The 57,671-nt window shown below is 40.0% G+C and carries 54 protein-coding genes, 1 tRNA gene and 1 other RNA gene (1 of these 56 running past the window's edge); 41 read left to right on the top strand and 15 right to left on the bottom strand.

Features of this window, described 5'->3' with window-relative positions:
* The 3 genes from KO525_RS09925 to KO525_RS09915 all read left to right on the top strand — a co-directional run.
* Window positions 1-832: the end of a TonB-dependent receptor gene (locus KO525_RS09925; RefSeq protein WP_215963651.1), read on the top strand. Its footprint begins 2,327 nt before the window's first position; 832 of the gene's 3,159 nt are visible here — the last part of the coding sequence; its start codon lies off the left edge, out of view; it ends in the stop codon at window positions 830-832.
* A 140-nt stretch (window positions 833-972) separates the two neighbouring features.
* Window positions 973-2,391 (top strand): BNR repeat-containing protein, encoded by a 1,419-nt coding sequence (locus tag KO525_RS09920; protein ID WP_215963650.1) that lies wholly within the window; start codon window positions 973-975, stop codon window positions 2,389-2,391.
* Between the two features lie 41 nt (window positions 2,392-2,432).
* The gene (locus tag KO525_RS09915) at window positions 2,433-3,422 is read left to right on the top strand and encodes a class 1 fructose-bisphosphatase (protein ID WP_215963649.1); all 990 of its coding nucleotides are present in this window, start codon (window positions 2,433-2,435) and stop codon (window positions 3,420-3,422) included.
* Between the two features lie 265 nt (window positions 3,423-3,687).
* Here the strand turns inward: KO525_RS09915 and ssrA are convergent.
* Window positions 3,688-4,054, bottom strand: a transfer-messenger RNA (tmRNA) gene (gene ssrA, locus KO525_RS09910).
* A 226-nt stretch (window positions 4,055-4,280) separates the two neighbouring features.
* Entirely contained in the window at window positions 4,281-5,066 is a 786-nt protein-coding gene (locus KO525_RS09905; RefSeq protein ID WP_215963648.1) for an ABC transporter substrate-binding protein, read from the bottom strand.
* A 230-nt stretch (window positions 5,067-5,296) separates the two neighbouring features.
* Between KO525_RS09905 and ligA the strand changes: the two genes are divergently transcribed.
* The 5 genes from ligA (at window position 5,297) to KO525_RS09880 (ending at window position 13,103) form a co-directional block, all read left to right on the top strand.
* Window positions 5,297-7,324, top strand: a complete 2,028-nt coding sequence (ligA, locus tag KO525_RS09900) for an NAD-dependent DNA ligase LigA (protein WP_215963647.1) — start codon at window positions 5,297-5,299, stop codon at window positions 7,322-7,324.
* Window positions 7,324-7,656: a DUF3392 domain-containing protein gene (locus KO525_RS09895; protein ID WP_215963646.1), complete on the top strand. Its 333-nt coding sequence runs from the start codon at window positions 7,324-7,326 to the stop codon at window positions 7,654-7,656. The genes ligA and KO525_RS09895 overlap by 1 nt, the downstream gene beginning before the upstream one ends.
* A gap of 1,212 nt (window positions 7,657-8,868) precedes the next feature.
* A complete protein-coding gene (locus KO525_RS09890; RefSeq protein WP_215963645.1) occupies window positions 8,869-10,350 on the top strand; it encodes a sigma-54 dependent transcriptional regulator in 1,482 nt (493 codons plus the stop codon).
* Window positions 10,351-10,563: 213 nt separating this feature from the next.
* Entirely contained in the window at window positions 10,564-11,757 is a 1,194-nt protein-coding gene (locus KO525_RS09885; protein WP_215963644.1) for a PAS domain-containing sensor histidine kinase, read from the top strand.
* Window positions 11,754-13,103: a sigma-54 dependent transcriptional regulator gene (locus KO525_RS09880; RefSeq protein ID WP_215963643.1), complete on the top strand. Its 1,350-nt coding sequence runs from the start codon at window positions 11,754-11,756 to the stop codon at window positions 13,101-13,103. Before KO525_RS09885 ends, KO525_RS09880 begins: the two co-directional genes overlap by 4 nt.
* A gap of 118 nt (window positions 13,104-13,221) precedes the next feature.
* Here the strand turns inward: KO525_RS09880 and KO525_RS09875 are convergent, their stop codons facing one another.
* Complete coding sequence (locus tag KO525_RS09875) at window positions 13,222-13,884, bottom strand: SDR family oxidoreductase (protein WP_215963642.1); 663 nt, start codon at window positions 13,882-13,884, stop codon at window positions 13,222-13,224.
* A 142-nt stretch (window positions 13,885-14,026) separates the two neighbouring features.
* On the opposite strand from KO525_RS09875, the gene ylqF reads away from it, so the two are divergent.
* From ylqF to KO525_RS09845, 6 genes are all read left to right on the top strand, one after another.
* Window positions 14,027-14,956 carry a ribosome biogenesis GTPase YlqF gene (gene ylqF / locus KO525_RS09870; protein WP_215963641.1) on the top strand — a complete coding sequence of 310 codons (930 nt, stop codon included), beginning with the start codon at window positions 14,027-14,029 and terminating at the stop codon, window positions 14,954-14,956.
* A gap of 10 nt (window positions 14,957-14,966) precedes the next feature.
* Complete coding sequence (locus tag KO525_RS09865; RefSeq protein ID WP_215963640.1) at window positions 14,967-15,374, top strand: thioesterase family protein; 408 nt, start codon at window positions 14,967-14,969, stop codon at window positions 15,372-15,374.
* A 9-nt stretch (window positions 15,375-15,383) separates the two neighbouring features.
* Window positions 15,384-16,250 carry a glutamate racemase gene (murI, locus tag KO525_RS09860; RefSeq protein ID WP_215963639.1) on the top strand — a complete coding sequence of 289 codons (867 nt, stop codon included), beginning with the start codon at window positions 15,384-15,386 and terminating at the stop codon, window positions 16,248-16,250.
* Window positions 16,251-16,329: 79 nt separating this feature from the next.
* Window positions 16,330-16,635 (top strand): 4a-hydroxytetrahydrobiopterin dehydratase, encoded by a 306-nt coding sequence (locus KO525_RS09855; protein ID WP_215963638.1) that lies wholly within the window; start codon window positions 16,330-16,332, stop codon window positions 16,633-16,635.
* 38 nt (window positions 16,636-16,673) lie between these two features.
* Window positions 16,674-17,270 (top strand): ACP phosphodiesterase, encoded by a 597-nt coding sequence (locus KO525_RS09850; protein ID WP_215963637.1) that lies wholly within the window; start codon window positions 16,674-16,676, stop codon window positions 17,268-17,270.
* Window positions 17,271-17,589: 319 nt separating this feature from the next.
* Window positions 17,590-18,396 carry a hypothetical protein gene (locus tag KO525_RS09845; RefSeq protein ID WP_215963636.1) on the top strand — a complete coding sequence of 269 codons (807 nt, stop codon included), beginning with the start codon at window positions 17,590-17,592 and terminating at the stop codon, window positions 18,394-18,396.
* Here KO525_RS09845 and KO525_RS09840 read toward each other — a convergent pair.
* Window positions 18,381-18,797: a GAF domain-containing protein gene (locus KO525_RS09840; protein ID WP_215963635.1), complete on the bottom strand. Its 417-nt coding sequence runs from the start codon at window positions 18,795-18,797 to the stop codon at window positions 18,381-18,383. The two genes, KO525_RS09845 and KO525_RS09840, sit on opposite strands and share 16 nt — an antisense overlap.
* A gap of 215 nt (window positions 18,798-19,012) precedes the next feature.
* Here KO525_RS09840 and modA point away from each other — a divergent pair, with 215 nt between their 5' ends.
* From modA to moaE, 5 genes are read left to right on the top strand one after another with little or no spacing between them, the layout of a single operon-like run.
* Complete coding sequence (gene modA, locus KO525_RS09835) at window positions 19,013-19,765, top strand: molybdate ABC transporter substrate-binding protein (protein ID WP_215963634.1); 753 nt, start codon at window positions 19,013-19,015, stop codon at window positions 19,763-19,765.
* Window positions 19,758-20,447, top strand: coding sequence for a molybdate ABC transporter permease subunit (gene modB, locus KO525_RS09830; protein WP_215963633.1), 690 nt, complete (start codon window positions 19,758-19,760; stop codon window positions 20,445-20,447). Before modA ends, modB begins: the two co-directional genes overlap by 8 nt.
* On the top strand, window positions 20,444-21,505 hold the full coding sequence (locus KO525_RS09825) for an ATP-binding cassette domain-containing protein (RefSeq protein ID WP_215963632.1): 1,062 nt from the start codon (window positions 20,444-20,446) through the stop codon (window positions 21,503-21,505). Before modB ends, KO525_RS09825 begins: the two co-directional genes overlap by 4 nt.
* Before the next feature lie 31 nt (window positions 21,506-21,536).
* Entirely contained in the window at window positions 21,537-21,785 is a 249-nt protein-coding gene (gene moaD, locus KO525_RS09820) for a molybdopterin converting factor subunit 1 (RefSeq protein ID WP_215963631.1), read from the top strand.
* A 1-nt stretch (window position 21,786) separates the two neighbouring features.
* Entirely contained in the window at window positions 21,787-22,245 is a 459-nt protein-coding gene (gene moaE, locus KO525_RS09815) for a molybdopterin synthase catalytic subunit MoaE (protein ID WP_215963630.1), read from the top strand.
* Window positions 22,246-22,321: 76 nt separating this feature from the next.
* On the opposite strand, the gene KO525_RS09810 is transcribed toward moaE, so the two are convergent.
* Window positions 22,322-22,504: a DUF6435 family protein gene (locus KO525_RS09810; protein ID WP_215963629.1), complete on the bottom strand. Its 183-nt coding sequence runs from the start codon at window positions 22,502-22,504 to the stop codon at window positions 22,322-22,324.
* 408 nt (window positions 22,505-22,912) lie between these two features.
* On the opposite strand from KO525_RS09810, the gene KO525_RS09805 reads away from it, so the two are divergent.
* A complete protein-coding gene (locus KO525_RS09805; RefSeq protein ID WP_215963628.1) occupies window positions 22,913-24,190 on the top strand; it encodes a DEAD/DEAH box helicase in 1,278 nt (425 codons plus the stop codon).
* A 1,590-nt stretch (window positions 24,191-25,780) separates the two neighbouring features.
* On the opposite strand, the gene KO525_RS09800 is transcribed toward KO525_RS09805, so the two are convergent.
* From KO525_RS09800 to KO525_RS09785, 4 genes are all read right to left on the bottom strand, one after another.
* The gene (locus tag KO525_RS09800) at window positions 25,781-28,189 is read right to left on the bottom strand and encodes a DUF748 domain-containing protein (protein ID WP_215963627.1); all 2,409 of its coding nucleotides are present in this window, start codon (window positions 28,187-28,189) and stop codon (window positions 25,781-25,783) included.
* A 181-nt stretch (window positions 28,190-28,370) separates the two neighbouring features.
* The gene (gene bfr, locus KO525_RS09795) at window positions 28,371-28,838 is read right to left on the bottom strand and encodes a bacterioferritin (RefSeq protein WP_215963626.1); all 468 of its coding nucleotides are present in this window, start codon (window positions 28,836-28,838) and stop codon (window positions 28,371-28,373) included.
* Window positions 28,839-28,849: 11 nt separating this feature from the next.
* Window positions 28,850-29,314, bottom strand: coding sequence for a bacterioferritin (bfr, locus tag KO525_RS09790; RefSeq protein WP_215963625.1), 465 nt, complete (start codon window positions 29,312-29,314; stop codon window positions 28,850-28,852).
* 140 nt (window positions 29,315-29,454) lie between these two features.
* Window positions 29,455-29,649, bottom strand: a complete 195-nt coding sequence (locus KO525_RS09785; protein WP_215963624.1) for a (2Fe-2S)-binding protein — start codon at window positions 29,647-29,649, stop codon at window positions 29,455-29,457.
* Between the two features lie 289 nt (window positions 29,650-29,938).
* Between KO525_RS09785 and KO525_RS09780 the strand changes: the two genes are divergently transcribed.
* From KO525_RS09780 to KO525_RS09700, 17 genes are all read left to right on the top strand, one after another.
* Window positions 29,939-30,544, top strand: a complete 606-nt coding sequence (locus tag KO525_RS09780; protein ID WP_215963623.1) for a peroxiredoxin — start codon at window positions 29,939-29,941, stop codon at window positions 30,542-30,544.
* 130 nt (window positions 30,545-30,674) lie between these two features.
* On the top strand, window positions 30,675-31,280 hold the full coding sequence (locus KO525_RS09775; protein WP_252736877.1) for a DNA-3-methyladenine glycosylase I: 606 nt from the start codon (window positions 30,675-30,677) through the stop codon (window positions 31,278-31,280).
* 21 nt (window positions 31,281-31,301) lie between these two features.
* Window positions 31,302-33,227 (top strand): ATP-dependent DNA helicase, encoded by a 1,926-nt coding sequence (locus KO525_RS09770; RefSeq protein ID WP_252736878.1) that lies wholly within the window; start codon window positions 31,302-31,304, stop codon window positions 33,225-33,227.
* A gap of 143 nt (window positions 33,228-33,370) precedes the next feature.
* Window positions 33,371-34,072 carry a tRNA (adenosine(37)-N6)-threonylcarbamoyltransferase complex dimerization subunit type 1 TsaB gene (gene tsaB, locus KO525_RS09765; RefSeq protein ID WP_215963622.1) on the top strand — a complete coding sequence of 234 codons (702 nt, stop codon included), beginning with the start codon at window positions 33,371-33,373 and terminating at the stop codon, window positions 34,070-34,072.
* Window positions 34,073-34,329: 257 nt separating this feature from the next.
* Window positions 34,330-34,926 (top strand): TetR/AcrR family transcriptional regulator, encoded by a 597-nt coding sequence (locus tag KO525_RS09760; protein WP_215963621.1) that lies wholly within the window; start codon window positions 34,330-34,332, stop codon window positions 34,924-34,926.
* Window positions 34,927-34,956: 30 nt separating this feature from the next.
* Window positions 34,957-35,310: a hypothetical protein gene (locus KO525_RS09755; RefSeq protein WP_215963620.1), complete on the top strand. Its 354-nt coding sequence runs from the start codon at window positions 34,957-34,959 to the stop codon at window positions 35,308-35,310.
* A 24-nt stretch (window positions 35,311-35,334) separates the two neighbouring features.
* Window positions 35,335-35,910, top strand: a complete 576-nt coding sequence (locus KO525_RS09750) for a Slp family lipoprotein (protein WP_215963619.1) — start codon at window positions 35,335-35,337, stop codon at window positions 35,908-35,910.
* 55 nt (window positions 35,911-35,965) lie between these two features.
* Entirely contained in the window at window positions 35,966-36,799 is an 834-nt protein-coding gene (locus KO525_RS09745) for a class I SAM-dependent methyltransferase (protein WP_215963618.1), read from the top strand.
* Window positions 36,786-37,742 (top strand): alpha/beta hydrolase, encoded by a 957-nt coding sequence (locus KO525_RS09740; protein ID WP_215963617.1) that lies wholly within the window; start codon window positions 36,786-36,788, stop codon window positions 37,740-37,742. The genes KO525_RS09745 and KO525_RS09740 overlap by 14 nt, the downstream gene beginning before the upstream one ends.
* A gap of 206 nt (window positions 37,743-37,948) precedes the next feature.
* Entirely contained in the window at window positions 37,949-39,604 is a 1,656-nt protein-coding gene (gene fadD / locus KO525_RS09735; RefSeq protein WP_215963856.1) for a long-chain-fatty-acid--CoA ligase FadD, read from the top strand.
* Window positions 39,605-39,692: 88 nt separating this feature from the next.
* A complete protein-coding gene (rnd, locus tag KO525_RS09730; RefSeq protein ID WP_215963616.1) occupies window positions 39,693-40,850 on the top strand; it encodes a ribonuclease D in 1,158 nt (385 codons plus the stop codon).
* Window positions 40,851-40,888: 38 nt separating this feature from the next.
* Window positions 40,889-41,182, top strand: coding sequence for a YcgL domain-containing protein (locus tag KO525_RS09725; protein WP_215963615.1), 294 nt, complete (start codon window positions 40,889-40,891; stop codon window positions 41,180-41,182).
* Window positions 41,183-41,194: 12 nt separating this feature from the next.
* Complete coding sequence (locus tag KO525_RS09720) at window positions 41,195-42,226, top strand: lytic transglycosylase domain-containing protein (RefSeq protein ID WP_215963614.1); 1,032 nt, start codon at window positions 41,195-41,197, stop codon at window positions 42,224-42,226.
* Between the two features lie 51 nt (window positions 42,227-42,277).
* Window positions 42,278-42,784: a YcgN family cysteine cluster protein gene (locus KO525_RS09715; RefSeq protein WP_215963613.1), complete on the top strand. Its 507-nt coding sequence runs from the start codon at window positions 42,278-42,280 to the stop codon at window positions 42,782-42,784.
* A gap of 323 nt (window positions 42,785-43,107) precedes the next feature.
* Window positions 43,108-44,466 carry a S9 family peptidase gene (locus KO525_RS09710; RefSeq protein ID WP_215963612.1) on the top strand — a complete coding sequence of 453 codons (1,359 nt, stop codon included), beginning with the start codon at window positions 43,108-43,110 and terminating at the stop codon, window positions 44,464-44,466.
* 116 nt (window positions 44,467-44,582) lie between these two features.
* A complete protein-coding gene (locus KO525_RS09705) occupies window positions 44,583-45,704 on the top strand; it encodes a sensor histidine kinase (RefSeq protein WP_215963611.1) in 1,122 nt (373 codons plus the stop codon).
* Complete coding sequence (locus KO525_RS09700) at window positions 45,697-46,425, top strand: LytTR family DNA-binding domain-containing protein (protein WP_215963610.1); 729 nt, start codon at window positions 45,697-45,699, stop codon at window positions 46,423-46,425. Before KO525_RS09705 ends, KO525_RS09700 begins: the two co-directional genes overlap by 8 nt.
* Before the next feature lie 116 nt (window positions 46,426-46,541).
* Here KO525_RS09700 and KO525_RS09695 read toward each other — a convergent pair whose 3' ends face one another.
* The 4 genes from KO525_RS09695 to KO525_RS09680 form a co-directional block, all read right to left on the bottom strand.
* Window positions 46,542-47,978, bottom strand: a complete 1,437-nt coding sequence (locus tag KO525_RS09695; protein ID WP_215963609.1) for a hypothetical protein — start codon at window positions 47,976-47,978, stop codon at window positions 46,542-46,544.
* A gap of 344 nt (window positions 47,979-48,322) precedes the next feature.
* Window positions 48,323-50,218, bottom strand: a complete 1,896-nt coding sequence (dxs, locus tag KO525_RS09690) for a 1-deoxy-D-xylulose-5-phosphate synthase (RefSeq protein WP_215963608.1) — start codon at window positions 50,216-50,218, stop codon at window positions 48,323-48,325.
* An 8-nt stretch (window positions 50,219-50,226) separates the two neighbouring features.
* Window positions 50,227-51,135, bottom strand: a complete 909-nt coding sequence (gene ispA / locus KO525_RS09685) for a (2E,6E)-farnesyl diphosphate synthase (RefSeq protein ID WP_215963855.1) — start codon at window positions 51,133-51,135, stop codon at window positions 50,227-50,229.
* 74 nt (window positions 51,136-51,209) lie between these two features.
* Window positions 51,210-51,458 (bottom strand): exodeoxyribonuclease VII small subunit, encoded by a 249-nt coding sequence (locus KO525_RS09680; RefSeq protein WP_215963607.1) that lies wholly within the window; start codon window positions 51,456-51,458, stop codon window positions 51,210-51,212.
* A gap of 190 nt (window positions 51,459-51,648) precedes the next feature.
* Here KO525_RS09680 and pomA point away from each other — a divergent pair, with 190 nt between their 5' ends.
* From pomA to thiI, 3 genes are all read left to right on the top strand, one after another.
* Window positions 51,649-52,410 carry a flagellar motor protein PomA gene (pomA, locus tag KO525_RS09675; protein WP_215963606.1) on the top strand — a complete coding sequence of 254 codons (762 nt, stop codon included), beginning with the start codon at window positions 51,649-51,651 and terminating at the stop codon, window positions 52,408-52,410.
* Between the two features lie 5 nt (window positions 52,411-52,415).
* Window positions 52,416-53,339 (top strand): flagellar motor protein MotB, encoded by a 924-nt coding sequence (locus KO525_RS09670; RefSeq protein ID WP_252736880.1) that lies wholly within the window; start codon window positions 52,416-52,418, stop codon window positions 53,337-53,339.
* 277 nt (window positions 53,340-53,616) lie between these two features.
* Window positions 53,617-55,074: a tRNA uracil 4-sulfurtransferase ThiI gene (gene thiI / locus KO525_RS09665; RefSeq protein WP_215963605.1), complete on the top strand. Its 1,458-nt coding sequence runs from the start codon at window positions 53,617-53,619 to the stop codon at window positions 55,072-55,074.
* On the opposite strand, the gene KO525_RS09660 is transcribed toward thiI, so the two are convergent.
* Complete coding sequence (locus tag KO525_RS09660) at window positions 55,071-56,147, bottom strand: cysteine synthase A (RefSeq protein ID WP_215963604.1); 1,077 nt, start codon at window positions 56,145-56,147, stop codon at window positions 55,071-55,073. The genes thiI and KO525_RS09660 overlap by 4 nt on opposite strands.
* Before the next feature lie 41 nt (window positions 56,148-56,188).
* On the bottom strand, window positions 56,189-57,103 hold the full coding sequence (locus tag KO525_RS09655; RefSeq protein WP_215963603.1) for a hypothetical protein: 915 nt from the start codon (window positions 57,101-57,103) through the stop codon (window positions 56,189-56,191).
* Window positions 57,104-57,533: 430 nt separating this feature from the next.
* Here KO525_RS09655 and KO525_RS09650 point away from each other — a divergent pair.
* A tRNA-OTHER gene (locus tag KO525_RS09650) sits at window positions 57,534-57,634 on the top strand.
* Window positions 57,635-57,671: the final 37 nt, after the last annotated feature.

Raw genomic sequence — 57,671 nt, 5'->3', positions numbered from 1 at the left:
AAACAATTCCTCAATTGGTATAACATTACCTAAATCTGGCCTCAAACCGTATACCGCTGACAACTATGACTTATCAATTGAATGGTATAACCGTGAAGGCAGTGCTATATCGCTCGGAGTATTTCAAAAAGAAATTACAGGATTATTTTTACAAGAAAAATCATGTCCAAACCCAGGTGAATATTCGTTCATTGATGCACAATTTGGGGCGTTTGAAGGTGAAAACTCAGAGTTGCCTGGTAATTGTACTCAGGTAAATGCGTTTACAAATCCTGATACTGGTGAGGTAACAAATCGAAGTGTTACAGTTACTCGTCAATATAACTCTAATGACGAAATTCACCTTAAAGGTGTTGAGTTTGCAGTGCAGCAAAAGCTGGACTTTTTACCATACCCTTGGAATGGTTTAGGTGGGGTATTTAACTACACATATATTGATCAAGAAACTTATGAGCAGGGCGCTGAAGGTAGTGGCATTGTTGAAAACACAGACTCTAAGCTCTATAACGTTTCACCTCGTTCGTACAATATTATTGGTTATTGGGAAAATGATGGTGTGAGCGTTCGTTTAGCATATAACTGGCGTGATTCGTTTGAAATTAAGTACCCAGGCGGTTCGTACTACGGGACCGAAGACCGTACAACAAAAGCAAGCGGACGTTTAGATTTAGCTGCAAGTTATAACATTGCGAAGGGATTAAAATTAAACCTAAAAGCTTATAACTTATCCGACGAGCAAACATACGAATATTTTGGTAACGATGAACGAGCAGTAGCACGCCTTGACTACACTGGCCGTATTGTAGCACTTAGCATGAATTACTCATTCTAATCAACTTTGTGTGTGGTTAAGCCAGTTTCAAATTGGAATTGAACTGGCTTAACATTCTTTAAAATGCGGCCAGTTTTATACTGGCCGCAATTCATTTTAGCCAGATAAATCCTATTACAAATTTTTGGATAAGAGACAATATGAAAAACGTCAATACATTTTGTTGCCTATTTTTATCTACTTTTTTTAAATTCTCCCTGCTTGTTATTTCGTTGATATCTTTTAGTGGCTGTAAAAGTTTGATAGAAAAACAAGCTCAACTTCCTACTAATACTGAAACTCAAGTTACGAGTCTAGCTTTAGATAATGTATGGTCAGGGCATCGCATTAAACCTTATTTATTAACAAGAGGTAAAAATCAATTTGTTGGTTATTTTGATGCGAATCGCCAAATGACAATTGCGCAAAGAGAGATTGGTAAACCTTGGCGATATACAAAAGTAGACAGTTGGTTAGGCTGGGACAGCCATAATTACGTGACTATGGAATTAGATGCGGATGGTTTTCTTCATGTGATGGGTAATATGCATGGTGATAATCTTGAATATTTCAGAATGACTAGACCAATGAATGTCCGTTCAATCAAACGTGTAAATGTGATGGTTGACCGAGCCATTGAAAATAAAATGACTTATCCAGTTTTTATGTTAAACAAGCAAGGGGAGTTACTGGTTAAGTATCGTAGCGGCGGAAGTGGCAACGGTAATGAAATATATAATATTTATGATCGCAAAGATAAAACATGGTCACGACTTCATGCCAATAAATTTTTGGATGGTCAAGGGCTGATGAGCGGTTATTTTGAAGGGCCAACTAAAGGCCCAGATGGTAACTTTCATCTAATTTGGGTTTGGCGTAACACACCAAATGCAGCAACAAATCACAGTTTGTCTTATGCAAGGAGCGCAGATTTAGTGCATTGGACAGATTCTAATGGTAAACCTATTGCACTTCCATTAACCCTAGACCGTACCGAAGTTGTCGATCCTGTAGCGCCGTTTGGTGGCATGATCAATGGCAATGTAAAGTTAGGGTTTGATCATAAAAGTCGCCCTATTATTAGCTACCACAAATATGATGAAGCAGGGAACACACAGATGTTTCTAGCCCGAAAATCTAAATCGCAATGGCAATTCAAGAAAATCAGTGATTGGCAAGATTTTCGTTGGGACTTTAGTGGTCATGGTTCTTTAGGGCGTTTTCCGGTAAGGCCGCAGGCTCCGGAGTTAATTGACGACAATCAAATTGGTGTAATAGTCAGAAAAAATGACGATATTCTGCGCTTTATCGTTGACGCTGAAACTTTGAAAACGATTCGTATTGAAACAGCGGAATTGTACCCGTCTGAATTAGAGCCAATTACGGTGAAATCAAACCATAAATTGCTTTCTTATAGTGTGATGGATATGGAACATCGTGTGTTTAAGGGACTCGGAGATAAAGGCAAAAACGGTAGTGAATTTTACCTTTCGTGGCATAGCCAACCTGGAAATCGAGATAGGGCGCACACTAATATCTCTGAACCTAGTGTTTTGCTATTACATGAAGTCAAAAAATAAATATTCATACAGAACAATATAATCACAGCGAGTAAATATATATGAAACGCTTAGTTCCTGTCTTAAAGCAAGACGGTGTAAATACAGATTTAATTATGCTAATCAGAACAATTTTAGCGGCATCCAAGGAAATTGCATTTCGGGTGAGTCAAGGTGCGTTGGCTGGAGTATTAGGTTCAACCTTAGATGAAAATATTCAAGGTGAGGTTCAAAAAAAATTAGACGTATTATCCAATCAATTGTTAAAAGATATGTTGCTTGATGATGATTCCGTTAGTGCAATTGCATCAGAAGAGGAAGATTCTGTGGTTGGAGTGAACCCTCATGGGCAGTTTATAGTTGCGTTCGACCCACTCGATGGTTCTTCTAACATAGATATTAATGGTCAAATTGGTACGATATTTACAATTTATAATGCGCGAGAAGATGTAGAATTTGACAGTGAACTCCAATTCGCTCAAAAGGGCAGGGATCAGGTCTGTGCTGGATATGTTCTATATGGTCCTTCTACGTTATTAGTATTGTCTACTGGCGGGCCGACTCGTTGCTTTACGTTAGACTTAACGCATGGTGGGTATTTACTGACAGAAGAAGCGCTTAGTATTCCAAAAGATAATAAAGAGTTTGCTGTGAATATGGCGAACTATCGTTATTGGGACGCCAAAACACAGAAGTTTTTTGATCAAATTTTGTATTCTAATAAAGATTATGCCAAAGCGAGTATGCGTTGGAATGCTGCAATGGTTGGAGACGTGCACAGAGTATTAACAAGGGGAGGGGTGTTTTTATACCCAGCGGATAGTCGACCTGGAATCGAAAACGGAAAAATCCGTCTACTATATGAAGCAAATCCTTTAGCTATGTTAGTGGAAAATGCCGGAGGCGTGGCCTATTCGGGTAGCAATAGTATTTTAGATATAGAACCAACGTCTTTACATCAAAGAGTTCCAGTTGCAATGGGCTCAGTCATTAATGTTAAACAATATGAAACAAATACCTCACTCATGAACATAAAAAGCAGCTTAAATTAAGCTGCTTTTTTAGTCTCGCTGGTTTATTAAAACGTGTTTTCTAGTTTTCATTAATTCAACTGTGTATCGTTTAATTTTAGAGTGAAAGATTGGTGGGCAAACTATGTAGACACGGTACGGCAGAATAAATTGGCGTATGTTTTGAGTGTCCTGAGAGTGTCTTTTAAGGTCGTTTTGTAGTGGTTTTATAGTAGGTTTTGGTGTTTTTTTATATTTGAGGCTAGTACACAACCCCTTGTTTTATAAGAGGTTGTGGGCTAGTAAGTGGTGGAGCTGGGGGGAGTCGAACCCCCGTCCAGAAAAGGTCACCCTTTGGTACTACACGTTTAGTCAGTTTTTAAATTCACCGAGGAGCTGCGAACAGACACGCCACTCAACGACTATCCTGATTTAAATTTCGTGGGTTGCCTCTCAGGCAGGAGTCTCGCCACTATTCCGTTTGGTTTTTGATCTTTTGTTGTTCCCCGTCTTACGGACGGAAGCTAGGGCAAAAGAGCTCTGAGCAGGGTATTAAGCTGCTAGTGCGTAGTTTTCGTCGTTTGCGACTATTTTTTGCGGCTTTTTACGAGGCAAACCGCCCCTCGACGTGCACCTCCGGAATCATCAATCCTGTCGAATCCTGAATCAGCCCCTAGAAATCTTTCCAAAGTAATTCTTTCTCAACGGAATAAACCGAAAGTAAGTAACAGGGCAATATTAATGTAATGTGGCGCAATTGCAAAGAAGAATAAGGAGGAAAGGTAATAAAGTTTTGTAACTGCGTGTTAATTGCTTAAATAACGTGCAGAGGTTGTCTTTATTGGCAATAACTGTTGAGGTTTGCCGGAAATTGCGTCTTGATGATTGGCAGAGCTGCGCCTACATCTTGCTGATTTTATAGGCGTGGCCAAGTTTATCTTCTTTAAACAGTTGTTTGGTGTTTAAAGTTAACCCGTATTTTTCATAGATTTTTTCGACAAGATGTTCTTCGCGCATCGTTAACCAGGCTTTTTGAAGTTTGTTTTTTAGTTTTTTTGAAACGGCCTTTTTACTTATCCCAAAATAAGTGGGCGTGCCGTGCAGAAAAAACCGAATAGAAAATTCATCTTTAGATATTTCTCCTGTTTCTAACATATGGTGGGCAATCAATTGGTCGTCAAAGACACCGTCGAGTCTGCCCAATTTAAGCATCGAATATCGTTCATCAACATTTGGAAGGTATACGAGTTTTTGTATGGTGTTGGGATTCTTTAATATCAGGTTTTCAAATTCATGCCCAAAATTAGCGCCCCGTTGAATACCCACAGTGCCTGTGAATTGATGTAACTCTTTTGGTGAGTTGACGTTAGCACTGATTGTTTTTCTGGCGACGAAGGTGGCACTTTCTATGTAGTGTGGGCCTATAAAATCGGCAAATTTTGCTCGGGTTTTGCTGTGGGTGAAATTCGTAAGAAAGTGAATTTTACCAGACTCGAGCAATTTTATGGCTCTACCCCATGGTGCGGATATTATTTTTAGTTCGCAATCCGCTTTTTTCGCCAGCGTTTTTGCTAAATCGATACTTACGCCAGACCAACCTTGGTCGGTTTTCTCAAAAAGGTAAGGGGAGGATTCTGTTGATATTCCTAGAGTTAATGTACATGAATAGCTTTTAAAACTGGCCATTAGTATTAATAGCAAAATAAAAAGTGATTTACCCAAATAATTCAAACCAGTTGACCCTAAACAAATTAAAATGTCTTCAGGCTGCATGATAAGACGATGCCTAAGTGTTAGCAACATAGGATAGGTAACATAAATTTTGAACAGTCGTACAGAATTGATCTTTCAACAGTTGCCTTTAGGTGCATTTCAATTCAAACTTTAGCTATATTCCAATTTTTTATATGTGCCAAATGTCAGCTATCGAACTTGAAATTAATGAGCTTGTCTCGCAACTACTATCGTTAAATTATCAATATTATGTATTAGATGAGCCGTCTGTTCCCGATGCTGAATACGACCGTCTTTTCCGACAGTTGCAGGCTTTAGAGCTAGCGCATCCCGAGTTGGCTCATGCTGATTCGCCAACTCGTAAAGTGGGTGGTGAACCGCTGGCAAAATTTGAGCAAGTGGTTCACGAAGTGCCTATGTTGTCATTGGATAACGCGATGAAAGAAGAAGAGTTTATCGCATTTCATAAACGAGTGAATGACCGACTCAAAACTGACGAGGATTTGGAATTTTGTTGCGAGCCTAAACTGGATGGTTTAGCCGTTAGTATTTTATACGAAAAAGGCAAATTGGTTCGGGCTGCAACTCGAGGCGATGGCGCCGTTGGCGAAAACATTACTGAAAATGTCAAAACGATTAAGTCAATTCCTCTAGCATTAGTTGGTACAGATTTCCCTGAACGCATCGAAGTCCGTGGTGAAGTTTTTATGCCGCATGCCGGATTTAAACGTTTAAACGAAACCGCTATCGAAAATGGAACTAAGACATTTGCCAATCCGCGTAATGCCGCTGCAGGCAGTTTACGCCAGCTCGATTCAAAGATATCAGCGTCACGGCCTTTGGCTTTTTATGCCTATTCGATGGGGGTTGTCAGCGAAGATTATATTCTGCCAGATACGCATTTCGACCGATTGCAACAGATCCGACATTGGGGATTGCCTGTTTGTCCTGAAATCAGAATTGCAAAAGGCATTGAGCAGGTCTTGGCGTTTTATCAAGACATAGGTGAACGTCGTAGTACATTGAGCTACGAAATTGACGGCACAGTATTAAAGCTTAACGACATCGCAACTCAAGAAACTCTTGGGTTTGTGGCGCGCGCTCCACGTTGGGCTATCGCCTATAAATTTCCAGCGCAAGAAGAGCTAACGGTATTAAATGATGTTGAGTTTCAAGTGGGTCGTACGGGCGCCATAACTCCGGTTGCTAAATTAGAACCTGTGTTTGTGGGCGGGGTGACGGTGTCAAATGCGACTTTACATAACATCGAAGAAATAGAACGGTTAGGCATAAAAATTGGCGATACTGTGATCATTCGTCGTGCCGGGGACGTTATACCGCAAATTGTTTCGGTTGTTGAGGAACGTCGACCGGAAGATGCTAAAGACATTATTTTTCCAACTGAATGCCCAGTGTGTCAATCGAAAACAGAAAAGCCAGAAGGCGAGGCTGTGACTCGTTGCACTGCAGGTTTATTCTGCGAAGCGCAACGTAAGCAGGCGATAAAACACTTTGCTTCGCGTAAGGCGTTTGATATCGACGGTCTAGGTGACAAAATTGTTGACCAACTTGTGGACGAAAAATTAATTCAATCACCTGCGGACCTGTTTACTTTAACAACCGATCAAATTTCATCGCTAGATAGAATGGGGCCTAAGTCGGCGGAGAACTTAATAAACGCACTTGAAGCAGCTAAGTTGACTACATTGCCTAAGTTTATCTATTCATTAGGAATTCGTGAAGTGGGTGAAGCTACCGCACTTAATTTAGCAAATTATTACCAAACTTTAGATGCAATAAAAGAAGCTGACATCGAGTCTCTGATTGAAGTGAGTGATGTAGGTAAAATTGTTGCGGCTCATGCGTATGCGTTTTTCCGCGAAGAACACAATTTGACGGTTGTATCTCAGTTATTAGAGCAGGGCATTCATTGGCCAGTGATCGAAAAACGTGAAGAAAGCGCTCAGCCTTTAACCGGGTTAACTTACGTGATTACCGGCACGTTAAGTCAGTTGGGCCGCGGTGATGCTAAGAACCATTTACAATCACTAGGGGCAAAAGTATCAGGGAGCGTATCGGCCAAAACACATTATTTGGTGGCGGGTGAAAAAGCCGGTTCGAAACTCACTAAAGCCCAGGATTTAGGGGTTGACGTATTAACCGAAGAACAGCTGGTGGCACTGTTAAACGAACATGGGATCACTCTGTAATGGATTGGGTCTTGTCGATTTTGTCTGAGTTTGGGCGTTTTATGCGCCCTTACTCTGCAGATATTTCCCTTGGGATTGTTGCGTCAATATTGGTGATTTGTGGGTCAGACATCAATAAAATGGTGCGACGCCAACTTGGTAACGCTCACTTTATTATTCGAACTGTCGTATTTGTTTTGGTTTGTACATTTGGTTACGGGGCGTTAACTGTAGTTTTGACTCAAGTATTAAAAGTGCAGTTAAGTCAGTTATCTTACTCTACGTTTGCGATTGTTGTTTTAGCCATTTTTATTATGTTAGGCATTTGGGCCGAACGACGAAAACAAATATAGATGTCGGTGTAACACTCTTTTGATAACTAGTGGGCTCAAAACCAATGGGTGATCCCACAGGTTTTTAGAAAGGATCGTCATTCCAAAATCGCCCCAGCGATATTTGGGATCTCCAACAAGCGACTCCGAAAGTAAAAATAGTTTGGTGCGCTATTCATTGGTATAACTAGCAATATTCAAGCATTCTTTAGTGCGAAGTATGAACTTCCTCTGCACTTGGTTGGAGGTTCTGCATATCGCTTAGACTCTTTCAGAATGACGGTCTTTTCTGTTTGGTTCGGATGATGGTTTGTTCAGATGGTTTGAGCCAATTAAAAGCGAACAATGAAATTCCTCTGCACTTGGTTGGAGATTTCAAATATCGCCATGGCTGCCTTATAAAGCTTGGGAATAGCGGGCTTTTTGCGATCAGCGACTCTGACCCCACAGGTTTTTATCCCACTGGTTTTTAGAAAGGATCGTCATTCCAAAATCGCCCCAGCGATATTTGGAATGTCCAACACGCGACTCCGAAAGTAAAAATAGTTTGGTGCGCTATACATTGATATTACCAGCAATATTCAAGCATTCTTTAGTGCGAACTATGCACTTCCTCTGCACTTGGTTAGAGATCCTGAATATCGCTTAGGCTCTTTCAGAATGACGGTTTCTTCTTTTTAGTTAGGATGATGGTTTGTTCAGATGGTTTGAGCCAATTAAAAGCGAACAATGAAATTCCTTTGCACTTGGTTGGAGGTTTCAAATATCGCCATGGCTGCCTTATAAAGCTTGGGAATAGCGGGCTTTTTGCGATCAGCGACTCTGACCCCACAGGTTTTTGTCCCACTGGTTTTTAGAAAGGATCGTCATTCCAAAATCGCCCCAGCGATATTTGGGATCTCCAGCACGCGACTCCGAAAGTAAAAATAGTTTGGTGCGCTATACATTGATATTACCAGCAATATTCAAGCATTCTTTAGTGCGAACTATGCACTTCCTCTGCACTTGGTTGGAGGTTCCAAATATCGCCGCGGCCGACTTATAAAGCTTGGGAATAGCGGGCTTTTTGCGATCAGCGACTCTGACCCCACAGGTTTCTTGCGAAAATTTGTGAATAGTGTCAATAATTAGGCTAAATAGTTAAATTCGTCAAAGTTTTGTCGTTTAATACTTGCAACTCTGATCGACCTCGTTACAATTATCTTCATAACGATAGTAAAAATTAGGTTGTATATGTCATCTGAACAAAAGCTCGGTTTGGGCAAGATCATCATTGTTGATGAAAATGAACGCAGAGCATCATTACTCCACGGTATTTTAACTTTTATAGGCGAAACAAGTGTTGTTGTTAGCTATAACGATTTTCAAACCCGATGTACTAATGAAGATGATGTAGACGCCTGCATATTAGGCGCGTTGTCCTCCAGCGATCATGAAGCGTTAGTGCGTTCACAGCCAGGGATCCCGTTTTTACTCATCGGTGAAACCTTAAAGTTTTTATTCGAACTAAAAAATGTTATCGGCGTTTTGTCGGAACCTTTCATTTACCCTGCAGTAACGCAGCAAATTCGAGACTGCCAAGAATACAAACGATTGCTGCCGAAACTCAGATCAAATAGCAGCGGTAATAAGTTTGACGGTTTAATTGGCCAAACTTCAGTATTAAATGAAATTAAATTTTTAATAGGTCAAGTCGCAGAAAAAGAAGCCAACGTACTTATATTAGGGGAATCCGGTACAGGTAAAGAGGTCATCGCACGAAATGTTCACCAGTTATCCTTACGCGCTAAAGGCCCATTTGTGCCTGTTAACTGTGGTGCAATACCCGGTGAATTGTTAGAAAGCGAATTGTTTGGTCACGAAAAAGGCGCGTTTACCGGTGCGATTTCATCTCGTAAAGGGCGCTTTGAATTGGCTCAGGGCGGCACGCTATTTTTAGATGAAATAGGTGACATGCCGCTGCAAATGCAAGTGAAGTTACTTCGAGTCTTGCAAGAACGTACTTACGAGCGAGTCGGGGGCAGTAAGCCAATTCGGGCTGACGTTCGGGTTATTGCGGCAACCCATCGTAATTTAGAAGACATGATTGAAGAAGGGACTTTTCGTGAAGATCTTTATTATCGTCTAAACGTATTTCCTATTGAATCACCTTCATTAAAGCAACGACCAGATGATTTACATTTGCTTATCCAAGAGTTTACAAGCCGATTTGAACGTGAGCATAAAGCTCGGTTTAATTTAACGGACCGCGCGTTAGAGTCACTAAAAGAGCATCCATGGCCTGGTAATGTTCGTGAATTAGGGAACCTAGTTGAACGTTTGTTAATTATGTTTCCAAATCAAGTGGTTGATGTACATGACTTACCACCTCGATATTGTTATACCGACGAAGCGCCGTTTGTTCCTGAATACCCAGATGAAATTTTAGAGCGTCAGGCACTTAACGACATCTTTGCATTGAACGATGATGAAGATGATGACGGTTCCGAGGATTTTGTTATGTCAGCCACGTCGCTGGCAGATCCAACAACCGTAATGTTGCCACCTGAAGGGTTAGACATTAAAGAGTTTTTATCTGAACTTGAAATAAACTTAATTGAGCAAGCATTACAAACAACTGACTATGTTGTTGCTCGTGCTGCTGAAATCCTAAACTTACGTCGCACAACGCTAGTTGAAAAAATGCGTAAGTACGATTTGAATAAAGACGAATAAGTTAAAGGGTTATTTGGGTCGTAACTTGACTCAAATAACCACTTTTTAGCGCTAAGATCCCACGCCATTTTTTTCCTTTTTAATCAGCGTCAAAATTTTGTTGTTTTAAAGGATCCTCAAAAATCAACATCTAACTCATTGTTATTTATATAAAATAAAGTTGGCACAATAGTTGTTTTAGTTTCTGTGTATTAAATCCATAGAGATAACATTATGTCAGTGAATATTCAGTCAGTATTGCAAAGTGAACGCAGTAAAACAGCCAAGGTTAAATTGGCTTCATTTTCGCCTGCGTTTAGAAGCTTTTCCGAAGATTATAAATCGACATCACCTTCTAAGGATCAATCCGAGATCAGACAAGCTGAAATTCAGAAATTACGTGACCGTAATACTGAGTTGAGTCATCTAGTCGACATTATGCCAAACGGCGTTGTGGTATTAGACGCAAAAGGCATGGTTTCTCAAGCTAATAAAGTGGCAATTAGTTTGCTTGGCGAACCACTTGAGGGTGAAAAATGGCGAACCGTTATTGGACGCTCTTTTAAACCTAGAGAAGATGACGGCCATGAAGTTTCACTCCGTAATGGACGTAGAGTTAAACTTGAAATTACCCCATTAAAATCGGGTCAGTTAATTGTGATGACGGATTTAACTGAAACAAGAATTTTGCAAGAACGGATCAGTCACCTTCAACGGGTTTCTGCACTTGGGCGTATGGTCGCGAGTTTAGCGCACCAGATTAGAACGCCTTTGTCTGCAGCGATGTTATATGCCGCAAATTTAAAAAATAGCCGCTTGAAAGTGGATCAACGACTTAATTTTGTCGACAAGTTATCGTCGCGTTTATCCGACTTGGAAAAACAAGTTAATGACATGTTGATGTTTGCCAAAAGTGGTGAAAACCAAGTTTTAGAACAAGTTTCGTTGCAACAGTTATTAACGTCTGTGCATCAAAGTTCCGACGCTATGGTGAGCTTAGCAGGTGACCTAACCGTCGACTTACCAGAACCAGATATTTGTTTGCTTGCCAACAAAACCAGTTTATCCAGTGCCATCACAAACCTAATCCACAATGCGGTACAGGTTGTAGGTCAAGGTGTGCACGTTCATGTTGCTGCGCAACGTGACAAGATAAAACCAAATCGAGTGATCATTTCTGTCGAAGATAATGGTCCAGGTGTTGAGAAAAACTTAATCAATAAAATATTTGAACCGTTTTATACCACGCGTTCTCAGGGAACAGGACTGGGACTGTCGGTTGTTAAAACTGTCGCACAGGCTCACCAAGGTCATGTTGAAGTTGAGAATAAACCAGGTGGCGGTGCAATATTTAGAATGTATTTACCAATTAAGCTTAATGCTCTTGCACCCATTGACGTGTCTACACAACAGGAGGAAGTCGTATGAGTCAGACTCAAATATTAGTCGTAGAAGACGATTCAGGATTACGAGAAGCGTTAGTCGATACGCTATCTATTGCCGGTTACAGTGTTGTTGAAGCCGATTCAGCAGAAGCTGCACTTGTTGTAATGAAACAGCGGGTCATTGACCTAATCGTTTCAGACGTTCAAATGGGCGGCTTAACAGGACTCGACTTATTAAAATCAGTTAAAAAGCTGTACCCGCAAACGCCATTTTTATTGATGACCGCATATGCAACTATCGACCACGCAGTCGAGGCGATGAAATACGGCGCAATTGATTATATGGCCAAGCCATTTGCACCGGAAGTTTTGCTCAATATGGTGGGGCGTTATGCGCCAGTTAAGCAGGTTGAAAAACACAGCCCTGTCGTTGCCGATATCAAAAGTATTGAATTGTTAAAGCTAGCAGCCAAAGTTGCCGTGTCAGAAGCGTCAGTGATGATAACGGGCCCAAGTGGTGCAGGTAAAGAGGTTATGGCGCGTTACATTCATGACCAGTCTAATCGAGCAGAACACGATTTTGTCGCGATTAATTGCGCAGCCATTCCAGACAACATGTTGGAAGCGACATTATTTGGATATGAAAAAGGCGCATTTACCGGCGCAATTCAAGCGTGTCCCGGCAAGTTTGAACAAGCCCAACACGGTACAATTTTGTTAGATGAAATCACTGAAATGGATTTGAATCTACAGGCAAAACTGCTGCGTGTGTTACAAGAACGCGAAGTTGAACGTTTGGGCAGTCGTAAAACGATAAAGCTCGATGTTCGAGTATTGGCTACATCTAACCGCGACTTAATGGAAGCGGTACGCTGTGGTAAGTTCCGGGAAGATTTGTATTATCGATTGAATGTTTTCCCAATTCGTTGGTTACGTTTATCTAAACGTAAAGATGACATTATTCCAATTGCTATGCATTTATTGAATCGCTATTGCGTTGATATGGGAAGAGAAATTCCTGAAATTAGCCCAACAGCTAAAATGAAACTGCTTAATCATAGCTGGCCTGGGAATGTGCGAGAACTCGACAATGTTATTCAACGAGCCTTGATCCTGTGCACCGATTCTAATGTGGAAAGTGAACACATTTTGGTTGAAGAATTTGCGGTTGACCATGTTGCAGCCGAAATTCAAGCGAGCGAATATGCTGATGATACGCCGGATTTTAAAATGGAAATACGTGACCAAGAGAATCGTATTATTTTAGATACGTTGCAAATGTGTCAGGGAAAACGCAAAGATGTTGCTGAAAAACTTGGCATTAGTCCGCGTACGTTACGTTATAAGTTGGCTAAAATGCGCGAGCAGGGCATTGAAGTTCCAGCCTAAAAAATAGACTTACGTTAGCCTTTAGCACATGTTGTTGGTTATTCTGAGCGCTAAAAACAAAACGCGGATAAGATTATCCGCGTTTTTTTATGCTTTTAATTCACTTATTAAAGAAGTGCTACCAAGGCAAGACGTCGCCATTTGAATGCCAAAAGCCACACGTATTACCAAGAGTTAATTCTTCAATACGTTCAATAAGTCCAGCGGCAGATTCTTCGGCGGTAAGTAAACCACTAAAGTCAACCATACGTGTTTGAACCCAACCTGGATGCAATTGTGCAACAGCAATGCCACGTACTTTTAGATCTTCGGCTAACGACTTACCAATGGCATTAAATGCAGCTTTAGACGCGCGGTAACCGTATCGACCTCCTGAATCGTTGTCTGCAATCGACCCCATACGACTTGTAATATTGGCAATTTTGCTGCCTTCAATCATATTGTCAATCAAGGCTTCTGTTACCTGCAGCGGCGCTAACGTATTGATTTCAAATTGTTGACGAATGGAATCGTAATCAATTTCACCTAAAGTCTCGTTTTGCAGTAGCCCTGCATTGTTGATTAAGAGGTCGATTTGCGTATCGCCTAAAACCTTTTTTACCTGCTGGATATGGTCTGGTTGGGTAATGTCGATGCCACTGATGACCATATCGGCTATTTGCTCAATTTCCTCTGAGTCGCTGCGACAAATGGCAATAATGCCCCAACCTTTCGCTGCTAATTGTTGGCTTAGGGCTAAACCAATGCCGCGATTTGCTCCAGTGATGACTGCTGTACTCATTTTAAAAATCCTAAAATATCGACGTGTTTTTATAGTGGTGGGTAATTATCAATTTTTCAATGTTAGTGGTTTATAAAGTTTAACGTTGTGACTGGCGCTAAAACAGGTAAAATTCGCCCATTAACGTTATCTGGAGAATAAAATGGCAATAAACTGGTTTCCCGGCCACATGCACAAGGCGCGAAAAGAAATCGCTGAGATTATGCCGCAGGTGGACGTGATCATAGAAATTCTGGACGCACGGATCCCTTTTTCTAGTGAAAACCCTTTAGTACCAAAACTCCGCGGCGATACGCCGGTTTTAAAAGTATTAAACAAAAGTGATTTAGCCGATCCCATTCAAACCGCTAGATGGCTTGAACATTTAGAGCAAGAACGTGGCATAACTGCAATAGCGATAACGCAGCATGATCCAAAAGGCATTAAAGATCTACTTAATGTGATCTCTGATATGGTGCCGCATCGCGTAAGCCAAGATAAACAACTTAGAGCCTTGATATGCGGAATTCCAAATGTTGGAAAATCGACAACAATTAATATTTTGGCAGACCGTATTATCGCTAAAACAGGCAATGAGGCGGGTGTTACTAAAGCACAGCAACGTATTCGTTTAGACAACAATATTGTATTGCATGATACTCCAGGGTTTTTGTGGCCTAAATTAGAGCCTCAGGATTGTGGTTATCGCTTAGCGATTACGGGCGGCATTAAAGACACAGTGACTGAAAAAGAAGATATTGCGTACTATCTCATCGAATATTTGATGGAATATTACCCTCAGTTGCTAATGGACCGTTTTCAGTTTGATGAGATGCCACAGCAACCTATTGATGTGATGGATCTTATTGCGAAAAACCGTGCATGTATGCGTAAAGGCGGTATTGCTGATTTGTATAAAGTATCTGAGATAGTTATTAATGAATATCGCGGTGGTGTTTTTGGGCCAATAACCCTTGAAACTGTAGAGCTTGGCTTAGCGGCAAAAGTTATCATGGAAGAGAAAGAAGCTGAGCGCGAAGCTAACAAAGAAAAAGAAGAAGAGCTTAAAAAGAAAAAACGTCGTAGACGTTAAAAGGATCCCTATGAGTCAAATTAGTTTTGTGACCGTTCGTGGTTATCACCTTGATGTTTACCAACACGTAAATAATGCGCGATACCTGGAATTTTTAGAAGATGCGCGTTGGCAGTACCTAGAAGAAACCGGCGATATTGAATATTTTCAAAGTTTAGGTTTAGCGTGGGTCATCGTAAATATTAATATTTCATATCGTACAGGTGCGTATATGGGACAAGTACTTGCGATTGAAACCAAATTATCTAAAGTAGGCAACAAAAGCGCAGTGTTTAATCAGGTGATTACGGTTAAAGGAACTGAAACCGTTGTAGCTGATGCAGATATAACGTTTGTTGTTTTGGACCAAAAAACGGGTAAAGCGATCCCAATTGAAGGTGACTTGCGAGAACGATTTAATCAACATCTAATAGACTAAATTCGAACGATGTCCTCAGAAACTATAACAATAGGCGTCTTTGATTCAGGAATCGGTGGGCTCTCAATTGCGAGTGAAATTAAACGCCTATTACCTGATTCGCCTATTGTTTATTTTGCAGACTCCGCTTACAACCCATATGGTGAGTTGCCTGAATCGCAGTTGATTACACGCTGTATTCGTGTTGTTACCACTTTAATTGAGAAGGGCTGTGAGCTCATCGTTGTGGCGTGTAATACCGCGACAGTCAATTGCATCAAAGTACTAAGAGAACGCTTTTCAGTATCTTTTGTTGGTGTTGAGCCAGGCCTTAAACCAGCAGTTGAAGCGGCCACAACGCCTATAATAAGCGTTATGGCGACAGCAAGAACGATAAACAGTAAGCATTATCAAAACGTAAAAACGGGCTTTCAATCGTACTCTACTATTGAAGATATACCTTGCATTGGATTGGCCGACTATGTCGAATCTCTTAATAGCGCTTCAAAATTTGACTCAACTATTTTGGCCCCCTATGTCTCAAAAATTATTGCCCAAAAAACGACCTATTTGGTACTTGGTTGTACACACTACAGTTTGATCAAAAACGAAATTGTCACCGCGTTAGCTAAGCACCATGCTTCAGTCACAATAATTGATACGTCAGTTGCTGTGGCTAAACAGGTTCGGCGCTTGGTTACTGCCGAGTCTAGTGGTTCAAGTGACTCAATGTTATCTGTTGGCGCTGTAAAAAAGGCTAAGGGCATTGATGATACTTTTATTACCAGTGGTGAATTATCTAGGTTTGAACAGCAACTTGGTCATTGGTGGTCGACGCCCGATTTTGTAATAGAACCGTCAATGTGTCAGGGTTATTTGCCATCTGAACATGCGTAATATTAAGCAATAATTTGATTTTATTTTTAAGCTCGTCATTATTGACGGCACATCGACAGTATTGAAAATTGAGGGAATTATGGCAGCGGTAAAACTAAACGATCAAGAACTAACAACCGCATTAAAAGAGATTAATGCAACATTATCTGAAGACGCACAATGGCAATTAGTCGACGGAAAATTGTTTAAGCAGTTTGTCTTTAAAAACTTTATTCAGGCATTTGGCTGGATGACTCAAGTCGCCATGCACGCCGAAAAGTTAATTCATCATCCTGAGTGGTCTAACGTTTGGAATAAAGTGGATGTATATCTTGTCACACATGACGCCGGCGGAATTTCTGAGTTAGATTTTAAAATGATTAAACGCATGGAAAAATTGATCTAATTTAAACTGTTTTGAGTTTGATTGTTTCGTAATTAAAAATGAATTACCTTGCCCACTTACATCTTGCTGATCAGACTGACACCTCTTATGTGGGCAGTTTGCTAGGCGACTTTGTCAAAGGAAATGTGGCAACGATGGCGGTACCCACCGACCTTAAAATTGGTATTCAGCTACATAGGCTGGTGGACTCATTTACTGATCAACATCCTATCGTTTTAGATTTGAAGTCAAAGCTACCTGAACATCGGAAGTATGGTGGCATTATATTGGACGTGCTTTTTGATTATCTATTAGCGAAAAATTTTGGCCAATATCATCCCATGGCATTGGAGCAGTTTTCTGCCCACTGCTACGATAATTTACCGGTTGATAATGAGATTATGTCTCCTCGGTTTATTCAAACCATTAGCAACATGAAACAAATGGATTGGTTAACTAGCTATGGTGATATTGATACCATTAAACGAGTATTGATGCGGATCAGCACTCGGTTAACTCGACCTGTCGCGCTAGAAAATGCGGTTGATTGGTTTCGGTCTGAGGGAGCAATAGAGTTTAATAACTTTGATGACTTTTATTGCGACTTGGTTGCTTATGCTCAGCGTGAAGCACATAGATTAGCTGACCGATATTGAATCCAGTGGCCCGACAGAATTTGGCGCTATAGGCGACCCAAGCGATTATTGACGGTATGGCTCGTCACTCAATCCCCATTGATTGTTCGTCCATCATTTTTAAAACTCATGCCCTCCATTTAAGTTCAGATCCACTGTGATAAAAGTAAGGTGTAATGCCACCTATCCTTAAAACACTCATTTCATTTTTTCTTATTGACCCTAAAATTTACGTAACACTATATAAAATCTCATGAAATTAACCGTTGTTAAATGAGGTTGATGTCGGCAGAATGTTGTACTTAAATAAACATGCTAGGTCTGACAAAGGAATTAAATTATGGACGTCAAACATATCAGTTTTTTAGTGGTTGGCTTAATTGTAGGGAGTTTGGCGACATTCTCTTACGTTGAACAAAGGACAGAGACCACGACAGCGCACGACCAACAACAATCCGATACATCTGATTTTAATCAAGTAGAAACCACTGAGGCTGACAGATACCGTGGCATAGTGGCGTTGCAAGATAATCGAACGTCTGAAGATATTGACCAAGTGTTGCAATTAGAAGAGCAAATTAAATTACTGCAACAAGAGTTGGAATCAGTACGACTTGAGAACGACGACCTAAAACAAAGCTCCATGATATTAGCCGAAGAAGTTGATCACGGCGGAAAGCAATTGGGTGACGTTGCGGTTAGAATTTCAGAACTTGAAAGTGAAAACAGACGATTACAGCGAGAGCTTGGGCAATTTGCAGAAAGCGACATCACAAATGAGCAAATGACGGCTTTGGTCGAAGAGCCGTTTTCTAATTTTTTGCTCGGCTTTAGAGGCAAACAACGTGATGAAGTGTATGATTTTTTTAACCAGCCGGAAGATCATGAATGGGGTTATGACACTGAGCTATTAATACGTGACTTTTTTGCTAATCACGAATTTCAAAGCAGTGTGCAGCTTGTCGGCGTCACCTGTAAAATTGATAAATGTGAATTTAGAGTTATAGAGCCGGAGCCGGAATTAGGGCATTTTAATATTTTGTTTCAAGAGATGCGTCGTCAAACGTGGTGGGAATTTTCTTCTACTTATTCGACATCTGGAAATTTAGATCAAGGGCTTAAGATCTTATTTTATGTATCTAAGTAAAGAGAAATTTTTTCGGCTAGATTAGTCACGTATTCTATTTCTTCAAGTACAAGTGGTTTGTGTCGGTACGCAGTTGAGCTAAAGTTTAATGTGCCCCAAATTACACCGTCTTTGTAAATTGGACAGCCAATATAGCTGAGCAATTGCACCAATTTATAGGCGGGGTGTAAGGTCCGATGCTGGTTTTTTTCCACACTGTTATAAGTAACGATTTGTTTTGCGGAGATGACTTTCTGGCAATAGGTATCTTCTAAATTAAAGATATCACCCTTGTTGATGGATATATGATCAGATTGGCAGACTTCAATATAATAATTTCTGTCCAATACTTTTGAAATAATCGCAGTTTCAAAGCCTAACTTCATCCGCAGAGCAACAATCTCATTTAAAAATTCATGCATATGACTCGACCAATTGGTAATGATTTTTAGGGTAAAAATAAGTGCACTGATAAAGGATCCGTCAGTGCTTACACAAAAGGTTAGGCTAAATTAGGCGTTTTGCGCACATGTATGTTCAAGTTTATTTAATTTAAACATGTGAGCAGGTATCGGCGACGTCAAATACTCAAATTTATGATAGCTTACAGGGCACATTAAAAAATGTTTCACATCTCATGATAGTTAAAATAATTGCCACATTATGGTTTGTTTTGAGTTTGCCTACTTATGCTGCTACGTTAAACGTGGCTGTTGCGACTAATTTTTATCATGTTATGTCTGAGTTAAAAACCGAATTTGAAAAGAATCAGCCCCATAAATTGCAAATATCCAGCGGTTCTTCTGGCATTATTTTTAGTCAAATCAGCAATGGAGCGCCGTACGACGTGTTTTTATCAGCAGACTCAGAACGCCCGCGTAAACTTATCGCTGATAACCTCGCTTATAAAAACAGTTTAAAAACCTATGCCGTTGGTGAATTAATTTGGTGGCAACCAAACACAAAACACATGACGCTTGATACTCTTAAAAACTATAATACTAAGCTCGCAATCGCTAACCCACGATTGGCGCCTTACGGGCAAGCGGCCATTGCGGTATTAAAGCAACTAAACCTCAGAAAACCGGTGCAGTTGGTGAAGGGGATGAACGTAGGGCAGGCCTTTCAATATGTCGATAGTGGTAACGTGCAGGCTGGTTTGGTGGCTAAATCATCAGTCGTCAATGGGTATAATCGGTTTGCTGACCCTAAGTATTTAAATTACATTACGCTCCGCGCGGACTGGTATCCAGAGATTGAGCAACAGTTAGTCATTTTAAAACGTACCGCTGAAGTGCAACTCGCGCAAACCTTTGTCACATTTATGTTGTCCACCGACACCCAAAAAAGATTACGAGAGTTAGGATACAAGACAAAAATCAATGAATGAATTAGCTGACCTAACCGCACTTTGGTTAACGATAAAATTGGCGCTACTAACCACAGTATTATTGCTGATATTTGGGTTACCTGCAGCATGGGCGTTGTCACGTTATAAGGGACGTTTAAAGCCAATATTTGAAGCGGTTATTGCACTTCCTTTAGTATTGCCGCCGACCGTTTTGGGTTTCTATTTTCTTTTGGCGTTTGCGCCCCAAAGCTTCCTGGGACAATTGTGGTTTGATCTCACTGGAAGTTATCTTGCATTTAGCTTTACCGGGATCTTATTTGGGTCTGTTATTTATTCATTGCCTTTTGTTTTGCAACCGCTATTAACTGGGTTTTCACAAATTAATCATGATCTTATCGATACCGCGAAATCTTTAGGCGTGAACGGTGTAAAGCGGTTTTTGTTTCTTGTTTTACCGCTTATAAGGCCTGCTATTTTGTCGGCAATGACCTTAGGTTTTGCCCACACATTGGGTGAATTTGGACTGGTCTTAATGATAGGTGGCAATATTCCTGGAGAAACCCAAGTATTGTCTATCGCGTTGTATGACCATGTTGAGACTTTAAATTATGCGGCCGCGAATCAGTTGGCGTTTATTTTGGTGGCGTTTTCGTTTACAAGTTTAGTGCTGCTTTACAAATTTAATCGCGGCTTTGGCCCGTTTAAAGGTGCGGGCCAATGAATTTTGAAATAACATCGAGTCACTTTAAATTTCGCGCCCATCAAAATGGACTTTCATTAAAGGGTCAGTTACCAGTCGAAACAGATATTGTGGGCATATTTGGTTCTTCAGGAAGCGGCAAATCGACGTTGTTAAAGGCTGTTGCAGGAATACACTCCGCGTCTTTTGAAACACTGAATATCGATTATAACCAACAGCAGTGGCAAGACGTAAATGCGGTTGATCGCCCCTTTGTTATCGTGTCGGATAAAACGCATTTGTTTCCACATTTAGACGTTCAACAAAACCTTGATTTTGTGGTTAAACACGGGAAAAAAACGTCAAACATTCCATATACACTAGATGATGTGGTCCATTGGTGCGGCATAAAACACCTATTGCAGCGAGCGATTAACGCGTTATCGTCGGGAGAAAAACAACGTATCATATTTGCCCGAGCGTTAATGTCGGGAAAACCTGTGATGTTGCTAGATGAAGTATTTTCGGCGATAGATTGGCATAGTCGGGATCAATTTGCCTCGTTACTTAGAAAATTGAAACGTGACTACAAAATGCAGTTTGTTATGGTGAGTCATTCGTTAAAAGAACTGGCCATGTGCTGCGATCATATTGTCTGGATTGAACAGGGCGAAGTGGTCAGCCAAGGCCCGAGTAAAAAGCTAGTCACGCAAATTTCATCGACAAATAATCAGCCTACATTAAGCCAACTTAGTGTAAAATTTGATGCAAGGTTAGCGCAATACCAATTAACACGCTGGCAAGTTGAAGGTACCGAAAAGTTACTTTTGTTTAGTCATATTTCTGATAGCGATGATGAACTTGAATACCTCGTTATCGATGGCTCAAAAGTGGTTATTAATAAAGAAAGTAGCCAGTCTTCAAGTATGGTGAATCAACTTCCGGCAACAATACAAAGTGTCGAACAAAAGCAAAATTACGTTTTAATAACACTAACCGTCAATGGGCAAACAATCTTGGCCGAAATTTCGGCAATGTCGCAGGAACGTATGGCGTTAGATACAGGACAAACGGTTTATGCTCAGTTTAAAGTTGTTTGATTTTTATAAATATTTTTAAGTAGGATTGGCCATGACCGATATTTTATTTTTTGCCCAATTACGGGAGCAACTTGGTTGTGAACAAGTTCAAGTCGAGCTGAAAGAAGCGACAGCGGTCGCAGACTTAATTGGCATACTAGTGACGCAATATCCTCAATGGCAACGTTATCTCACCAATAATAAATTGTTAGTGGCTGTAAACCAGACCATGGTCGATAAAAACCATACGATACATCCGAATGATGAAGTCGCGTTATTTCCGCCGGTCACAGGGGGCTAATATGTTAAATAGCATTAGGGTATTAGTTCAAAATGATGACTTTGACTTAGGTAGTGAATACCAAAAGTTACTGGCAAACGACACAGAAAACGGTGCAGTTGTTACATTTACTGGCTTGGTTCGAGATTATAATCAAGGGCATCAAGTATTGGGGTTAACCCTAGAACATTATCCTGGAATGACGGAAAAAGCGCTTGAGACAATCGCGTTGGAAGCGAAACAAAAATGGCCACTAGGGAGAATAACAATTATTCATCGCGTGGGGTCATTAGGTTTGAGCGAACAGATTGTATTTGTGGGCGTTACAAGTAAACACCGTGAAGCCGCGTTTAGTGCTTCACAATTTATAATGGATTACCTCAAGAACGACGCGCCATTTTGGAAAAAAGAGCAAACAACAGAAGGCGAACGTTGGGTTGAATTTAATGATAAAGACAAAGATGCATTATCACGCTGGTAGAATTCGCTTTATAAGCCACAAAATGGTGGCACCTGCATCGCTGAGTTCGCTTAATTAGTCTAAAGTGACAGACGCATTATTGGGCACTTTTGGCATCCTCTAATATTTTAATTTCTTCGGCAATTTTTTCAGCTTCAGCGGTAATCATTGAGTATGCTCTGATATTCCCGTTTCGTTGCGCCAACATCGCTTGCTCTAGTTTTGTTTCATAAGTTTTATTTAACTTTTTAATTGGATCTTTTTTAAATATTGAGAACATTTAGGTCACTTTTTCTGTTAGGTCATTATCTATATACGCGAAGTGTTAAGTTTTGGTTTAGTTTTTAGTAAATTTAGCTGTGTTTTATGTATTTAGCTTATATTTAACCTATTTAGATTAGTACCGAGGTCGTTCATTGTTTTGACCATAAGAGTGTTAATAAGCTAAATTTAGCAATTTAGTTGCTCCCTGCATTGTCTCATAAGTCGCCCTACTTTTTACATTCAAGTGATTGTCGGCTTTGTCTCGTTGCTCGCATTATCGTCCATTATAATTGCCGAATACATGATATTTAGTGGCTGCAGTTTAAATAAATTTGGTGGTTTTATTCTAGGTGTACATATCGAGTGAGGTTTTTTTGATTAGTTTAGGTATAATGCGGCCATTCTTCGCAAATAAATTATCATAATGACGACTTTCGCAAAACTGGGCATTAACACAACGCTTCAATCTAATATCAAGCGTTTGGGCTATAAAAAGCCAACTTATATACAAGAAAAATCAATTGGTGCAGTACTTTCTGGCACCGATACTTACGCTATTGCCCCGACAGGAACCGGTAAAACTGCGGCTTATTTACTGCCTATATTGCAAGAGCTAAGTCAGACTGATCACAGTGAAGACCAAGTTAGACCTATCCGTGCGTTGTTCTTAGTACCTACCCGAGAACTGGCGCAACAAGTTGAAGAGTCAATTGGTCAATATGGTAAAGGTTTAAAATTGCGTACCATCAGTATATTTGGTGGGGTGCGTATTCAATCACAAGTCAATCGCTTTAAACGTGGAACGGACATTATTGTTGCTACTCCAAAGCGACTGATTGACTTAATGAAGATAAAAGCTATTTCATTAAATGACATTCAATTTTTTGTTATGGACGAAGCTGACAGATTGGTCAGCATGGGTATTTATCACGAGCTGAAAAATATTTTAGCGGCGATGCCGAAAAAAGCACAAAAGGTTCTGTTTTCTGCAACGGATTCAAAAACCTTAAACAAGTTTAATCAAGAACATTTAAACAGAGTTAAAATTGTTAAAGGCGGCAGTATACAACCAGCTTTAGATAAAATTTTACATACAATGTACCGTTGTTATGGTGACGATAAAAACAAACATTTATTTGGTTTGTTAAATATGATCAACTGTGACCGAGTATTAATTTTTGCTCGTACTAAATTTGACGTTAATTTTTTAACCAAGATTTTAAATGACGAAGGATTTGTTACAACAGGTATCCATAATGAAATCTCGCAAAAACAAAGACAGCAACGACTAGCTGGCTTTAAAGATGGCGAATTTAAATGTCTAGTTGCTACTGACATTGTTTCCCGTGGTATTGATATTAGCGGTTTGTATTATGTGATTAACTACGATTTACCAGTTAACAATAATGATTATATACACCGAGCTGGTAGAACCGCACGGACAAAAACCAATAAACTTGAAACCAAAAAGGTGATCGCTGATAAAATTGAGAAACAAGCATTGTCTCGAGAAGTGATTGCTAAAAACCAGACGGTCTTCAATCCCGCTGTCGATATGGAAACAACAGTTAAAGTAACTGATATTCAAGGACACATCTTCTCCCTTGTGAGTTCATCACAGGAGCGATTAGTGCCATTAATTTCAAAGGCAGTTGGTAAAGATATTAAATTAGAACGTCCGCCTTGGAGAATTGAGCGATAATACAGCGGAAGCTGAGTTTGCTGATTTTCTGGGCCTAAAATATTTAAGCGAACAATGAACTTCCTCTGCACTTGGTTGGAGGTTCTGAATATCGCTGTCGCTGACTTATCAAGCTTTGTAAACCGTGGGGCATTTTGCGATCAGCAACTCTGACCCCACAGGTTTTTAGAAAAGATCGTCATTCCAAAATCGCCCCAGCGATATTTGGAATCTCCAACAAACAACTCCGAAAGTAAAAATATTCTGGTGCGCTATACATTGGCGTTACTAGCAACATTCAAGCATTCTTTAGTGCGAATTATGACATTCCTCTGCACTTGGTTGGAGATCCTGAATATCGCTTAGGCTCTTTCAGGATGACGTTTTTTGTTCTGGAATTATGAGCTAATTGAAAGCGAACTATGGACTTCCACTGCATTTGGTTGGAGATCCTGAATATCGCTATGGCTGACTCATATTACTAGCTTAGGGGATGACGTTTTTTTCTGTTTTGTTCTGAAGGTGGTTTTTCTTTAAAACAAGGTGTTGTTACACCTTAAGTTCAGGCGACATTTCCCTTCGTCTGAATCCCCCTTAGTTGAGATTTATATCTCGAAGTGAACGGCAGGGACGCCGTTGCAAGGAATGTGCATAGGGATGTGCGTACATTCCGTCTTCGACGATAATATAAATCTTAAATAAGGAGTAGGGATTTAGCCGAAAGCGGCCTTTTTGCCTACTTTTGGGGCTGTTGCAAAAAGTATGGTCGACGCAGTCGAAATAGCTGCCCGCAGGGCAAAGAAAGACTCAGCCTGCAAGGCGAATTATGAACTTCCTCTGCACTTGGTTGGAGATCCTGAATATCGCTGTGGCTCGACTCATATTACTAGCTTTGGGGATGACGTTTTATTCTGTTTTGTTCTGAAGGTGGTTTTTCTTTAAAACAAGGTGTTGTTACACCTTAAGTTCAGGCGACATTCCCTTCGTCTGAATCCCCCTTAGTTGAGATTTATATCTCGAAGTGAACGGCAGGGACGCCGTTGCAAGGAATGTGCATAGGGATGTGCGTACATTCCGTCTTCGACGATAATATAAATCTTAAATAAGGAGTAGGGATTTAGCCGAAAGCGGCCTTTTTGCCTACATGATCTTAGAAACAAAGAGCGGCTGTTGCAAAAAGTATGGTCGACGCAGTCGAAATAGCTGCCCGCAGGGCAAAGAAAGACTCAGCCTGCAAGGCGAATTATGAAATTCCTCTGCACTTGGTTGGAGATCCCTAATATCGCTGTGGCTCTTTTGGGATGACGTTTTTTGTTCTGGAATTATGAGCTAATTGAAAGCGAACTATGAACTTCCTCTGCACTTGGTTGGAGATCCCTAATATCGCTGTGGCTCTTTTGGGATGACGTTTTTTGTTCTGGAATTATGAGCTAATTGAAAGCGAACTATGGACTTCCACTGCACTCGTTTGGAGGTTCTGAATATCGCTATGGCTCATCTAATTTTACACGCTAGGAAATGACGGCGTTCTGTTTAACTGTCGCATAACAATGACGTTTTTTGTTCTGAAATTAAGAGTCAACTCAGTGGGAGAGTTGACTCTATGAAGGTTTATAATTGGTCGATGTCAATTCTTGGTTTTGCATCGTCGTCGGCATCTATTTTTGCTGAGCAAGAATACAAACGTTTAGACGTAATGGCATAGTTATTAATCAACAGTGTTTTAAGGGCAACGCCACGTTTTTGGGCGAGTTGAATTCGATCATCTTTATTAAACTCTGATCCTAATTCTGCAGGGGTCGCTACTGGACATAACTTGATATTAATATCTGGGTTTTGCTTTAAAGCTGCAGCCAGTTGGGAGATATATTCAAGTTGTTCGTCTTGGACTTGGATATCATCAGGTCGATAAATCAAAGGCTCAAAGCGAATTTTTAGTAAATGGTCACTGGCGGACATCGCAATTTTGACGACTTTTGCATATGGTAAAAAGCTAGTGATTAAATAATCTTTAGCAGCAGACATTGTTGCCTGTTTGATTACTAAACTCATAATACCGGAAAGGCCAACAGATGGTTTATTCAAATCACCTTTGATAGGGATGTCGAGCTCAACTACATCGTCGCCATCTTTTAACATCCCAAGTGCAGCATTAAACGATATAGCGCCACCGCTTAAGTTATTTTTCTCACCAGATTCTTCAATGGCATTTAATTCCATAGATTTAAGGTGAGTCAACGATTTGCCAGATAAAGCGGTTCCATCAACTTTTACCGATACTTTAGAGTCTAACTGACCACTTTCAATATTATAACCAAGCGCTGAACTGACATAAGGCGAAAGTTCAGGCAGGCTTAATTCATCTACCGTTACCTTCCCTTTATATTGCGGCTTTGGCAAAAATGGTTGCAAGTCTGCATTGGCGGCAATTTTAGTATATTCGTCGAGCTGAGCTGACAACTCAAACTTAGTGATTTGCTGTGGCGCTAGACTGTTTATTTCGGTTAGATTTAATGTGTTTACTTTTAGGTGCGTATTAAATGCAGGCTTAACACTGAAATCACGAAACTTTGCATCTGTTGGTTCCAACAGCGTTACTTTACCGACACGTATGTTTGGTAGTACTTTGCTTTCAGTTTGTTTTTCGGTCGCCGCGGCAACTTCTGTTTTGTCTGTGCTTTCTTGAGTCCCAGTATTTTTCTCCGTGTTTGCGACTGCTTCACTTGATGTCGCTGCAGTTGACGTTTTAGCAGTAGGGCTTTCTGGCACTGGAGTCGTGTCACTGTCAGCTTTGGCTGGCGCTAAGAATAACGGTGTGAGTTGTTTGTCTTTTGACATTGTGGCGTTCATGCCAATTTTACCGATAAGTATTTCATCAACATTCACGTTTTGTTGGCTGGCAATGATTCGATTGATCTCTGCTGCATCAAGTGACAATAGTGGATCAGATGGTTCTGCGCCTTGCATCGCAACAAGTGTCGATATCACGAGTTGCTCAACCGATACTTCAGGGGTAAATACTAGTTGGGTTTTATCATTGGATAGTACAATATCTTTGAGAGTTAACGACGCTAACGAAAGTGTAGTTTCCAATTGCGCTAATGGACGAATAACCAAACTTTGTTGTGAGACAGATAATTCCGCAGCGATTGATTTAGGCGCATTATTTTCTAGCTGAACTTGAATTGTTTTTGAGTCAATATGAAAGTTCTGATTATCAATTTGGTATCCCGCAGCGGCGACAGCTGTATTCGAGAGTGCAAAGTCAAATCCGTCGACATCTACATCTAGCACAGTGCCTAGTGTTAAAAGAACTTTGGTATCTAATGTAATATCCGTTTTCAGGTCAATTGGATTGTCAGGATTATCTACTGTTAGTTGGATAGTAGATTGCAGGTCTGTTTGTGCAGATAACTCGCTACCGTCAAAACTAAACTTATTTAAATTAAAGTTTTCAACGTCTATGGTTGTTGCTAACTCAGGCTGAGAAAACTCTACATGGATTGACTTAAGTTGCAGCTTTTTAATTGCAATATTAAGTGGTTTAGCTTGTGCGTCTTTAGACAGTTCTTGAGTCTGCTCAGTGTCTTTCACATTCGCGATAGGGGCGTCATCAGCGGCAAGCTCAGGTGTCGCTTTTTTAGAGTCGAAGAGTGCCAATACATCAACTTCATTTAAAAAGACGTTTTCCTGCTCGAGTCTAACTTTTGAATCAAGACCTTCTAAATAAACTTTGTGAAACGCAATATCACCTTTTAATAATGGGAACGCGGCAATGTCGACGATCAGGTGTTTAAAATGAACCAGCTCGGTTTTATTATGGACAAGACTGAAATCTCTTATATCGAGCGCAATTTGTACCGGATCAAATATAATTGTGCCGCCATCTTTAACCTCTAATTCAAAATCTTTAAGAGCAAAATTTGTGATTGGCGTTAAGAAAAAAGTCGCGGTGATCCAAAAGATTAAAAATACTGAAAAGAAAAAATAGAAAATGGCATATAACAGCTTTTGCAACATTTAAAAGCAACCTATGAATGGATTAATTAAAAGTGGGGATCAGTGTTAATACTAATTCGCCAATTATTTTGTATGGGAGTCTATTTTAAGTAAATGACAGGAGTTTGAAAGGATAATAAATCAATAATTTGCAATTAATTTTTATTTTGCAAAAAAGTGGGGGCGAACCCCCATTTGGACATTACATTTGAGATTGTAAATAGTTAGGTAGACTGATTGTTTTGATAAGACGCAATTGTTGTTCAAGCCAGAACGCATGGTCGGTTTCCGTGTCGTCGATAAGAACTTGTAACATGTTACGCGTGACAAAATCTTTTTCAGTTTCACACAATGCCATTGTATCTTTTAATGCTTGAGCTACAGCAAGTTCGACTCGTAAGTCACTGGCAAGCATACTTGGTACGTCATTGCCTATCTGCAGACCATCGCGGGTCACCATATCAGGCGTGCCTTCTAAAAACAAAATACGTTCAATTAGCAAAGACGCATGGCCTTTTTCATCGTCGAATTCATGATCGATTCGCTCAAATAATTTGGTGAATCCCCAGTCGTGATACATACGAGAGTGAATAAAGTATTGGTCCATTGCCGCAAGTTCATATGCTAACAATCCATTTAGCGCGTCAATAATTTTTTGATTACCTTGCATAATGTTGTCTCCTAAAGTTGAGCTTGCAGGTATTTTTCAATACCCATATTGGCGATTTGATAGTCTTGAGTTTCTAACCAATCCAAATGTTCTTCTTCATATTCTAAGATGTCGACTAATATTTGGCGGGTAACAAAATCTTTTTCTTGCTCGCACAAAGCGATAATTGGTTTCATTTGACTAATTTGAGCGGTTTGAAACTTGGCGTCACAACCTAACATCTCTTGGGTTTCTTCACCGATAGACAGGGCACCAAGCCGTTGCAAGTTTGGCAAGCCTTCTAAAAAGAGAATGCGTTCAATTAGAACATCGGCTTGTTTCATATCTTTAATCGATTTTTTATAACACTTGTCGTTTAACGCTGACAGGCCCCAATTTTTGTACATACGAGCATGTAAAAAAAACTGGTTTATTGAGGTTAATTCGGTAGTTAGCACTTCGTTAAGTGCGGATAAAATTGCGCTGTTGCCTTTCATAGTCAGACTCCAAATGAAATGAGTCTCAGTATTATAGCTATTATTCGGGGGGGAGTCAAAAAAAATATAATAAAAACAACAAGTTAATAATGATAATTATTATTAATTAGATTCACATTTAGATTCACAAAAAAGAGGGGTTAACCAACATCCTTAAACATTGTGTCGTCGATGATAGTGTCGTCTATAATTTTTTGTGCAACTTTAGTACAGGTGCCACATTGTGACCCCAAAGGCATGAGTTGTTTTAGCTCACGAAGAGACCCCACGCCTTGGGCGCGAACCGCTTCTTTTATATCTTTATCTGTAATGCCTTTGCATAAACAAACGTACATGAAATCACCTCAAATCTTAATGCAAGTGATAATAATTCTCATTAAGTTAAAAAGCAACTACTATTTGTGTGAAAATCCGTCTAAGTTGTAAAGTCATTCGAAAAATAAAGTTAGAACAATGATCTAATTACTGGTCAAAAGGTTATATTTTTTAGAGTAAATCGAATATTCCGATAGAGTTAATCGAAATAACATCTTGGTTTAATCAAATTGGTCTATATATACTGTGTGCAATTCAAAGACGCAGACATTATGTTTGCTTTAATATTTTAACAAAATGGAGAATACCATGGGCGTATTAGTAGGCCGTCAGGCACCTGATTTCACGGCAGCAGCTGTATTAGGTAACGGTGAAATCGTAGATTCATATAACTTTGCAGAAGCAACTAAAGGTAAAAAAGCAGTTGTTTTTTTCTACCCTCTAGACTTCACTTTTGTATGTCCTTCTGAATTAATCGCTTTCGACAAGCGTTTAGCTGAATTCAACAAGCGCGGCGTTGAAGTAATCGGTGTTTCTATCGATTCTCAATTTAGCCACAATGCATGGCGTAACACTGCTGTTGAAAATGGCGGTATCGGTGAAGTTGGTTATGCACTAGTTGCAGACGTTAAACACTCTATCTGTCAAGCATATGACGTAGAACATCCTGAAGCTGGTGTTGCGTTCCGTGCATCTTTCCTAATTGACGAAGACGGACTTGTTCGTCATCAAGTTGTTAACGACCTACCTTTAGGCCGTAACATCGATGAAATGTTACGTATGGTTGACGCATTAAACTTCCACCAATCACACGGTGAAGTATGCCCAGCTGGTTGGGAAGAAGGTAAAAAAGGAATGGACGCTTCACCTGCGGGCGTTGCATCTTACCTAGCTGAGAATGCTGAAGGCCTTTAATTAGACTGCGTCGCTGACGTTGTCAGTGACAGACTCGCTCTAATTTAATTGGGCGATACAAAGTATGAGCCAGTTGCAATGCAACTGGCTTTTTTGTATCTGCTATATTTCTTTTAGTTAAAGAAATAGAATGAATTCTGATTTCGCCAATTTTAAGGTTTTAAATATGACATGCACGTGGTGTGGCACAGACCCTATTTACGTTGAATATCACGATAAAGTTTGGGGGCGTCCGCAATTTGATAGTCGTCATCTTTTTGAGAAACTTTGTTTAGACGGGCAACAAGCCGGTTTGAGCTGGATTACCATTCTAAAGAAACAAGCTGGATATGAAAAAGCTTTCGCTAACTTTGAGCCAAGTGCAATAGCGAAATTTGACGCAGATAAAGTTGAAGAACTGATGTTAAACCCTGACATCGTTCGCAATCGGCAAAAAATAAATTCGATTATTAAAAACGCAAAAGCGTTTCTCACATTCGAAGCAGACCACGGAAAAGGGAGTTTCAGTGAATTTTTGTGGCAATTTGTCGACGGCAAACCTTTGGTCAATGAATGGCAAAGTAAATCTGATGTTCCTGCGGTAACACCACAAAGTGAAGCGATGTCAAAAGCATTAAAATCTCTAGGGTTCAGTTTCGTCGGCCCAACTATATGTTATGCTTTTATGCAAGCTGTAGGCATAGTGAATGATCATTTGGTATCATGCCCCGCACATAAAGAATGTATCCGTTCATAATTTTCTAAGGTAACCCGCAAGTTGGCTCAATCTGCTACTAATTCTGTCTCCCAATGTTTCGCCAAAGAAGGTGCGTTGGCTAAAGCCATCCCAGGCTTTAAGGCACGTCAATCTCAACTCGACATGGCCCATGCGGTTGCGAGTGTGATCAAAGATAAAAAGCAACTGGTGGTTGAGGCTGGGACTGGTACCGGTAAAACTTTTGCTTACCTTGCCCCGGCTTTACTCGCCGGGAAAAAAGTCATTGTTTCTACCGGTACTAAGGCACTCCAAGAGCAGTTGTTTCACCGTGATCTACCATTAGTAAAAGACGCATTAAAACCTCGTTTTCGTACGGCTCTTTTAAAAGGACGAAGTAATTACCTGTGCCAATATCGCTTAGAAGTAAATGGCCAGCATCCGCCGTTTGACGACAAAGAATTTTTACACGATATGTCTGAAGTCCGTAAATGGTCTTCACAAACGGACAGCGGTGATTTAGGTGAATTAACAACAATAGAAGAGGGTAGCCGTGCAATTCCGTTTGTCACAAGTAATGTTGAAAACTGTTTAAGCAAAGATTGCCCTAAGATTGGTGAATGTCATGTTATGACAGCCCGAAAAGACGCATTAGAAGCGGATTTAGTGGTGGTGAATCACCATTTGTTTTTTGCCGACATGGCCTTAAAAGACACCGGTTTTGGCGAATTAATTCCTGACGTTGATGTGATCATTTTTGACGAGGCACACCAAATTCCAGATATCGCATCTGAATATTTTGGTGAACACTTTTCATCACGCCAGGTTTTTGAGTTGTGCAAAGATATACAAGCTGAATACGCTGCTAATTTGCGAGATTTGCAACAACTTAACAAAGCCGCAATCAATCTTGAAAAAAATATTCTCGATATGCGATTAGTGTTTGGCATTGATCCTGAAAAAGGAAATTGGCGTGATAGAAGTCGCAATGATGCAATCCAACAAGCAATTAAACACATAAGTAAGTCATTTGAATTCCTTTATGATGTACTAAAACTGGCGATATCAAGAAGTGATGCGATTGATAACTGCTTTGATAGGCTAGTGCAGTTAAAAGGCAAATTTGAGAAAGTTAATCAAATAGAAGATACCGGGTTTAGTTATTGGTACGAAACTACCAAAAGGCATTTTTCATTACACATCACACCGCTTTCAATCGCGGACAAATTTGGTGGTTATGTCGACGAGTCGACGGCGAGCTGGATATTCACTTCGGCCACAGTGTCGGTGGATGATAAGTTTGAGCACTATACTAATCAGTTGGGTATTCAAGACGCTAGAACGCTTTTATTGGACAGCCCGTTTGATTATCAGAAACAAGCCTTGTTTTGTGTGCCGCGTTATTTTCCTGAACCGAATGATAAAGCTGCTGTAGGGGCGATTACCGAACTCGCACTTGAGTTAATCACCGCAAGTCGTGGTCGAGCATTTTTATTGTTTACGAGTCATCGGGTAATGAGTTTAGTTGCACAACGACTCGAAGATAAAACGCCGTTGCCTATTTTAGTCCAAGGTACAACGAGTAAACGGCTTTTATTAGACAAGTTTACCAAGTTAAAGCACGCCGTTTTATTGGGGACTGGGTCATTCTGGGAAGGGGTAGACGTACGTGGTGATACATTAAGTTTGGTTATGATCGATAAATTACCTTTTGCTTCGCCGGATGACCCATTATTACAAGCCCGAATTGAGGATTGTAAACGAAAAGGGTTAGACCCGTTTTCCGAAGTTCAGATACCGCAGGCCGTAATAACACTTAAACAAGGCGTGGGAAGACTTATACGAGATGTCACAGACCGAGGGGTATTAGTGATCTGCGATCCAAGGTTGGTTACGCGCGGTTATGGTGAAGTCTTTTTACGAAGTTTGCCAGATATGCGAAGAACTCGTGACACCGACTATGTAGTTGAGTTTTTAGAGTCTCTTTAAATTTTTCTCAAGGTAAGCGGTAAAAATAAACATACATGTTTAACTCAAAGCTTAATTGAGAATGACGTAAACAGATAATTGCTTTATAACGGTGACTATTGTCAAAGCAATTTGAAATTAACAACAAATTTAGATTACAAATTATGAAAATACTAGCAATAGACGCCGCAACTGAAGCTTGTTCAGTTGCACTTTACCTTGATGGTGAAGTGACATCGAAATTTGAGTTGGCTCCGCAGCAACACTCACAAATGCTGTTGCCAATGGTTGATCAAATATTAGCTGATGCAGGTATTGCGCTTAACCAATTAGACGCAATTGCCTATGGGCAAGGGCCGGGTAGTTTTACTGGGGTACGAATTGGTGTTGCGATTACTCAGGGTTTGGCATTTGCGGCCGATTTGCCTGTAATTGGTATCTCAAGTATGGCTGCTATGGCCCAGCAGGTTATGGCTCAGCACAAAGCAACGGGCGATAACTTCGAGCAAGTGGCTCATGTGTTAGTTGCAATTGATGCGCGCATGTCAGAAGTGTACTTTGGCTTATACCAAAATGTTGAAGGTTTGGCCCAACTGGTAAACACGGAAGGGGTGTGTGCGCCACAGGATTTAGCGTTGGATGCATTACCTGACTTGTTCAGTGCAGGTACAGGATGGCAAACCTATCAACAAATATTAACGGAAAAATACTTAGTAAATTCGACAGAAGTACATTTACCGAGTGCAGAATTTATGTTGCCTCTTGCTGTGGCTCAATATAAAGCGGGTCATATTGTATCTGCTGAGCGCGCCCAGCCAAATTATGTTCGAGATGAAGTCTCATGGAAAAAGTTACCGGGCCGATAAGTTTTACAGAAAGCGATTATTAGCGCGTTAAATTTAAACGTTTAATAAAGGCACAAATAACAGTTGAAATGTTAACGGTTACAAATATCATATACAAATCGGAACTTTTTGTACCGTTTGGTGTCGTAACTTAAATTAAGTTAGATTTTGTACTTAGCGTATTGACGGTTTTGCAATAAGATAGTGTCATTGCATACTGTAAAAAAAGCTTGGATGGACTGCGACTAGCGCAGTCGGAATAATAGAAGAAATGAAACATGGCACTGAGAGATCCAGATAAAACTCGAAACCGAATTTTAACGGTGGCAGCGCATATTTTTCATCAAAAAGGCTATAATTGTACGAGTCTGTCGGACATTTTACATGCTTCTGAAATGTCGAAAGGTGCTTTATATCACCACTTTAGCAACAAAGAAGATTTGTTGTTTGCGGTTGTTGAAGAAGTTTATCAAGAGCAATTCTTATCGCCTTGGCGTGAAGTGTTAAATACTGAATCGCCGATGAATGCAATGGCAGAAGTAGTTGAAAATAATGGTAAAAATGACACAAATGAAGCTATGTGTGTCGGTTGTCCAATTTATAATTTAGCCGGAGAGTTGTCGGCAATTAATGATGGTCTTAGACAACGTGTCGATACTATTTTTAGAAATTTGTTCAACATTATTCACGAAGCAATTGAAATGGCTAAAAAAGCAAATCAAGTGGATGCTAGCGTAGATAGTGAAAGAGTGTCATTATTAATATTAAGTAGCCTTAACGGCATGCCACAAATTGTAAAAAGTTGCCTAGACCGTAATATGTTTAGACAACTAAACGGCGCCTTGGCTGATTATATTCGTAGTTTTTGTAAATAAAAAATTCACATTTTAGTTGTGGAGGATTAAGTGAACAGCATCGCTAGTTCGTATAGCAACGTACCTAAGTATGTTGATTATACAAAAACAAATAGTGGGATAACTCGTGTATCTCAAGAAAAACAGGTGTTTGCAGAAACGCTGCAGGATACGCGTGCACGTGAGGATGTCGCTCAAACACAAAGTCGTTTCGACGATAAACCAGAAAAAGTCATCGCACCTTCCTCAGATACCGTTAAACAGTTGCAACAATTTTCTAGTAACCGATATCCAGAAAATGCCAATGGATTAGGACGAGTTGCGATAAATTCATATGGCAAATATGCGTCAAACGAAGTCGTAGCTGATTTTTCAGATAAAGTGAAAGTTGATCTTCGTGCTTAAGTTTGTATTCAATAAAGGAACATTATGAAGAAGTTGTTATTGGGATTGTTGTCGTTATCCTTATCGGCCTGTGTTAGTTATCCTGAAAATGTTCAGGTTGCTGAAGGCACAAACCTTGTTTCTTATACTGATGTTGTTGAATCTAGTGCTCATATAAAGCAACTAGCTCGCTGGAGTGGTGTGATTGCAGAAGTGACTAATCACAAAGAAACCACACAATTAGATATTCTCTATTACCCTGCAAGTGGTGACGGTCGACCAAAAACGGATGAAGAGCCGCTTGGTCGTTTTCGAGTTTATTCGGATACGTTCTTAGACCCTGCGATTTACAAGCAAGGAAAGTCTATTACCGCGCTCGGCACCATAGCGAAAAAAGAAATGGCTAAAATTGGCGACTTTGAATACGAGTATCCAACATTAGTGCAAAGCAAAATTTATCTTTGGAAGAAGCAACAACCTAGAACAAAGGTCCAATTTGACTATGGTTTTTATGGCCACCCTAGATATTATTGGAACGGTGGTGCGAGACACATATATATAATTGGTAAAGATAAGCCTGCACCAAACCATGGCACAAAGAAAAGCAAAAATCGGACTTAACTCTATAGGTGGGTCACCCATTAATTTTTCGTTTCAGCATAGCTTTGGGAAGTAGATGAATAAGTATATTTTGAGTTTTGTTTTATTGCCCCTGATTGCTGCCTTTGGCGTGGTTTCTGAACCACGTTCAATCGACTCTATTTTGGATTCTGATCATCGTCTTGAGCAGGATAAGCAAAGAGATATCTACCGTCACCCGAAGGAAACCTTAGCGTTTTTTGGGCTGAAACCCAATCACACTGTGTTAGATATTTGGCCAGGATCTGGTTGGTACACAGAAATTGTAGCGCCATATGTCAAAGGAAGTGGTCAATATATTGCGGCTAACTTTTCGCCGGAACGTTTTAATTCTGGTGATAAACGAGAAGTTTATTGGGGGAAAATATCCCTAAAATTTATGGAAAAAGTTGCGGAAAAAGATATTTACGGCGATGTGCAACTTGAAGTTTTCGAAAATGGAAAATTTGAGAAACCTAATAATTTACCAAAGGTGGATATCGTATTGTTAATTCGTTCGATCCATATTTGGGATGAACAGGGGACTCTTTCGGAAGGTTTAAAGTCTGTATTTGAGGTTCTAAAACCTGGCGGCATATTGGGCATAGTTCAACATAGATCTAACTCAATATCGTCTATTGCCTCAAGTGCTAGTGAAGGCTATATGGATGAGCTATATGTTATAGATGCTGTAACGCAAGCGGGTTTTGAGTTAGAAGCGTCGAGCAATATAAATGCGAATCCGAATGACACAAAAGATTACCCACGTGGTGTTTACACATTACCACCAACACTGGCTATGGGTAATGTAGAGCGTGACAAATATTTACAAATCGGTGAGAGTGACCGTATGACTTTGAAGTTCGTCAAACCGACTCATGCTAAAAACTGAAGAATTTGCATTACAAACGTCATCAGGCCGTATAACAGGACTCACGAATACCCACCTAAATAATCGACCAACCGTATTAGCACTGCACGGTTGGTTAGATAATGCCGCAAGTTTTCTGCCTCTAATATCACATACGCAAGAGTATAATTGGATAGCGATAGATTTGCCCGGCCACGGTCATTCAGAACATCGCCCTGCACGATCGTATTACCACTTTATTGATTGGATTTCAGATTTATCCGCTATCGTAGATGCTATTTTGGCAAGTGACGTATTTTCTCATGTTCAAAATTCTGATTTTATTCTTGTCGGGCATTCGATGGGCGGCATGATTTCAAGTGTATTTGCTGGGCTTTACCCAAATGTATTTTCGAAACTTGTATTAATTGACGCTGCAGGACCTATTACAGAACCAGAAGATTATAGTGTTGAAGATATTAGAAATGCGCTGGATAGTCGTCAAAAACTAAGTAAAAAAGCGATTTATATTGATAAAAAAGTAGACGATTCAAATTCAAATAATGCATCTACCACCTCGGTTCATTTGGGCTATAAATCGCGAATTCATAAGTCTTTGGAAAGTGCGATAAAGGCCCGGAAAAATTCTGGCGATATTAGTTACGAGTCGGCAGCAATGCTTGTTGAACGAAATATTAAAGAAACTGAAAATGGTTTTGAATGGCGTATCGATCAGCGGCTTAAAACATTTTCGCCCATTAGATTGTCAGAACCGCTAGTGCATAAAATCATTAGCGCGATTTCAGTTCCCACACTAATTTGTTTAGCTGAAAACGGCCTAGAGCAGGTGAAACAAAATTTGGCACGATTTAAAGTTGATTATCAAGATGCATCCCATATTGAAGTCATTGGGTCACATCACTGTCATATGGATGAAGTAACGTCGGTAAGTCGTGCTATCCATGCTTTTATAGAGTCCAAATAACCTGTTTTTTTAACAATTGGTCGCAATATTGATGAATTTATTTGTCTCATCGGATGAGTTGCAGTAAGGTACGGCCATATATAATTTGTCGTTATGACTCATTTAAAACGTATTTTGAACGAATAATAATAATTTGCTGGTCCAAAGCTTGTGAAATAACCTTTGGAATTGGCGTCAAAATGCGAACAATTACTTGGAGTACTCTTTTGGAAAAAGTTTGGCTTAAAAAATACCCTGAAAATGTCCCATCTGAAATTGATCCTAATCATTATGATTCATTGGTTGATATTTTTGCTCAAAGTATTAAAAAGTTTGGAAGTAAAACTGCTTTTATCAATATGGGCGGCGAGCTAACTTACGATGAACTAGATACCGCGGCCAATTCGTTTGCTTCATATTTGCAAAATACTCTTGGGATCCAAAAAGGTGATGCTGTCGCATTAATGATGCCTAATTTATTACAGTATCCTGTCGCTTTGTTAGGTGTGCATCGTGCGGGTGGTATTGTCGTCAACGTCAATCCATTGTATACCCCACGTGAACTTGAGCATCAACTCATCGACAGTGCCGCAAAGGCGATAGTTATTGTTGATAATTTTGCTAACACGTTAGAGCAAGTTATAGCTAACACCCCCGTAAAACATGTGATCCTAACAAAAATGGGCGATATGTTAGGCCTTAAAGGGCATGTTGTTAACTTTGTTGTTAAACGTGTGAAAAAGATGGTCCCGGCTTTTCAGTTACCCGCTGCTATTAAATTTAATGACGTTCTTTCACAAGGTGCTCAATCGACGTTACAACACGTCGAATTAACTGGCGATGATATTGCATTTTTGCAGTATACCGGTGGTACGACAGGCGTGTCTAAAGGCGCAATGTTAACGCATCGCAATATGGTGGCTAATTTAGAACAAGTTTCTGCATTGATGAAAGCGTGTTTGGTTGAAGGCGAAGATACTATAGTTACAGCACTGCCGCTTTATCATATCTTTGCGTTAACAGCGAATTGCCTTTTATTTGTTAAATTTGGTGGCACCAACCTGCTTATTACCAATCCACGAGATATGCCAGGTTTTGTAAAAGAATTAGGTAAATATCCGTTTACGGCCATAAGCGGTGTTAATACTTTGTTTAATGGGTTGCTAAACACGCCCGGTTTTAAAGAGCTCGACTTTTCATCATTACGTCTTAGTATTGGTGGTGGTATGGCAGTACAACGAGCAGTGGCCGAGCGTTGGTTAGATGTCACTAAGTGCGACTTACTTGAAGGTTATGGCCTTACTGAATGTGCACCTGTAGTTTCTTTTGTGCCTTATAACATTGGACGTTATACGGGCAGTATCGGTGTCCCAGCTCCGTCTACGGATATTAGATTAGTTTCCGATGAAGGTGAAGATGTCGCACCGGGAGAAGCTGGCGAACTATGGGTCAAAGGCCCGCAAGTAATGAAAGGTTATTTAGGTCGGCAAGACGCGACTGATGAAGTTATGCATGAAGGCTGGTTTGCAACAGGTGATATAGCAAAGATAGATAAAGAAGGGTTGTTATATATAGTTGACCGTAAAAAAGACATGATCTTAGTGTCTGGCTTTAATGTATTTCCAAACGAAATTGAAGACGTTGTGGCAACCCTTGACGGCGTATTAGAATGCGCTGCAGTAGGCGTTCCGAATGAGTCTTGTGGTGAACTAGTTAAGATTTTTGTTGTTAAGAAAGACCCTAACTTAGACGAAGAGACGATAATTTCCCATTGCCGTGAAAGATTAACGGGATATAAAGTACCCAAACTGATAGAATTCAGAACCGAATTACCGAAAACTAATGTCGGTAAGATACTTCGCCGAAAACTAAAAGAGAGTTAACGATAATTCTCTTAAAAAAGCTGGCGATTGCCAGCTTTTTTTGTTTTATTGGTGAGTGATTTAAAGCGTTTATTAAGCGGTTATTAGATTGACGACTCAAGAAAAAGAATATTTATATATAGATGACCAAAATTCGTTAAATGAATTTTGTGAGCAAGCAAGTGAAGCACCTGTGTTAGCGCTAGATACGGAGTTTGTTCGAACTCGTACACTTAATGCGGACCTTGGTTTAATTCAAGCATTTGACGGCAAGTCCCTCGTGTTAATCGACCCTCTTGTCGATTTAGATTTAGAACCTTTTTGGCAGCTTTTGACTAATGAGAAAATTGTCAAAGTATTGCATTCTTGCCATGAAGATTTGGAAGTGTTTAAAATTTATTCCAACCGGATGCCCAAGCCATTATTTGATACACAAATTGCTGGCCAGTTCTTATTTCAAGGTAAAGTGCTGGGCTTTGGTGCATCTGTTTTGCAAGAAGTTGGAATTGAATTGGATAAAGGTGAAGCCCGCACAAACTGGCTTAAGCGTCCATTGTCGCCACAACAACTTGAATATGCTGCAAATGATGTTAAATACCTCTTACCTTTGTATCATAAGCTTAGTGAAAAACTTCAACAACAAGGCATTGACCAATTTAATTTGGCCGAAGCAAACTATAAAGTTGAGCTCAAAAGCCAACCTAAAAATCTTGATTTGTTGTATCTCGATTTTGGAAATTGTTGGCAGCTTAAACCTCGTGAATTGGCAATATTACAAGAGCTATGTTCATGGCGATTAGATATGGCGAAGAAACGTAACTTGGCACTAGGTTTTGTTGTTAAAGATGCAAGTTTATTTGCTATTGCACAGAAGCGACCAAGTGACTTAGCCAGCTTAAAAGCAATTCCGGGGATAAATCCGCACGAAATTAGATTGCACGGTAATGCAATAATGACATGTGTTGAGCGCGGTAAAGCCATCCCATTGGAAGAGTGTCCTCAAAAAGTGCCACGTTTGACTGATTATCCTATTTACAAACAAGCATATAAACAATTAAAGCAAGCGCTAACCAAAGCGGGTGAAAAACATAAGTTGCCAATTGAAATGTTGGCAACTAAAAAGCAGCTAAATCAGTGGATTAAGTGGAAATGGCAACTGCCTCACGCGGAAACCCCAGACTTTATTGCGTCTTGGCGCAGTGAAATATTGGCAGAAGCATTAAATACGTGGGATAAGTCGTTTGCACAAGTTGATTTAAACGACTGATTTACGCTAAACAAATAGATTCAGGAGTAGGTAATACATTGCAACTATGTACCGTATATAAAAGCTCGAAAAAAGCAGAGACATTTTTATATGTTGAAAAAGCTGACGATTTTTCTAGAGTTCCTGAGCCGTTAATGGCAATAATGGGTCCACCAACACTCGTTATGACGATGGACTTGGATAAACGTCAGAAATTGGGGCAAGCCGATTTAACAAAAGTAAAAAACGAGATTCAAGAAAACGGGTTTTACTTGCAGATCCCACCACCACAGGAAAACCTATTAGAAACTCATAAGGCAAATATGGGTTATCAGGAGCCTGAAAAAAACTAACAAGGAAACAACATGAGATTAAAAACAATTTTCACAGGACTATTATTTTCGATTCCTGTTTTTACCCTCAACGCAGCAGATAAACCGACCTTTGAGCAGTACGTTAACAAGCTTAAGCAAGAAGCTGTTGAAAAAGGTTATGAAGCTGAATTTATTAATGACAGCTTTGCAAATGTTAAGTATTTGCAACGTGCGGTTAAAGCGGATAAAAATCAGCCGGAGTTTATCGAAACCTTAGATACGTATTTACCAAAACGTGTTCCAGAATGGAAAGTTAAAAAAGCACGTGAAGCATATGTCGACAACTTACCTCTGCTAGAAAAAGTGTCTAAACAGTATGGTGTTCAACCTCGATTTATCGTTTCGCTGTGGGCCCTTGAAACCAATTTTGGTCGCATCCAAGGAAAGATGCCAATAATCGATTCGGTGACTACTTTAGCTTATGACGGACGACGCGAATCTTTTTTCAAAAAGCAGTTATTTGCTTCATTAGAAATTCTAAAACAAGGTCACATTCCTAAAGACAAATTTGTGGGCTCTTGGGCTGGCGCAATGGGTCAATGCCAATTTATACCAACCTCATTTTTGGCGTATGCCGCAGATGGTGACAACGACGGTAAAAAAGACATCTGGACGAACAAAGCAGACGTATTTGCATCGGTTGCCAATTATCTAAAACAAGAAGGTTGGGATAACAATAAGACGTGGGGCCGCCAGGTATTGTTACCAGAAGGCTTTGACAAAGAGTTGATTATGCCTAAAGGCAGCAGAGGTTTAGGCCAGTGGTTAAAGAATTTCAAGTCTGCAGAAAAACCTTTATCACAATGGCGTAAACTTGGCATTACTCGTATGGACGGTCGCGAATTGCCGGATGTTAATGTTACCGCAGCGCTAATCATGCCGGATGACGCTAAAGGGCGTATGTATTTAGCCTATGATAACTATAAGTCGTTAATGCACTGGAACCGGTCGTATTATTTTGTGACCTCTGTAGGGTATTTAGCAGATCGTATCGGCTACCCAAGTCCAGTTCCAAAGAGTTAATGACAGTTATGATCTCGAAACACGACGTTGCAAATTGGTTATACCTATAACATGACAAAAGAAAAAAGTACGCCTTTTTGGGAAACCAAAACCCTAGAGCAAATGAGCCGCAGCGAATGGGAATCCCTTTGTGATGGTTGCGCTAAGTGTTGTTTGCATAAGTTGATAGACGACGACAGTGCTGATGATATGGTTGACACTCAGCACATGTCGGAGGAAGAGCAATTGCACTTTACGTCAGTTGCTTGTCGTTATCTCAATGACAAAAAATGTGAATGCAAGGTCTATGAAAAACGTACGGTGTTGGTTCCGAGTTGTGTGCAGCTAACGCAGGACAATTTGGATCAGATATTTTACATGCCGTCGAGTTGCACCTACCGAAGAATCGCCGAAGGCCGAGGCGTTCCTAGTTGGCATCCGCTGCTAAACAAAGGACGTAAAGCAAAAATGCACCAAGCCGGTATGTCGGTGCGGGGAAAAGTAATGTTTGATGATATGGTTGATGAAGACCAATACGAAGATTACATTGTATTGTGGCCGTTAAACGATAAAGACTAATATTAGTCTTTATCTTTATTCATATCTGCAGTTTTAACAGTTGCGTCAGTCAACATGCCTAGTGTTATTGGTCCTGTTTTTAACTATGACCAGAACTCGACAAATTCCTTATAGAAAGTGTTTAACCATTCAAATATATTGTTCAAAGTATATTCAGTGTTCGCTTATTTATTTCCAAAATACCGTTTACATAGAAAATTAACCACTGCGATAGTTTTTCAATTTAGCGTCATTCAATTCGATATAGTCATGCTTAGATTAAAAGCAGCAATAGTCATCTACCCGATGGTTATTGAAAGTGTAAATGACAGAAGGAAAAGGAAATGAAGCCGTTAACTCTAATTTTTATTTTGGTATGTGTGTTGTTAACCCATGTCAGCTCAGCTAATTCAACAAAAAGTAATGACGTTGCTGGCAGCTGGCAGGGGACGTTGACTATAACTCCGGAAAAATCGATGGATTTGATTTTTCATTTTAAGCAAACATCCGACGGTTATATAGCAACAATTGATATACCAGAGCAACAGCAATTTGGCTTGCCGTTTAATAACATGAGCTATATAAATGGACAAATTTCCTTAGCGATGGATATGGCTCAAATAACCTATGACGGGACTTTAAAAGATAAAAAAATTATCGGGACATATGAACAAGGTGCGTTTAAGGCACCATTAAACCTAGTACCTGCAATTAAGACTGTAGAACGTCAACGTAAAGTTCAAGACGTTGTAGGCGACGTACCTTACCAAGTTGAGCAAGTTCAGTTTGTAAATGGCAGCGGCGGACACAAGCTTGCTGGTACATTAACGTATCCCAAAGGATTGATTAAATATACGACAATTTTATTGTCAGGCTCGGGGCCTACAACACGAGATGCCGACGTTTTTGGCCACAAAATATTTGCGGTACTGGCAGATCAGTTAACACGACAAGGCATTGCTGTTTTAAGGTATGACGACAGAGGTGTAGGGGAGTCTGAAGGTGATTATGCAAACGCAACCAGCGAAGACTTTGCTAGTGACGCAAATGCGGCATATCAGTTTCTTAGAGAATATGGCAAACGTAACTTCGGTAAAATTGGATTTGTTGGCCACAGTGAAGGTGGGTTAATTGGCGCAATAGCGACTGCAAATAATGCCAAAGTCGACTTTTTTGTTAGCCTTGCAGGGCCGGGGACAACTGGAGCTCAAATTATCATTGACCAATCCTATTATATTCAAAAATTACGGGGTATGGACGACGATAAGTTAACCAAAGACGATAAAATTCAAAAAGAAATAATCAATGCTGTTGTTGCAGGTATTTCTAAAGAAGCACTCATTACATTGCTATTAAAACATGACATTCCAGAGGCTCAGGCCAATGCTCAGGCAACACAACTAACATCACCTTGGTTCCAATACTTTGTTAAATCCGACCCCCAAATTTACCTTACACAAGTCGATATCCCGATGTTAGCGTTAAATGGAGGATTGGATTCACAAGTGTTACCAAAACAAAATATTGAAGGAATTCAACAATCTGTAAAACCCGATTTGTTAACCACTAAAATTTACCCTGGATTAAATCATTTATTTCAACCAGCAAAAACGGGGTTGCCGGAAGAATACGGCAATATCGACATAACGTTTTCGGAGCAGGTAAGTCGTGATATTGTTCAATGGTTGTTAACCAATAGATAACTTATTGATTATCAGTTTTTCTTTTTGCATCAGTCTAATAAGCCGATATAAATAGACTTTTACCACACATGGTAAATAAGAACCGATAGATGAAATCGAGCAGAATAAGGTAAATAATGACAGTAGCTTCACACGATAGAATGCAAGGCGTTGACCCATCAGCAGATAAAAATGCCCATATTTTGTTTTGGTTCACTCAAATTGTTGGTTGGGGGCTGTTTACGCTAATAAATTTAGCTGGACGTCAATACTTCGTCCACTATCATTTTTCTGAGTTGGTTAATTCTGTCGTTTTAGGGATCTGCCTATTTATTATAACTAGCATTTTAAGGCTGTATTACCGACGTCAGTTAGAAGGTAAGAAGCTTTCAAGTAGTTTTATCCATATCGTTGGCGGCTCGATTGTTGGCGGGGCATTAACGATGTTGTTATTTGCCCTAATTATTCTACCTAACCAAGAAGCAATTTGGGGCATGCAGAGTAAAGATTTGTGGCAACAATTGTTACTCGGTTCTCCCATGGTAATGTTTTTGATATTAGTTTGGTCAACCTTGTATGTGATATTCAAAAATCAGCAACAGTTAAAAAATGCTCAAATAGTGCAAAATTCTTTAGAACAATCACTGAAGGTCGCAAAGCTAGATGTCTTGCTTAGCCAGATTAATCCACATTTTATTTTTAATGCGATTAATAATATTAGGGCACTGATCTTAGAAGATGCCGACAAAGCGCGCGATATGCTGGCGGATTTGTCGGAGGTGATGCGTTATACCATGCAAATTGACAAAGAGCGGCTGATCCCCTTTTGTGATGAAATTGACGTCGTAAAACAATATGTCGCGTTAAATAAATTGCAGTTTGAAGACAAGCTGCAAGTTCATTTTGACCTAGAACCGGACACGTTAAATTTGTCGTTACCGCCAATGATCCTGCAACTGCTGATAGAAAATGCGATCAAACATGGCATTGGAAAGTTAAAGCAGGGCGGAGACGTTGTCATTACGAGTAAATTACATGATTGCCAGTGGATAATAACTGTTGAGAATAGTGGCACGTTTCCGACGGCGAGTAACACAAGTACAGGCGTTGGTATTAACAATATTAAACAGCGTTTGTTTTTGGTTTATGCAGACAAAGCTAGTTTTAGTTTAAAACCTTCTTCAAAAGGCGTTATTGCTGTTATTACACTACCACTGTCATTAAGTTTAAATTCCACTGTGGGAGGTTCGAATGTTTAAAGCGATTATTGTTGAAGATTCCAGACTGGCCAGGGTGGAACTTAAATCGCAATTAAAAAAGGTTGATTACATTACCTGCGTCGCCGAAGCTGAAAATATAGAGCAAGCGCTGAAGGTGTTTGAAAAACATCAACCTGACTTAGTTTTTCTTGATGTAGATTTGCCTGATGGCAATGGGTTTGATTTTTTAACGCAGTTACCCATCGCTCCCTATGTTATTTTTACAACGGCTTTTGAAGAGTTCGCACTACAAGCGTTTGACCAAAATGCAATTGACTATTTGCTTAAACCTTATACACAAAAAAGGTTAGAACAAGCTTGTGCTAAATTTAGAACTGCTAATGCCAATATACCGGAGGCTAAGGATCGTACTTTTGAAGCGCCCCTAACGTTAGATAGCCAATTTTTTGTGAAAGATGGTAATAGTTGTTGGTTGATAACATTGGACCAAGTGGAGCGTTTTGAGGCGATGGGCAATTACACCCGAGTGTATTTTGACGATAAAAAGCCTATGATTTATCGCACATTGGCACAAATTGAACCGCGCTTGCCAAACGATAAATTTTTTAGGGCGAGTCGACAGAATATTGTGCAGTTAACTAAAATTAAGAACGTCGAGCTCTGCAGTTCTGGGGGATTAGAGCTTACAATGCATAGCGAAACAAAAGTGGACGTATCTCGCCGTCAAACCAGCGTGTTTAAATCACTGCTCGCGTTATAGTTGGTTTAGTACCTTGCTTAATTTCATATGTATTAAAGGTAAGTTTTAGCGATATTTGCTGAATAGAACGCGATCCTATTCAGCAAATATAATGAGTTTACGTTATTAATTATCGATTAGTTTTGGTTAAACATAGTGACGATATAGTTATCAATGTCTTTATCTTCCTGCTCGATTACCAAAAACTGATTTTTAGAATCTGAGGTGAGTTCAAACGATGTATTGGCTAATAACACTTCACTAGCGCCTTCTTTGGCGATGACAAATACGTCATATTCGTCGTTTGGAAGCGATTGTTTAGTTGCAATGGCTCGAGTATTAATTGCTTTGTGTTCTGTCGTTGAAATAGTTGAGTTTTTAGGCACAAAATAAACAGTAACACTGCTGAAGTCTTCAATAAAGTTAACTACTTGGATTTCGTGATGGTAGTACCCTTCGACGGCGTTATTGCTCGCGATTAGAGAGTTTACATATAACTCTGTTTCTTCTACGGTGTCGTCATCACCATCGTCAGCTTCTTCAACCTCAGTCAAATAAAAGAATACGGTTTTGTCACTGTTTGTTGGTAATGACAAGATCTGGCTATTTGATAATTTGACCGTTGAATTTGGATCTGTGATGTCCATACGATAATCCCCATAATCTAAGGTTTTAACGTCACTGTATGCACTGCGATTTAGGTCAGCGATTAAAGGGCTATCAGTGATACCACCAATATGGAAATCTAATGAGCCATTATACGAGGCTAATAACTCGTTGTTATCCATTGCATTAAAGACTCGTAATTCAGTGCTTGAATTGATGCTGTTGTACGTTGTCACGCCGCCAGAACTGGTGATTCGGTCAATTGTAAATGGTGAACTTGTCGAACCGGGGTTTTCTTTTATGACAATGAGTTGCTGATTAGTGTACAAAAACGGTATTTCGTCAGACTCAAATACAAGGTTTCCATCTATATCTGCAATGTAGAGTTTGTAGTTGTCTACATCGAAATATTGGCTTTCGCTTAATTCGGTGAAACTTAGCGCACTTGCCGGAACAGCGTCACTGAACGCTTGGCTGCTTAGCGATAAGTATACATTTAGGTCTTCATTGCTTTCATTTAAATTTAAAAATCGAATGGTAAATTGTTCATCTTCTGTTTCTGGGTCTTCATATTCAAACGAATAATTTATGATTTCCGGGGCACTAATGTCACCAACAACAACGATTAAATTAACGTCTTCATCAGAAATCGATGTATCGCCCTGGTATATTAGCTCTTCTAAACTGTTTGTCGTATTGATGTTTAGGTCAATATTGTAAGTGCCACTATCTAATGAAAATGCACCTGCAACTTCGCTATAGGCAATACCTGTGTAATAGCTGGTGGTGCCATCTTGTTCTATTTCGAGTTCGATGTCGGGGGCATTTTTTGAGGCGTTGTAAATCATCAAATAACCACTGCCTGTGTCTTCATCCTCACTACTGCACGCGGTAATGGCAAGTGTCGACATCGCGGCGACAATCAGGCTAAACGGTCTAAGTTTAGATAAAATAAATTCGTATTTCATTATAAGTCCTATTTCGATCTGGGTCTTTTGGGTGCGCGCTACCCTCAAGCTAACCACATGATAATTTTAAGTTTATTTGATTTTTGTCTGCTTTAACTAAGCGCAAAGTTTGAGGGGGTTTAGTGACTTTGGTTCACAAAAATCGAAAAAAAATAAAAAATAAATTTTTGAACTTTTAGAGTAATAGACCTATTTATTTATAATCAAATACTTAGAAGAGAGTTGAATTAGTTCACTGGAAACAAAAAAATAATTTGAGTAGCAGTTCTGTTTTTAGGAATGTACTGCCCATTTTAATAAATGGGCAGCTTTAAGCTATCTAATTGTGTTTGAGGCCAGCTAATTTATTTTGCGATCGCAATAAATTGGTTGATTTGTTTGGTAATTCCATCAGCATCTAGTTGCAACTCTTGATAGATTTCTTGCTGAGTTCCGTGTTTGATAAATTGATCAGGCAAACCAATATTTAAAATACGACACGCATATCCGTTGTTAAGAATATATTCGTTAACGGCAGACCCTGCGCCGCCAGCAATTGCATTATCTTCAACGGTAATGATGGTTTTACCCGACGCCGCAAGTTTATCTAACAGCCCGGTATCAAGCGGTTTCACAAAACGCATGTCGTATACAGAGGCGTTGGTATTCTCTGCAGCTATTTTGGTTTCTTCAATAAAAACACCAAAGTTTAAAATTGCGATATTAGCGTCGTGGAGTTCAGAAACCGTTACCGCTTTACCAATTTCAATGGCAGTCATTATTGACTCGATTGGGTTACCAGAACCACCGCCCCTTGGATAACGCACGGCTGCAGGTTGATTTAGCTTATGGCCGGTATACAACATCTGTCGACATTCGTTTTCTGAACTTGGACACATAATAACGAGATTAGGAATACAACGCATAAAACTCAGATCAAATGAGCCTTGGTGCGTTGGACCGTCGGCACCAACTATACCGGCTCTGTCGATGGCAAATAAAACCGGCAGTTCCATTATGGCAACATCGTGGATTAACTGGTCGTAACCACGTTGTAAAAAGCTAGAATAAATTGCCACAACTGGGTTAAAGCCTTCACAGGCCATGCCCGCCGCCAACGTTACTGCATGTTGTTCTGCAATTGCGACATCAAAATACTGTTCTGGAAATGCTTTTGAAAAACGCACCATACCAGAGCCTTCGCGCATTGCAGGAGTGATTGCCATTAATTTGTTATCAACGGCAGCCATGTCGCACAACCAGTCACCAAATACTTGAGAGTATGTAGGTGATGTTACTTTTGACGCTGGTAGCGAAGTGGTATTAGGATCAAATTTAGGTACCGCGTGGTATTTGATTGGATCTTGTTCAGCCGGTTCATACCCTTTACCTTTTTTAGTGACAATATGTAAAAACTGCGGGCCAGTTAGGTCACGCATATTACGTAAGGTATCGACTAACGCATCTATATCATGGCCATCAATTGGACCAATATAGTTAAATCCGAGTTCTTCAAATATGGTACTTGGAACGACCATACCTTTTAGATGCTCTTCTGCTCGGCTGGCGAGTTCTTTAATTGGTGGAATACCACTTAATAACTTTTTACCGCTTTCTCTAAACGTCGTATATAAGTTACCCGACAGTAGTTTTGCCATGTGGGTATTTAGGGCTCCGACATTTTCAGAGATAGACATGTCGTTATCGTTTAATACCACTAACATATCGGGCTTAATGTCACCGGCATGATTCATTGCTTCAAACGCCATACCAGCGGTCATCGCGCCATCGCCAATAACGGCACATACTTTACGAATTTTGTTTTCAGGTTCGGCTTTGTGCGCAGACTGCGCTGAAATTGCCATTCCCAATGCCGCACTAATGGATGTAGATGAGTGACCAACACTTAACGTATCGTATTCGCTTTCTTCACGCCAAGGAAACGGGTGCAATCCATCTTTTTGACGAATAGTATGAATCTGATCCGCTCGACCTGTAATGATTTTATGGGGATAAGCCTGGTGGCCAACATCCCAAATGATACGGTCGTACGGTGTGTTATACACATAATGCAAGGCAACAGTAAGTTCTACAGTTCCTAGACCTGATGCGAAGTGGCCAGAACTCTTACTTACTGAATTTAGTAAGTACTCTCTTAGCTCTTTTGATACAGATTTAAGTGCTTCCTGAGGCAATTTGCGAAGGTCAGTTGGCAGCAAGGCTTTCTGTAAATGTGGAAAATCGGCAATATTTACTGTCATAAAAGAACTTAGTGATCTCGCTCAATGATATAAAGGGCTAATTGTTGTAAAACCGACGTATTGTACGGCAATTGTTGTAAAGCTTGAACTGCTTCGTCAACTAAATTTTTAGCCTTCAATTTTGCTTGCTCTAAACCTAACAACGCAGGGTAAGTGCTTTTGTTTGCTTCTAGGTCTGAACCCTGCGGTTTACCTAAGGTTTCGGTATCTGAAACTATATCTAATACGTCATCCCAAACTTGAAAAGCGAGGCCAATTGCATCGGCATATTGTTCTAAATAATTGAGTTCTTGTTCAGAAACCTTGCCACATAACGCGCCTGCTAAGACAGATGCTTTTATTAATGCGCCGGTTTTTAGCTTATGCATATGTTGGAGATTTGTCAGTTTAATTTCTGGTAACAAATCTGTGTTTGCATCAGTCTCAATCAAATCAATTGATTGGCCTGCACACATATCGATACTCGCTTGTGAAATTAGATGGATGAGTTGCAGCTGGCGTTCTGGCGTTACGCTACTAAGTTCGGGGCCGCTTAACATTTGAAATGCAAAGGTCTGCAATGTATCGCCAGCTAAAATAGCGACCGCGTCATTGTATTTTTTGTGACAAGTCAGTTGGCCGCGACGCAGATCATCATCGTCCATGGCCGGCAAGTCATCATGTATTAAACTGTAACTGTGGATTGACTCTAATGCGGCTGCGACAACGTTTAATGAATTTGGGTCTGCATTAAATATTTCACCTGTGGCATAAACTAAAAATGGTCTTAAACGTTTACCACCTAATAACAGTGAATAATGCATTGCCGCTTTTAATGTTGGCTCATCAATGTTTGCAGTGGCAAGATGTTGCTCTAAATAATTTTCAATTTGAGATTTATAAACCGTTATTTGTTCGGCAAACCCAACATTGTTCATAGCCGTATTGTTGTCGGAAACCTGTTGAGCATCTTTCACGTTCGGTTTTTCGACTGATTGTTCTGAATTGCTCATCAGTTAGAGTTACCAGCCGGTTCAGTATGGAAAGGTTGCAATTGAAGATCGCCTTGTTTTTCCATTAGGATCTGTACTTTTTGTTCAGCTTCCTGCAATTTTGATTGGCTTATGCGCGTCAATTCAATGCCGCGTTCAAATAATTTCAACGACTGCTCAAGCTCCAAATCGCCAGATTCTAGTTGATTAACGATGGATTCGAGTTCAGCGATAGCTTGTTCAAATTGAGGGGCAGTAGGCTTAGTCATAAATAGCTTTGGGTCACATTGAAAATTAGCCAAATAAGTTACCGTATTGGCACTGCATATTCAATTATAATCATTTATTATTAGGCGAGGGCGAACAAACAATAGACACTTAGTTAGAAACTATTTAAGTTGTTGGGATATTTGTCGATAGTTATCAATGTAGAAGCAAATTGTGAGATGGGAGTGAGTTGTGGATTTAGCTAGTATTGTAGGCATGATTGGTGCGATTGGGTTTATCGTATTGGCCATGATTTTGGGCGGCGGACTCCATATGTTTATTGACGTACCGTCAATAGCGATTGTATTTGGTGGGTCGACATTCGTCTTGTTGTCTAATTATACGTTAGCTCAGTTCCTCACGGCGGGTAAAATCGCGGGTAAGGCGTTTTCGTTTAAAATTGAAACGCCAGAAGAATTAATTGAAAAAATTGTCGAACTTGCAGATTCAGCACGTAAAGGCGGTTTTTTAGCGTTAGAAGAAGCGGAAATAAACAACGCATTTTTGCAAAAAGGCGTAGACTTATTAGTTGACGGCCACGATGGTGAAGTGGTTCGAGCAACGTTATCAAAAGATATTTCACTTACCACAGAACGTCACGAACTCGGTGCCGGTATGTTTAAAACCTTGGGAGATATTGCTCCAGCGATGGGGATGATAGGTACACTTGTTGGTTTGGTTGCTATGTTGTCAAACATGGATGACCCAAAGTCAATCGGTCCTGCGATGGCTGTTGCCCTATTAACAACGTTATACGGTGCATTTTTGGCCAACGTTATAGCGTTACCTATGTCATTTAAACTGAATTTAAGAACGGGTGAAGAAAAGCTCAATCAAAGTTTGATTATGGATGGGGTATTAGGCATTCAAGATGGTCAAAACCCGAAAGTAATTGAAGGCGTGCTTCGTAACTATCTAGCGGCTTCTAAGCGCGAAGTAAACACTGAGGAATAATTCCGATGGATGAATGTCCAAAATGTCCCCCAGAGGGACTCCCCGCTTGGATGGGGACTTTTGCAGACTTAATGTCGTTGCTGATGTGTTTCTTTGTATTGCTTTTGTCATTTGCCGAAATGGATGTTTTAAAATTTAAGCAAATTGCAGGCTCAATGAAGTTTGCATTTGGTGTGCAAAATAAACTTGAAGTTAAAGATATACCCAAAGGTACCTCGGTGATAGCGCAAGAGTTTCGCCCAGGAAGACCAGAACCAACACCTATTGAAATATTGCAGCAGCAAACCATAGAGATGACTCAGCAAGTACTAGAGTTTGAAGAAGGCGAAGATGAATCAGCAGGTGGCAGGCAGGAACAAACCGCAGAAATGCGTGGTGGCATGAGTTCCGCAACCGCAGAAGCAGAATCGGAAACTGAAGCAACCGCCACGGCCGAGCAAGAACAAGTAAATGAAATGATGAAAAAAATTGCAGAACAAATGCAAAAAGAAATCATCGATGGAGCAGTAGAACTTGAATCTTTAGGTCAGCAGATCATTATTCGGATAAGAGAGAATGGGGCGTTTCCATCTGGATCGGCGTATTTACAAGATCAGTTTAAGCCTATCATTCAAAAAGTTGCGACACTACTTAACGACATACCTGGCGATATAACGGTATCTGGTCATACTGATGATATTAATGTGACCAACGAGCTGTTTAACAACAATTGGGATTTATCTTCTACCCGAGCGGTCGCCGTTGCGACCGAAATGATAAATGCGCCATACTTTGATAAAAACCGAATTACGGTCATGGGGCATGCAGATACTCGACCTTTAGTACCGAATAATTCAACGTCGAATCGTCGCAAAAACCGTCGAGTTGAGATTGCAATTACGCAGGGCAAGGCAAAAGAGTCTGAAGGGATAAACGTCACTGAGCTTTAGGTTTTATTTAAAAAATTACGAGTTACCTTTAAGTTAAAAATGGTAACAATATAAAAGACCAGATGTGGTTAATGAGATTTCATTAATGGTGTCTGGTTTTTTTGTGAGCCTAATACAGTATTTATTATTGCTTTGTATAAATGACTAAAAAATAAACCTATGGCATGGTTTTGGCCTTCGTTATATAATCCCGCGCTATTTTAAAAGACCAGTATGAGCTAACCCAATTGTTTTGGTGTCTGTTTCGCTTGTCGTCAATGCCAGTGTGTTAAGTGTCATGAGATTAATCGTAAAATACCACCCAGAAATAAACATTAAGAGTCGTTCGGTACGTAAACGGTTTAGTAAGTTATTAGAGTCGAACTTACGTATTATTGTAAAACGTATTTATCCGTCGGCACATGTTGTTGCTCGTTGGAGTGACCTTCTTGTAGAAGCGATTGGTATTTCAGAAGAGATGGAAGCGGAGATTATTGATGCTATTTCACGAATTCCTGGTGTAGACCAATATAATCAAATTGTTGAAGTTGACTTTGTTGACTTCGATACCGCCTTCAATGACGTCGCTAAATACTGGGTCCCATTCCTAGAGGACAAAAAGTTTTGCGTGCGAGTTAAACGGTCAGGCAAACATGATTTTACGTCTGGTGATTTAGAACGTTACATCGGTGGCGGTTTAAACCAAGCTGTTGAGTCAGCAAGCGTCAAGCTTAAAAAGCCAGAACTTACAATTCGATTAGAGTTGCGTCAGGACAAGTTGCAGATCATTAAAGCGAACCATAAAGGTTTAGGCGGCATGCCACTCCCAACCCAGGAAGATGTATTGTCATTAATATCTGGTGGATTTGACTCTGGTGTTGCTACCTATCATATGATGCGTCGTGGAGCGAGAACGCACTTCTGCTTTTTTAACCTTGGCGGTAAAGAGCATGAAATTGGCGTTAAACAAGTGTCTTACGAAATTTGGAAACGTTATAGTAGTTCACATAAAACCAAATTTGTTGCGGTTGACTTTGAACCGGTAGTCGAAGAAATTTTGTCGAAAATAGACAATGGTTTAATGGGCGTTGTTTTAAAACGAATGATGATGCGTGCCGCGTCTCAAGTCGCCGCCAAACTCAATATCAAAGCATTGGTTACAGGTGAGTCATTGGGTCAAGTGTCGAGCCAAACGTTGACAAACCTAAGCGTTATTGACCGAGTTACAGAAACACTGATCTTGCGTCCATTAATTCATTTGGATAAAGCGGAAATTATCGATACTTCACGTATTATTGGTACCCACGATTTTGCCGCTGCTATGCCTGAATATTGTGGTGTCATTTCGAAAAAACCAACTACGCGTGCCGTTTTGTCAGAAATAATTGAAGCTGAATCTAATTTTGATTTATCACTTATTGATAAGGTTGTTTCAGCAGCCAATGTTATTGATATCCGTGATATAGAAAAACAAGCGGCCGAGGAAGTTCAGGAAGTTGAACAAGTTACTGAATTACCCGATGGCGCAATTGTGTTAGATATCCGCAGCCCAGATGAAACCGATGAAATGCCGTTAGCGTTGGATGATATTGAAACAATTACGATGCCATTTTTTAAACTGGCAACGCAATTTGGGGATTTGGATCAAACTAAGCCGTATTACCTTTATTGTGACCGTGGTGTAATGAGTCGACTTCAAGCCTTGTTATTACACGAACACGGTTACACAAATGTTAAGGTTTACCGAAAAAATTAAAGATTAAATTCAACGTGTTGTAATCGATTAATCTCGGTTTTATAGCGTTCAATTAGATGCTCAATGGATTGGGCATCGGACTGAATGTTTTTACTTGCCAAAAACGCTTCATTATAAAGTTTAGACACTGAACGTTCACCTGCATCACAAGCAATTGTCACAATTTTCTGTGGTTTTCCACCGTTTAAGGGGCCAGTTTGAACTGCGCAATATAATGCTGCTGTAACGTTTAATGCACTGCTACTGCCTAATACTAATGCATCCTGTTTTCTGACGTAATTCGCAACAGTAACTATATCGCTGTCAGGTAAATTTAAACCGTAATCTATTTTACCTTGCTTAAAGTTGTTAACTAAACGCATGATGCCAATGCCTTCTGTGAATGACGAACCCGCTGTCGCTTGATGCTTGCCATTCATTAGAAAATTTAAAATACCAGAGCCGTCAGGATCAACACTGACTATTTTGGTATTAGGATCTTTTTGCTTCAAATATTTAGAAATACCACCCAATGTCCCGCCTGTTCCAGCGACAGAAACAAAACAATCTAGTTGCCCATCTGTTTGTTGAAATATTTCAGGGCCGGTCGTTAAAAAGTGGGCGTTGGAATTTGCTGTGTTTTCGAATTGATCTGCCCACCAGTAATCTGGGTTTTGTTCAGCAATACGACGGGCGGTGTGGTAGAAATGATTTTCGTTGGCAAAAGGTACGGCATCGACGAGCACGAGTTCTGCACCGTGTAATTCGATTAATTGTTCCTTTTCTTTCGCCTGGCCTTTTGGCATCACAACTTTCAAATTATAGCCACGTGATTTTGCAACAACCGCGAGGCCAATACCGGTATTACCCGCTGTACCTTCAACTATTGTCATTCCTGGCTTTAATTTACCGCTTTGTTCTGCTTCTAATACCATTTGTAATGCGGCGCGGTCTTTTACTGAACCGCCGGGATTCTGAAATTCACATTTAACAAAAATTTCACACTGAGTCAGTTGGCTAAGTGATTGTAATTTCAAAAGAGCTGTGTTGCCGACTAGGTCGGCAAGAGATTCTGCAGCAGTTAGAATAGTCATTGGGTCGCCTTATATTCATTGAATATTGCTATGATAACGACTTAAGGGAGTTTATTGCCAGTTACCCAATCGATTGCCTTAATCTTAGCTTCGAGCTTTTCGTAAGGTTTTACGAACAGATAGATGTCATCGTTATTAACCATAAATGGTGTACTTTTTCCCGTTGTGATGCTTCGACCACGTTTGTGGGTGGTACGTTTAGACGGAAAAAATGTGTAACTGTTAGTTAGCATTTTACTATAAAGGTAGGCTTCGAAATTAGCTAATCGAGTTCTAACGATAACGTAAGTTTTACCTGGTTTTATTGTAACACCAGCCGGAACCCAATCTTCTTTTAAAACAGGGCGAATAAGCTCATGTTTAAAATTGATAAAACAGGTGACATCTTGTCCGGAACCTATCCACTCGCCATCTCTAATTTTATTCGTGTGTAATCTCGATTGAACATCTACACAGAGCTGTCCACCAAATTCAACACTAGCCGATGCATTTGTACTGTCGAAATCTGATTCGATGTCGGCATTAAGTGAAGACAGAATGTATTCCGTTGTATTTTCATAAACTGTTTCTCTATAACTGTTAGAACCATATTCTGCCAATGAGGGGACTTCTACCCAACTTATAATATTTGGTTGATCAAACGGACGGGTAGTGTCCAAATTAACGTTTGTTCTTAATTGTTTGGAAATTGCAGATGAACGGATCCCGGCCTGTTCTGAAAAATAATCACCGGTGTTATTTTCGTTAATACTTGTTTGCCAATCGCTCGTTGAGAAGCGAGCATCGGAAGAGTATCGATTAAAGTAGACGAGTTTAAGGACGTTTTGGGCGTTGGAATTGTTGGCGTCATGATAAACTATCTCAAAGCCAGGTACGTGCTCAACCTTTTTGGTTGCACACCCTAGAAGTAACAAAAAAGATACCGAGAACACAGTTAAAGAACGTAATAAAGACATTGATTTGTTTACCATAATTCAGTTGATACAGATGAATACGCTATATTCAAAGATAACGTAAAATTAGGTTTACTGCTAGCCTACAAAAGAAATCTCAGGTTTCACTTGAATGTGGCTGTAGAGCAAGTATAATTCCCCGCAACAAATCGAGGCAATTCTTGTCTTTGGTTTTAGTTAGTAAACGTTCAACGTGGTTGGATTAGAATTTCGATTCGCTTTCAGCTAGTTAGATTAGCACTTATGTAAAGTGATTGATTAAACGACTCAGTTTAATAAACAATTCCCCACCATTTGAATAGAACTAATGCATTCTTTATTTATAGAGTTATTTATAGAGAGTGGCTCCCGCAACCAATTAATTGGTTCTGGGAAATTCGTTACAGTCGAATTAAAATATTGTAGGCACCTTCTCTTTTGAGAAGCATTCGGACGCGGGATGGAGCAGCCTGGTAGCTCGTCGGGCTCAGCTAATATGAAGAGCGCGAAGGTCGTCGGTTCATTCTTTTTTATAGAGAGTGGCTCCCGCAACCAATTAATTGGTTCTGGGAAATTCGTTACAGTCGAATTA

It is taken from the genome of Psychrosphaera sp. B3R10 (genome assembly GCF_018861025.1).
In the GTDB taxonomy this organism is placed as follows: domain Bacteria; phylum Pseudomonadota; class Gammaproteobacteria; order Enterobacterales; family Alteromonadaceae; genus Psychrosphaera; species Psychrosphaera algicola.
The sequence above is the reverse complement of the archived record's forward strand: the minus strand, read 5'-3'. Positions and strand labels throughout refer to the sequence as shown.

Excerpts from the sequence above, each read along its gene's own strand:
- KO525_RS09920 (WP_215963650.1), top strand. The coding sequence starts at position 973 with ATGAAAAACGTCAATACATTTTGTTGCCTATTTTTATCTACTTTTTTT.
- KO525_RS09915 (WP_215963649.1), top strand. The coding sequence starts at position 2,433 with ATGAAACGCTTAGTTCCTGTCTTAAAGCAAGACGGTGTAAATACAGAT.
- KO525_RS09905 (WP_215963648.1), bottom strand. The coding sequence starts at position 5,066 with ATGGCCAGTTTTAAAAGCTATTCATGTACATTAACTCTAGGAATATCA.
- ligA (WP_215963647.1), top strand. The coding sequence starts at position 5,297 with ATGTCAGCTATCGAACTTGAAATTAATGAGCTTGTCTCGCAACTACTA.
- KO525_RS09895 (WP_215963646.1), top strand. The coding sequence starts at position 7,324 with ATGGATTGGGTCTTGTCGATTTTGTCTGAGTTTGGGCGTTTTATGCGC.
- KO525_RS09890 (WP_215963645.1), top strand. The coding sequence starts at position 8,869 with ATGTCATCTGAACAAAAGCTCGGTTTGGGCAAGATCATCATTGTTGAT.
- KO525_RS09885 (WP_215963644.1), top strand. The coding sequence starts at position 10,564 with ATGTCAGTGAATATTCAGTCAGTATTGCAAAGTGAACGCAGTAAAACA.
- KO525_RS09880 (WP_215963643.1), top strand. The coding sequence starts at position 11,754 with ATGAGTCAGACTCAAATATTAGTCGTAGAAGACGATTCAGGATTACGA.
- KO525_RS09875 (WP_215963642.1), bottom strand. The coding sequence starts at position 13,884 with ATGAGTACAGCAGTCATCACTGGAGCAAATCGCGGCATTGGTTTAGCC.
- ylqF (WP_215963641.1), top strand. The coding sequence starts at position 14,027 with ATGGCAATAAACTGGTTTCCCGGCCACATGCACAAGGCGCGAAAAGAA.
- KO525_RS09865 (WP_215963640.1), top strand. The coding sequence starts at position 14,967 with ATGAGTCAAATTAGTTTTGTGACCGTTCGTGGTTATCACCTTGATGTT.
- murI (WP_215963639.1), top strand. The coding sequence starts at position 15,384 with ATGTCCTCAGAAACTATAACAATAGGCGTCTTTGATTCAGGAATCGGT.
- KO525_RS09855 (WP_215963638.1), top strand. The coding sequence starts at position 16,330 with ATGGCAGCGGTAAAACTAAACGATCAAGAACTAACAACCGCATTAAAA.
- KO525_RS09850 (WP_215963637.1), top strand. The coding sequence starts at position 16,674 with ATGAATTACCTTGCCCACTTACATCTTGCTGATCAGACTGACACCTCT.
- KO525_RS09845 (WP_215963636.1), top strand. The coding sequence starts at position 17,590 with ATGGACGTCAAACATATCAGTTTTTTAGTGGTTGGCTTAATTGTAGGG.
- KO525_RS09840 (WP_215963635.1), bottom strand. The coding sequence starts at position 18,797 with ATGCATGAATTTTTAAATGAGATTGTTGCTCTGCGGATGAAGTTAGGC.
- modA (WP_215963634.1), top strand. The coding sequence starts at position 19,013 with ATGATAGTTAAAATAATTGCCACATTATGGTTTGTTTTGAGTTTGCCT.
- modB (WP_215963633.1), top strand. The coding sequence starts at position 19,758 with ATGAATGAATTAGCTGACCTAACCGCACTTTGGTTAACGATAAAATTG.
- KO525_RS09825 (WP_215963632.1), top strand. The coding sequence starts at position 20,444 with ATGAATTTTGAAATAACATCGAGTCACTTTAAATTTCGCGCCCATCAA.
- moaD (WP_215963631.1), top strand. The coding sequence starts at position 21,537 with ATGACCGATATTTTATTTTTTGCCCAATTACGGGAGCAACTTGGTTGT.
- moaE (WP_215963630.1), top strand. The coding sequence starts at position 21,787 with ATGTTAAATAGCATTAGGGTATTAGTTCAAAATGATGACTTTGACTTA.
- KO525_RS09810 (WP_215963629.1), bottom strand. The coding sequence starts at position 22,504 with ATGTTCTCAATATTTAAAAAAGATCCAATTAAAAAGTTAAATAAAACT.
- KO525_RS09805 (WP_215963628.1), top strand. The coding sequence starts at position 22,913 with ATGACGACTTTCGCAAAACTGGGCATTAACACAACGCTTCAATCTAAT.
- KO525_RS09800 (WP_215963627.1), bottom strand. The coding sequence starts at position 28,189 with ATGTTGCAAAAGCTGTTATATGCCATTTTCTATTTTTTCTTTTCAGTA.
- bfr (WP_215963626.1), bottom strand. The coding sequence starts at position 28,838 with ATGCAAGGTAATCAAAAAATTATTGACGCGCTAAATGGATTGTTAGCA.
- bfr (WP_215963625.1), bottom strand. The coding sequence starts at position 29,314 with ATGAAAGGCAACAGCGCAATTTTATCCGCACTTAACGAAGTGCTAACT.
- KO525_RS09785 (WP_215963624.1), bottom strand. The coding sequence starts at position 29,649 with ATGTACGTTTGTTTATGCAAAGGCATTACAGATAAAGATATAAAAGAA.
- KO525_RS09780 (WP_215963623.1), top strand. The coding sequence starts at position 29,939 with ATGGGCGTATTAGTAGGCCGTCAGGCACCTGATTTCACGGCAGCAGCT.
- KO525_RS09775 (WP_252736877.1), top strand. The coding sequence starts at position 30,675 with ATGAATTCTGATTTCGCCAATTTTAAGGTTTTAAATATGACATGCACG.
- tsaB (WP_215963622.1), top strand. The coding sequence starts at position 33,371 with ATGAAAATACTAGCAATAGACGCCGCAACTGAAGCTTGTTCAGTTGCA.
- KO525_RS09760 (WP_215963621.1), top strand. The coding sequence starts at position 34,330 with ATGGCACTGAGAGATCCAGATAAAACTCGAAACCGAATTTTAACGGTG.
- KO525_RS09750 (WP_215963619.1), top strand. The coding sequence starts at position 35,335 with ATGAAGAAGTTGTTATTGGGATTGTTGTCGTTATCCTTATCGGCCTGT.
- KO525_RS09745 (WP_215963618.1), top strand. The coding sequence starts at position 35,966 with ATGAATAAGTATATTTTGAGTTTTGTTTTATTGCCCCTGATTGCTGCC.
- KO525_RS09740 (WP_215963617.1), top strand. The coding sequence starts at position 36,786 with ATGCTAAAAACTGAAGAATTTGCATTACAAACGTCATCAGGCCGTATA.
- KO525_RS09720 (WP_215963614.1), top strand. The coding sequence starts at position 41,195 with ATGAGATTAAAAACAATTTTCACAGGACTATTATTTTCGATTCCTGTT.
- KO525_RS09715 (WP_215963613.1), top strand. The coding sequence starts at position 42,278 with ATGACAAAAGAAAAAAGTACGCCTTTTTGGGAAACCAAAACCCTAGAG.
- KO525_RS09710 (WP_215963612.1), top strand. The coding sequence starts at position 43,108 with ATGAAGCCGTTAACTCTAATTTTTATTTTGGTATGTGTGTTGTTAACC.
- KO525_RS09705 (WP_215963611.1), top strand. The coding sequence starts at position 44,583 with ATGACAGTAGCTTCACACGATAGAATGCAAGGCGTTGACCCATCAGCA.
- KO525_RS09700 (WP_215963610.1), top strand. The coding sequence starts at position 45,697 with ATGTTTAAAGCGATTATTGTTGAAGATTCCAGACTGGCCAGGGTGGAA.
- KO525_RS09695 (WP_215963609.1), bottom strand. The coding sequence starts at position 47,978 with ATGAAATACGAATTTATTTTATCTAAACTTAGACCGTTTAGCCTGATT.
- dxs (WP_215963608.1), bottom strand. The coding sequence starts at position 50,218 with ATGACAGTAAATATTGCCGATTTTCCACATTTACAGAAAGCCTTGCTG.
- ispA (WP_215963855.1), bottom strand. The coding sequence starts at position 51,135 with ATGAACAATGTTGGGTTTGCCGAACAAATAACGGTTTATAAATCTCAA.
- KO525_RS09680 (WP_215963607.1), bottom strand. The coding sequence starts at position 51,458 with ATGACTAAGCCTACTGCCCCTCAATTTGAACAAGCTATCGCTGAACTC.
- KO525_RS09670 (WP_252736880.1), top strand. The coding sequence starts at position 52,416 with ATGGATGAATGTCCAAAATGTCCCCCAGAGGGACTCCCCGCTTGGATG.
- thiI (WP_215963605.1), top strand. The coding sequence starts at position 53,617 with ATGAGATTAATCGTAAAATACCACCCAGAAATAAACATTAAGAGTCGT.
- KO525_RS09660 (WP_215963604.1), bottom strand. The coding sequence starts at position 56,147 with ATGACTATTCTAACTGCTGCAGAATCTCTTGCCGACCTAGTCGGCAAC.
- KO525_RS09655 (WP_215963603.1), bottom strand. The coding sequence starts at position 57,103 with ATGTCTTTATTACGTTCTTTAACTGTGTTCTCGGTATCTTTTTTGTTA.